Genomic DNA, 57,671 nt, shown 5'->3' with positions numbered 1-57,671 from the left:
TCCCATTATAAAATGTGACCACAACAGCTTTATTCGCATTTAATTTGTTAAAAAATATTTAATTCCACATTCGAAATTAAATATCTAAATAGAAACATTGCATACTTCCAAGCTAAGTACACTCTTATCAATAAAACTATTATGCATATAATCCCTAACAATTTTGATTCTAGGCAGGTTAAGTAAAAAAGCGTGCATAAAGTTCCCTAACAGCTAACTATTTAGAATGTAATCGTTATAACTAAAAGTGCATAAAGTTTGTTAAAACCCTTAATTTTAAAGGGCTGCGGGATAAAAAACGATTTGTGATAGATCTCTAAGAATACCTGACTAGCAGGCGTAATATTAATTCCAGACAAGAGATATGAATAAAATAATTCATTATTCTCCACTGAAAATAAATAATTACTCTTAGCGATAAAAGTAATTCAAATATATAAGAGAGAGACGATCATGAGTAAGTTCTATGTAGGTTCTGAAATAGGTCAATTGCGCCGCGTTCTAGTTCACCGCCCAAGACGCGCACTGACTCACCTAACACCCTCTAACTGTCACGATTTACTATTTGATGACGTACTGGCTGTTGAGCGCGCAGGTAAAGAGCATGATGCATTTACTAAAACGCTACGTGATCAAGGTGTTGAAGTTCTTCTTCTTACTGACCTACTAGCAGACACACTAGCAGTGCCAGAAGCGAAAGATTGGCTTTTGAATCATCAAGTGTCTGATTACCGCTTAGGTAAAACATTCGCAAATGATGTGCGCTGCTACTTGGGCGACTTACCAAACTTAGAGCTAGCAAAAATCCTAACGGGCGGTCTGTCTTACGCTGAAATGCCAATGAAATCATCTTCAATGATGCAAGGCATGCACGCACCAACTGACTTCATTATCGAGCCTCTACCAAACCACCTATTTACTCGCGACACATCTTGCTGGGTATACGGTGGCGTATCTATCAACCCGATGGCGAAACCTGCTCGTCAACGTGAAACAAACCACGTTCGCGCTATTTACCGCTGGCACCCAACATTCGCAGGCGAAGACTTCATTAAATATTTCGGTGATGAAGAAAACATCAACTACGACAACTCAACAATCGAAGGTGGTGACGTTCTTGTTCTCGGCCGTGGCGCGGTTCTTATCGGTATGTCTGAGCGTACAACAGCACAAGGTGTTGAACACTTAGCGTCTAGCCTATTCAAACACGGTCAAGCGACACAAGTTATCGCAATGCAGCTACCGAAACACCGTTCTTGCATGCACTTAGACACCGTGATGACTCACATGAACGAAGATACCTTCTCTGTTTACCCAGAAGTGGTAAGTAAAGACGTGCAGTGCTGGAACCTAACTGGCGATGAGTCAGGCGCTGTGAAAGTGAAAGAAGAAGGCTACTTCGTAACAGCTATCGAAAAAGCGCTTGGCGTAGACAAGCTAAATCTAATCACGACAGGTGGCGACAACTTCCATGCAGAACGCGAACAGTGGAACGATGCGAACAACGTTCTTACCGTTAAACCTGGCGTTGTTATTGGCTACGAAGGCAACACATACACCAACGAAAAATACGACAAAGCAGGCATCACGGTTCTTCCAATCCCTGGAGATGAGCTTGGTCGCGGTCGCGGTGGTGCACGCTGCATGAGCTGCCCAATTGAGCGTGATGGTATCTAATCACTAAGACGAAAACGGCCAAGTTGAACAATCTTGAATAATCTCAGCTTGGCCAAAATGAGAGAACACAATTATGACTAAGCAAACTGTTGTTGTTGCACTCGGTGGGAACGCCCTACTTCGTCGCGGTGAACCGTTAGAAGCCGATGTTCAACGCCGTAATATTGAAACTGCTGTTAAAACTATCTCTGAAATCGCGAAAGTGTACAACGTGGTTCTAGTACACGGCAATGGACCACAAGTTGGCTTACTTGCTCTACAAGGTTTGGAGTACAAAAAAGTAAACCCGTATCCATTGGATGTATTGGGCAGTGAGACTCAAGGCATGATCGGCTACATGCTGATGCAAGAGTTCAAAAACTACCTGCCTGACCGCAACATCTCATGCATGTTGACGCAAATGACAGTTGATCCAAATGATCCTGCATTCGCAGATCCAACCAAGCCAATTGGCCCGATCTACGAAGAAGCAGAAGCGCGTGAGTTAGCGGAGAAATTCCACTGGATCGTAAAACCAGACGGCCAACACTTCCGTCGAGTAGTGCCAAGCCCACGACCTACCGGCATTGTTGAACACGAAGCGATCACTCAACTTATCGATGCAGGTCACCTCGTAATTTGTACTGGCGGTGGTGGCATCCCAGTGAAAAAAGAAAATGGCAAATTAGTCGGTGTTGAAGCAGTTATCGACAAAGACATGTCTGCAGCTTTCTTAGCGAAACAATTGGATGCGGATGCGCTGCTTATTTTGACCGATGCGGACGCTGTTTACCTTGATTGGGGCAAACCGACTCAACACGCACTACGTAGCACCACACCAAGTGAACTGGCGCAATTCCAATTCGATGCAGGCTCAATGGGGCCAAAAATTGAAGCATCGTGCGAGTTCATTCAGCAAGGCGGCAAAGTCGTTGGTATCGGCGCACTCGAAGATGGTTTGCAAATACTGCAAGGCCAAGCGGGCACCAATATCACCAAAGGTTAACGCATTCGTGAGCTTTATCATCTTGAGAACCTTAAACCTTGAGAGCTTTTAAAGCTTGCGAAAACAGAATTAAACGAAACAAACAAAACCGAACAACTTTAACTTAAAAATTGAATCGCGCTTTCTTGAATTTTATTTCCCTGTAACAAGGAAGCGCCTAAATCTAAGAAGGAATACATCATGGCTTTTAACCTACGCAATCGTAACTTCCTAAAACTACTAGATTTCACTCCACGCGAAATTCAACATTTGTTAGATCTTTCTATGGAGCTAAAAAAAGCGAAGTACAACGGTTACGAACAGCCAACGCTGACTGGCAAAAACATTGCGCTTATCTTTGAGAAAACCTCAACTCGTACTCGCTGTGCATTCGAAGTAGCGGCATTCGATCAAGGTGCTCGAGTTTCTTACTTAGGCCCATCTGGCTCTCAAATTGGCCACAAAGAATCAATGAAAGATACCGCTCGCGTTCTTGGCCGTATGTACGATGGCATCGAATACCGCGGCTTTGGTCAAGAAATCGTTGAAGAGCTAGGCGCTTACGCTGGCGTTCCTGTGTGGAATGGCCTGACTGACGAATTCCACCCAACACAAATCCTAGCTGACTTCCTAACTATGACGGAATACGGCCGTGGCAAGCAACTGCATGAAATCAAGTTTGCTTACCTAGGTGATGCTCGCAACAACATGGGTAACTCTCTAATGGTTGGCGCTGCGAAAATGGGTATGGATATTCGCCTTGTTGCTCCAAAACAATTCTGGCCACAAGAAGAGCTATTGGCTGAGTGTCGTGAGATTGCAGAGCACACGGGCGGCAAAATTACACTAACAGAAGATGTTCAAGAAGGCGTGCAAGGTTGTGACTTCCTATACACCGACGTTTGGGTATCAATGGGCGAAGCGAAAGAAGCGTGGGCTGAGCGTATCAATCTAATGATGCCTTACCAAGTCAACATGGACATGATCAAAGCAACAGGCAACCCACATGTGAAATTCATGCACTGCCTACCAGCTTTCCACGGCGAAGATACAACAGTAGGTAAACAACTTGCTGCTGAGTATCCACAGCTAAAAGACGGCGTTGAAGTAACAGATGAAGTGGTTGAGTCTGAATACTCTATCGTGTTCGATGAAGCAGAAAACCGCATGCACACCATCAAAGCAGTAATGGTTGCGACATTAGGCAGCTAATTACCTAAGAAACTAAGCAATTAAGAAGTAAAAAATTAAGAAGCTAAGCACTCACTTGTTCGAAGTACGTTGATAAGTTAAGTGCAATGACAGGGAAATGCGGGTGGCGTTCTTGGGATTTTGACCTTGAATAAAACTCGCATTTTTTTTCATGTGGTTGAAGAGGTTCTTTCCTGAAAAAGCCTGCAACTCTCAGTTCCAACAAAGGCTTAAATGGGAGCACAAAATGGATGTTATTTCGCATAAAAATCCATTAAATGAATACTTTACAGAAAGTATTGCATGGCCTTTTTATCTGAGTATAATCTTCCGCAATTTGTCTTAAGAGAGCAAAAAATGAACCGCAATTTTGTCGCACATGATTGTCAACCAACACGCCCTAAAGTGGCGTTGGTGTCATTTTTATTTTTCTCTATTGATCGTTTCGAAGCCTCCTATTTTTAGGGGGCTTTTTTTTATCCGCAATTTGACTGTATGCATAGAAGGAAGACCCGTTATGGCGCATTCGTTATTTAACAAGCACATCATCTCCATTCCAGAGCTATCTCGTGATGAACTGGAGCTTATCGTCGATACTGCAGCAAGGCTCAAGGCAGAACCAAACCCTGAGCTGCTGAAAAATAAAGTCGTTGCGAGCTGCTTCTTTGAGCCTTCAACTCGTACTCGCCTTTCATTTGAAACCGCAGTTCAACGCCTTGGCGGCACCGTCATCGGCTTTGATAATGGCGGTAACACATCGCTAGCGAAAAAAGGCGAAACACTTGCCGATTCGGTGCAGGTTATTTCTTCTTACGTTGATGCTTTTGTGATGCGTCACCCACAAGAGGGCGCAGCACGTTTGGCTTCTGAATTTTCTAACGGTGTGCCAATTGTGAATGGTGGCGACGGTGCCAACCAACACCCAACGCAAACCTTATTGGATCTGTTCTCGATTTACGAAACGCAAGGCACGCTCGATAACCTTAATGTGGCGTTCGTCGGCGACCTAAAATATGGCCGTACCGTACACTCATTGACGCAAGCACTATCAAAATTCAATAACGTGCGTTTCTTCTTTATCGCGCCAGAAGTGTTAGCGATGCCTGATTACATCTGTGAAGAATTGGAAGAGATGGGGATCCAATACAGTACCCACAGCAGCATTGAAGAAGTGGTGCCTGAGCTGGATGTTCTATACATGACTCGCGTACAGAAAGAGCGCTTTGATGCGTCAGAATACGCGCACATGAAGTCGGCTTACATTCTAACCGCCGATACATTGAAAGAGGCACGCCAAAACATGAAAGTGCTTCACCCATTACCACGTGTCGACGAAATCACAACCGACGTAGATAAAACGCCACACGCTTACTACTTCGAACAAGCTGAAAACGGTGTATACGCTCGCGAAGCTCTATTGGCCCTAGTTCTTAACGACACTTTATAAGCAGGAGAAACAGTCATGGTTAAACAAACTCAGCTACAAGTAGAAGCGATCCGTAACGGCAGCGTGATTGACCACATCCCTGCTCATCTTGGTATCAAAATCCTTAAACTGTTTAAGCTACACAAAACAGAACAACGCATCACCATGGGATTAAATCTGCCATCATCTGCGCTCGGCAATAAAGACCTCATCAAGATTGAGAACATCTTTCTGACTAAGGAACAAGCCAACCAATTGGCTCTGTATGCGCCGCAGGCAACGGTGAATCAGATTGAGGAGTACAAGGTCGTTAACAAGCTGACACTTGTGCTGCCAGACCAAATCACCAGTGTGTACACTTGCCCGAATAGCAACTGTATTTCGCACGGTGAACCCGTTGAAAGTAACTTTAAAGTGCAGCTAAAACACGAAAACGTACAACTAAAATGTCACTATTGTGAAAAAGTATTCTCTCGCGAGATCATGAGTGAAATCCGCTAGCCCTTAGCGCTCTTACCTTCGTAAAAGAAACCGCTCAAACTACATGGATATTTATTCCTAACCCGGAATAAATATCCACTTACCAAAAGAATAAAACTCCACAAAAAAAGCAAATGACCAGAATTTTGTTTGGTGATCGCCTTCAAAAAGATAACTATTCTTTAGTGGTAGACTGAATGAATAGAAGATCATACATCACGCATACCCTTCCTATTTATTTCGGGATTCATCGGTAAGCCCTAATTAACAATCGTACTCTACGGCTTTGGGAGTGCGTTCTGCGCTATGGACAAGCGATATCCACATGTTGGCCTTAAAGGAGTTGTTCATGAACCAAATCACTGAGCACGGTTGCTTGTATTCAGCTGAAGATAAAACACTGACTGCAGCGTGCAAACGCTTACTACAACAGCAAAGCTTCTCAACCCAGAACCAGCTGCGAGAGAAACTCGTCGACATTGGCTATACAGGTATTAGCCAGTCGACTGTGTCTCGCATTTTGTCACAACTCGGTGTTGTCAAAATTCAGAACGCCTGTGGTAAAAAGGTTTACTGCATCACCGTAGAAAGCGCACCGGTACGTGTCGATGCGTCAATCTCATCACAAATCGAATTAATTACTCACAACCAAGCAATGGTGATCGTAAAAACAAACCCTGGTTGCGCACAATTAGTCGCAAGATTGGTTGACATCGACCCACATACCGAGATTATCGGAACTGTTGGTGGCAACGACACGGTGTTAATTATTCCGAAAGACACCACGAATATTGATGCTTGCGAACAAGTCGTAAGAGCACGCTTGGGTGTTGCTTAAATGTCTTATTGGCAAGGACTGACAACTCATGTTGAGCGGCGCGCACTCTCTCGATTGCCCCAGAAAATAGCCCACCCGCCCTAGCGGATATTTGTTTTCAGATGAAACTAATCACAAACTATTACGGTCTGATTGAGTTAAGATACCTTCAACTCCATTTTGATGACTAATAGTATGCGACGACTTGCCACATTACTTTTTGTTTGTGTTTCCCTGTTCACTCAGCCTGCGTGGGCGCTTTTTGGAAACGACAACGCCGAGCCAAGCTTCGGAGGCAATAACAACGGTTTTGTCCCTGTAGACCAAGCTTTCCCTTTCAATTACTACCAGCAAGACGGCAAGGTCCTTCTCGACTGGCAAGTAAAAGAGGGCTACTACCTCTATCAACACAGCCTCTCGTTCACTGGCCAAAATCTCGCTATCGGCAATGTTGAAATGGAAGATGGCCAAGCACACCAAGATGAATTCTTCGGTGAGGTGAGCATCTATACTCAGCCGTTATTCGTGCAAGTTCCTCTACAGAGTTACCAAGATGGTTCACAGCTGATCGTTAAGTATCAAGGCTGTGCGGACGCTGGTTTCTGCTACCCACCAGAGACTCGAGTAATCGACATTGAACCGTTTACTGCGACGAATCCTGGGGATATAAAAAGCAGTAATGAGCAAAGCAGTGGTGATGTACAAAACAGTGATGTCTTACAAGGTTCTTATGATGCAGCTGGTGAAGCTGATAATTCAGTACACCCCTCTTCTCCTGCAGCTGACACAGCAAGTAATACCACTCAACAAACCAATGCTTCCGTTTCAAAAGAAGCAGGCTTAGCCGATAAACTCGGTGACAGTTGGTGGACGCCATTATTATTCTTAGCACTGGGTGTTGGCTTAGCCTTTACGCCGTGTGTCCTGCCTATGTATCCAATTCTGACGGGTATTGTATTGGGTGGCGGCAAGCTCAGCCAAGGTCGTGCGCTGATGCTGTCCTTCATCTACGTGCAAGGCATGGCGTTAACCTACACCTTATTGGGTTTGGTGGTTGCTTCAGCAGGCATGCAGTTCCAAGCTGCGATGCAGCATCCTTACGTATTAATCGCGCTGAGTGTTCTGTTCGTGACGTTGGCGATGTCGATGTTCGGCGTTTATAGCCTACAATTGCCAAGCAGCATCCAAACTTGGCTTAACAACCAAAGTAACAAGCAGCAAGGTGGCAATACCTTGGGCGTGTTCGCAATGGGCGCTATCTCGGGCTTGGTGTGCTCACCTTGTACTACTGCTCCACTGTCAGGTGCGCTGCTGTATGTCGCTCAAAGTGGTGACCTATTAACGGGTGCGATTGCTCTTTATGCGTTAGCCATGGGTATGGGGATTCCGCTGATCTTGGTTGCGGTGTTTGGTAATAAGCTACTGCCAAAAGCAGGCAGTTGGATGGACAAAGTGAAGATCGTATTCGGCTTTATCTTGCTGGCAGCGCCTATCTTCCTGCTAGAGCGAATTATTCCTGAATTGTGGGCAACCGTGCTTTGGTCTGGATTAGGCTTCATCGCCTTTGGTTGGCTTTACCACAGCAAGAATGCACTGCCATTCGGTGGTTGGAAGCAAAGTGCAGTGGGTATCATCGCGATGCTCGGCCTATTCGCTTCTGCGCAACCTGCGCTAAATTACTGGTTCGCAGAAAAGAGCGTAGTGGTTGAACAACAAATCCAATTTGCTCACGTCAACACGGTCGAAGAGTTAGAGATCCAACTCATCGAAGCAAGAAAACTCGGCAAACCAGTGATGCTCGATTTCTACGCTGATTGGTGTGTCGCATGTAAAGAGTTTGAGAAGTACACCTTCCATCAAGCTGATGTCGAGAATAAGCTTTCTGACTTTGTTCTTCTTCAGGCTGACGTGACGAGAAACATGCCTCAAGATATTGAACTGCTTAAACAATTACAGGTACTCGGCTTGCCAACCATAGAGTTCTGGGATGGTGAGGGTAACCATGTTCCAAATGCTCGTGTCACCGGTTTTATGCCTGCAGATGTATTCTTAAAACACATGCAAGACCACCAGCTATAACGGCAATATTCAACAGAATATCCGCTTAAACGAAAGCCGCACCGCCCCTCCGTAACGAGATGGTTGTGCGGCTTTTTTGTTATTCAGAGTAACGCTTTCTTATTCTGGGGATAAAAGTCGATATGGTTCAGACTTTTAATGTATAAATATTGTTCACATACTCAATCAGGATGATAATAAATATTAACTAAATTGTTAAAAGTATGAACGTCATGGACTCGACCTATACCATCATCATTGCTGATGACCACCCTCTTTTTCGCAACGCCCTGTTTCAGTCAGTACATATGGCGATCAGCGGTGCGAACCTGCTTGAGGCTGATTCCCTCGATGCCTTACTGACCTTACTAAAAAAAGAAGATGAACCCGACCTATTGCTTCTCGACCTTAAAATGCCGGGTGCCAATGGGATGTCTGGCTTAATTCAGCTGCGCGCTGAATATCCAGATTTACCGATTGTAGTGATCTCTGCCAGCGAGGATGCTAGCGTGGTCACTCAGGTGAAGAGCCACGGTGCCTTTGGCTTTATTCCTAAGTCGAGTGATATGCGAGAATTGGTCAGTGCACTGAATCAAGTGCTTAATGGCGACCCGTTCTTCCCAGAAGGCCTGATCACCAACAACGCAGCCTGTAGCGACCTTGCGGAAAAGCTTTCCACACTGACGCCTCAGCAGTACAAGGTATTAGGAATGCTATCGGACGGCCTGCTGAACAAGCAAATCGCGTATGAATTGAATGTTTCGGAAGCGACCATCAAGGCACATATGACGGCCATCTTCCGTAAACTGGATGTGAAAAACCGAACTCAGGCGGTTATCTTGCTACAAGAAGTCCACAATTAAACTTCATTGATGCCCTCTTCTAAAGTCGTCTTAGGTAAACATAACCCCAACCTGACGACTTTATGATCATCGATATCTGCGACCACCCAAGTGATGTCATGCCATTCAAAACTATCACCCAAGACTGGGTGTGCACCAAGCTCCTGATCCACCAATTGTTTTAGCGTCATTTCTCGCTCTTCTTCCGAGCCTAGTTCAATACCATAACAATCACTTACGGCAGCAACCGATAGCTCAACATCCAAGAAGAAATCACCAAAGAATCGTGCCGCTTCTTCTGCTAGAGGTGCCTCACTGAATAGCGCACTTAAGCTTTCTAGGTCCTTGTCTTGACCAAGCACACATAAGATATCGTTCGCCTCTAACACGGTACTGCCCGATGGGTGGAGCATGGCATCTTGTCGAAACAGTGCGGTAATGCGCGTCCCTTCAGGCATCGATAAACGCTTGAGCGGTTCACCAACACACCACTTTTCCTCTTTCAGCTTGTAGACAAACATCTCCCACTCACTGGTCGGATAAATCTCCATACCGGTACGAGAAATCGGTGTTGGCATCGGTGGTAGAGTCACTTTAGCCAGTCTTGCGACTTTCATTAGACTGCCGCCCTGAACAATCAGCGAAACCATAACCACGAAGAAAGCGATATTGAAATACAGCTGAGCATTAGGCAGGCCAGCCATCATCGGGAACACCGCTAAAATGATCGGCACAGCGCCACGTAAACCTACCCAAGAAACAAACCAACGTTCCTTGGTGGTAAAGCTTCTGAACGGCAATAAACCCAACCAAACCGACAGCGGGCGAGCAAACAAGATCATACCGAAAGCCAATGCTAACGCAGGAAGTGCAATGTCCATTAAGGTCGATGGTGTCACTAACAAACCCAACACCAAGAACATCACGATCTGACTTAGCCACGTCATACCATCAAGAACATTAAGAATAGAGTGTCGAGAACGCGTCGGACGATTACCGATAAATAAACCGACTAGGTAAATCGATAAGATGCCGCTACCGCCAAGCATGTTAGAGAACGCAAACAGAGCCACACCACCACTGAGTACCAGAATGGAGTAAAGACCATCAGCCAGTTGTACTCGATTGATTAAGCTCCATAAAACCCAACCGCCGCCGATACCAACAAGAGTACCGATACCAAACTGCATCGTGAAACTTTTCAGTAGGAAGTTCATTCCCATCTCGGCATCTGGGGTGCCGAGTAGCGCAATTAAAGTTACAGTTAGGAAGACCGCCATTGGGTCATTGGTACCGGATTCGATCTCTAGGGTTGAGCCAACACGCTCATTGAGGCTCTGACCTTTCAACAAAGAAAATACCGCGGCTGCATCAGTCGAACCGACGATCGCGCCAACCAATATGCCCTGCATCAATGACAGGTCGAACAGCCAAGCCGCCATTAAGCCCGTTAGGGTTGCGGTACATGCCACACCTATTGTGGCTAGTGATAGTGACGGCCAGAAAGCCACTTTGAAGCTTGCGACCTTGGTTCGCATCCCGCCATCCAACAGAATCACAGCCAGTGCAAGGTTACTCACCAAGTAGGTCAGTGAGTAATCATCGAAATTAATGCCCCCAGGGCCATCTTCGCCCGCCAACATACCAACGAACAAAAAGATCAAAAGAATCGGAACGCCCAATCGAGAGGACACTTGTGAAAAAAGCACACTGATGGCGATGAGTACGGCACCAGTCAAAAATAAGTGGTTAATGGTTATTGCGTCCAATTCGTTCCCCCAAAGAATAAAACTCGAGCTTTAAGCCTGTTGATCTTTTGCCACTAGCTTGTTGATCTTCTGCCGTTAAGCAAGGCACGGCCGTTAAAAGTACCGCAGTTACTATAACAAACTTATGTTTCGCTTCGTGTCATAGGCAGGACTAAATACCGTTTCTCAGTCATTTAGTTGTTAAATTTTATGACTCGCACTCTAATTCATCCCTTTTTGTTAGACCTTTGGCTAATTTAACATCATTGCAACATCACGCTTTTCTATGGTTATGTCTCCTAGCCCCCATATTTCAGTAGATTAGCGCTAATACCATCCAGACTAAAGTTGCACAGATCCTTTGACTTATCCTTGCTACATTCTAAATCGTAACATTACGTTAACACGGGTATTTTACATAAACGGTTTCTACGAAACGGAATAAAGGAGAAGGCAATGGCGTTCGAATCTACGGAACATGCTCAAGCCTATTGGAAGGAAAACTTGGGAATAATGGGAACACTACTCGCAATATGGTTTGTGGTCTCTTATGGCGCTGGCATCTTATTTGTGGATGTCCTAAATACCATTCAATTTGGCGGATTTAAGCTAGGTTTTTGGTTCGCTCAACAAGGTTCAATTTATACCTTCGTGGCGTTGATATTTATTTACGTTGTTCGCATGAATAAGCTGGACAAAAAATACAACGTACAGGAAGACTAGAGGCTAGAACATGGATATTCAAACTTGGACGTTTATTCTCGTCGGTATTACTTTTGCAGTATATATCGGCATCGCAATCTGGGCTCGCGCTGGAACAACGAGTGAATTCTACGTTGCAGGCGGCGGCGTACACCCAGTCGCAAACGGCATGGCAACAGCCGCTGACTGGATGTCGGCAGCATCATTCATCTCAATGGCAGGTATCATCTCATTCGTTGGTTACGACGGTGCGGTTTACCTAATGGGTTGGACAGGTGGTTATGTACTACTTGCGCTATGTTTAGCACCTTACCTACGTAAGTTCGGTCAGTTTACGGTTCCTGATTTCATCGGTGAACGTTACTACTCGAAAACAGCACGTATGGTAGCGGTATTCTGTGCAATCTTCGTATCGTTCACGTACGTTGCAGGCCAGATGCGTGGTGTTGGCGTTGTATTCTCTCGTTTCCTAGAAGTTGATATTAACCTAGGCATCATCATTGGTATGGGTATTGTGTTCTTCTACGCAGTACTGGGTGGCATGAAAGGCATCACTTATACGCAGGTAGCTCAATTCTGTGTCCTCATTTTCGCCTTCCTTGTTCCAGCAATCTTTACCTCAATCATGATGACGGGTAACCCACTTCCACAAGTTGGTATGGGCTCAACGCTATCAGGTACAGATGTATACCTACTTGATAAACTGGATGGACTAACAGAAGAACTCGGATTTACCGCCTATACCGAAGGTAACAAGAGCATGGTAGATGTCTTCTTCATCTGTGCGGCTCTAATGGTAGGTACTGCCGGTCTTCCACACGTAATCATTCGTTTCTTCACGGTACCAAAAGTACGTGATGCTCGTATCTCAGCAGGTTGGGCACTACTGTTCATCTCATTGCTATACACAACAGCACCAGGCGTTGCAGCCTTCGCTCGTGTAAACATGATCGAAACGATTAACGGCCCTGACATGCAAGGTGTCGCAGCAGCAGAAGCACCAAGCTGGTACAAAAACTGGGAAAGCACTGGCCTAGTTGGTTGGGAAGATAAGAACGGCGATGGAAAAATGTTCTACTCGGGCGATGAGCGCAACGAGATGAAGATTAACCGTGACATCATCGTACTGGCTTCTCCAGAGCTAGCGAAACTACCAAACTGGGTTGTAGCACTGCTTGCAGCCGGTGGCCTAGCAGCCGCACTATCAACAGCCGCAGGTCTGCTTCTGGTTATCTCAACGTCGATTTCACATGACTTGTTGAAGAAAGGCTTCAGACCAAACATGACCGACAAGCAGGAGCTGTTAGCCGCTCGTTTGGCTGCCATGATCGCAATTGTCGGAGCAGGTTACTTGGGTATTAACCCACCAGGCTTTGTAGCACAGGTAGTAGCGTTTGCCTTCGGCTTAGCCGCAGCATCCTTCTTCCCAGCGATTATCCTAGGTATCTTCTACAAGAAGATGAACAAGGAAGGCGCAATTGCAGGTATGTTGTCAGGTATTGCCTTCACAGCAAGCTACATCATCTACTTCAAGTTCATTAACCCAGCAGCAAGCACACCGGAAAACTGGTGGTTTGGTATCAGCCCAGAAGGCATCGGTACGCTAGGTATGTGTCTCAACTTCGTAGTATCAATTGCTGTAAACAAAGTAACGGCTGAAGTACCACAAGATGTACAAGATATGGTTGAGAACATCCGTTACCCGAAAGGTGCAGGTGAAGCTCACGACCATTAAGAAGCTCGCTACTTAGTCACTAGGTAGTAAGCACTTAGAAAAAGAATCAGTACTTACATTGTAGGGATTAGGTACTGATTCTAAGAAAGCCGATACTTCATGTATCGGCTTTTTCTTTTCCTGCTCATTTTATAAAAAAATAAACAAAGGGTTGTTTTTAAAACCTCACTTGATAATAATTATCATTAACATCTATTAATGAGATGCAGATGATGATGAAAGAGCAGCAGGTTCTCTATTCGAGGTTTTACAAAGCACAAGATCGCTTTGCTTCATTAGAACAAGTTCAAGGCCATGAGCCGTTTGTAATTCGAGAGTATATCGAGTGTGCACTCACGCTTTCTGCTTACTATGAAAAGCATGCCGCCCAAGAAAACATCTTGTTGTGCGAGCTGTATCTGCGCCAATTATTCTTCCATTTGATTGAAGCGATTGAGTCTCCTGACCGTAGTTTCGCCTTTCGTCATATCTGCCTAGACTCTATTCACTCACCGTTATTTTATTTGAAACGCCACTACTGCCAGCAACCGCAAGGACAAGCGCGTTTTTTGAATCTCAGCCAAACACTACAACAAGTCCAAGCCCCACTTGGCTAACAAGGATAGAAGATGACCCTACAATTTCGGATTGAAAAAGACAGCATGGGCGAAGTTAAAGTCCCTACCGAGGCGCTATACCAAGCACAAACTCAGCGTGCAGCAGATAACTTCGCTTTTAGTTCACACAAGATGCCAACCAGCTTTATTCAAGCATTGGCGCTGATTAAACAGGCAGCAGCCGATACCAATGCTCAGCTAGGTTTATTAGAAGGTGATATTGCCAACGCGATAGCCGAAGCCAGCCAAGAGATCATTGAGGGTAAACACCTTGAGCAGTTCCCTATTGATGTTTACCAAACCGGCTCTGGCACCAGCTCCAACATGAATGCCAACGAAGTGATTGCGACGCTCGCTTCAAGAAGCTTACAAGGCGACGTGAACCCCAACGATCACGTCAACATGGGGCAAAGCAGTAACGATGTAGTACCAACAGCAATCCAAGTCAGTGTCGCTTTGATGGCAGAAAATAAGCTGTTGCCTGCACTTACCCACCTTTCTGCGGCACTTACCGTCAAACAACATGAACTTGCTGAGGTAGTCAAAACTGGCCGTACTCATCTAATGGATGCGATGCCGATTACCTTTGCTCAAGAGCTAGGCGGTTGGAAATTTCAGATTGAACATGCCAAGCAAGCGGTAGAAAGCAGCTTACCAGCTATCAAAGCGCTTGCTCAAGGTGGCACAGCGGTTGGTACGGGGATCAATGCCGACCCACGCTTTGCCGATAAGTTTGCGAGTAATCTGTCTCAATCGACAAAGATCAGTTTTACCTCGAGTGAAAACTTCTTTTTTAACCTCAGTAGCCAAGACGCGATCGTCGCATTGTCTGGTCAGCTTAAAACGGCAGCCGTTGCGATCATGAAGATCTCAAACGATCTTCGTTGGATGAACTCTGGGCCGTTGGCTGGCTTAGGGGAAATTGAATTGCAGGCTCTGCAGCCGGGTTCATCGATCATGCCTGGTAAGGTCAACCCTGTAATTCCAGAAGCCGCAGCCATGGCGGCAGCGCAAGTAATTGGCAATGACACCACCATTACGGTGGCTGGGCAGTCTGGAAATTTCCAATTGAACGTAATGCTGCCTGTGATTGCTCATAACGTATTAGAAAGCATAGAACTATTAGCCAACAGCTCAATTGCTTTGGCGGACAAAGCCATCGCCACTTTCACGGTGCGCCAAGACAATCTTGATTTAGCGCTGTCAAAGAATCCGATTCTAGTGACCGCACTCAACCCTGTGATTGGTTACTTGAAGGCTGCTGATATTGCCAAGAAGGCCTATAAAGAAGGCTTACCAATTCTGGATGTTGCCGAGCGAGAAACCGATCTTAGCCGAGAAGAACTCAGCAAGCTGCTTGATCCAACCACATTGACGCAGGGTGGTATTGCAGGTTAGTAGGAAAGATGACAGAAATTCGCTGAAATAGTAGAGAGACAAAAGGCCTCATCCGAGGCCTTTTTCACTATCTGCTCACAAATCCGAGCGCGTTAATCCGAACCTGTTAATTCAAGCTAACTCACTCGATTTAAGACGGCTCTTAACTTGAGTGGCTTCACTGGTTTGGCAATAAAGCTGAAGCTGTTGGCCTTTATCGCTGCCAACATATCATCGGTTCTATCGGCACTGATGATGACACCTTCAAAAGAGTCACCAAGGCGCAAGCGGCACTGCTGTAAAACTTCGAGTCCAGTCCTGCCATTATCAAGACGGTAATCCGAGAAAATCACATCTGGCTGCCAGCCATCGTCTAGACATTTCAAACTTTCGACTAAGTCGACGGCGGTTTTAACTTCACAGCCCCAACGACCAATCAAGTTTTCCATACCCACTAAAATCTCTCGCTCATTGTCGACACACAGTATTTTCAGATGTTCGATGTCGCTGGTCGCCATTGGCGTTGAAGCTTGCACAACTGGAGCCACCTGCTCAGCTCTCGCTAAAGTGATGGAAAAGACGCTGCCTTGTCCCGGCCACGAACGCATCGAAATTTGATGACCAAGCACATGAGCAATCCCTTTCGAAATCGCTAACCCCAACCCCAACCCTTGATTGGCTCGTACTTGGCTACCACGGGTAAATTCTTCGAAGATCTCTTGTTGCTTGTCTTCATCGATACCAGTTCCGTTATCCCATACGTCAATGCGTACCTGACCATTTACTCGTCTCGCACCGAGGACTACTTTTCCTTCAGGGTTATAGCGAAACGCATTCGTTAAAAAGTTCTGAATCACTCGTCTTAATAACTTGGGGTCAGAATGAATGAACAATGACGATGGAATCATCTGAAACTGGATTTTTTGCTGTGTCGCTAAAGCGCTAAATTCCGCATTCAAGTTGGTCAGCACGTCATGCACGGCAATCGCATGAATATTGGTTTCCAACTTACCTGATTCCAATCGTGAAATATCCAGTAAATCGCCAATCAAGTCTTCAGCCGCACCAAGCGCACTTTCGATATGAGATGAAAGCTGCTTCTCCTCTTGTTCTTTTGCGACCTCAGATAGCGACGAAGCAAATAGACGCGCGGCATTGAGCGGCTGCATCAAATCGTGACTTACGGCAGCCAAGAATCGACTCTTGGATTGTGATTCTTGGTCAGAGATTTGCGTCGCCTTTACCAAGCGATGGTTAAGCTTCTCGAGCTCTTGAGTTCGTTCATGGACTCTCGATTCCAAGCTTTCATTAGCATCTTTTAGCGCTTGCTCTGCTTGTCTGAAAACCGTGATGTCGGTAAAGCTCATTACGAAGCCACCACTTGGCATCGGGTTCCCTTGCACTTCAATCACTCGACCATCAGGACGAATACGAGATGAGGTGTGCCGAGTGCCTTGTTCAAGATGATAAACACGGCGTCGAACGTGATCTTCTGGGTCGCCCGGGCCACACAAACCTTGCTCAGCATTATGGCGAATCACATCTGAAATGGGTCGCCCAACCTGAATAAGCCCCATAGGGAACTCAAACAGTTCAAGGTAACGCTGATTCCACGCCACCAGCCTCATCTGTTTGTCTATTACTGCAATGCCTTGGCCTATATGTTCAATAGCTCCTTGAAGTAAACCACGGCTGAAGTCGTACAATTCCGAAGCTTCATCAACGATAGTTGCTACTTCCTCAAGCTGCATATTTCTTCCCTGTAGAGCGGAAGTAAGTACTAACTTAGCGGAAGAGGCACCGAATACCCCAGCGAGCACACGTTCTGCATGTCGAATCAGGCTTGCGGGTGCTTGTTGGTTAGGAAGTAGCGGCTGCCCGTGCTGTTGCCAATAACTCTGCAAAGCACTTTTAGCACGCTTACGCCCCACAAAACGTGACGCTAGCATCTCTAATTCAGCGACCGTCACACGGCTCTGATAGAGGCTGATGTTCTCATTTTCTGGTAATGGTGTGCCAATAAAAGCAGCCGATTGTAAACGCTCACTTAGGCTTGGTCTGGTCACCATCGAAACCACGGCATAACACAAAGTATTCAGCAAAATACTCAGCACAATCCCCCAGTTTGAACTGCTGATCTCCCAACTGTTGAGCAACTCTGGTGGTGTGATAATCCACAGTAAAAGGTTACTTTCACTGTCGCCTGCCAGCATACTGGTTTGGCTCATCAGGGTGATCAGCCAAATCAACGATCCCACCATTAAGCCGACATAAACCCCCTTCCGGTTGCCCGGACGCCAGTACAAACCACCAATAAGTGCTGGCGCGAATTGAGCAATCGCCGCAAAGGAAAGAAAGCCAATCGCCGACAGTGAGTGAATGGTATCGAGCGCTTGATAGAACAGCCAAGCACCCAGTAACAGCAGTAAAATCAACCCGCGTCGAATCACCAGCAACATACCAGAAAAATGTCGATGGGTTCTTTGAGTTAGACGCATACGGCGCAGCAGCAATGGCATCACTAAATCATTCGAAACCATGATCGCCAATGCGATGGTCGAGACAATCACCATGCCACTCGCCGCCGAAGTACCTCCGAGGAAAGCCAACAAAGCAATGTGATTCGCACCTTCTGCCATTGGTACACTGATCACGTAAGTATCAGCTGGCATGTCGGTAAGCAGCCCTTGTCCTGCCCAAGCAATTGGCAGCACAAACAGGCCCATTAAAATCAGATAAAGTGGAAACAACCAACGAGCGGTATGCAAATCTTGAGGACGTTCGTTCTCAACCACCATGGTGTGGAATTGGCGCGGCAGACAGACAATCGCCAACATGGTTAAAACGGTATGAATAATTAAGGTCGGAATATTCGGCGATTCATAGGTGGAAGCCGCCACATCAAGCAGGTCGATTTTGTCACTGCTCACCGCCAGGTAGATGATGAACAAGCCAACAATCAAAAATGCCGCGAGCTTAACAATTGACTCAAACGCCACCGCCATCATCATGCCACGGTGATGCTCTGTGTTATCGATATGCCGAGTACCAAACAGCATGGTAAAAATGGCCAAAGCACCGACCACAAACCAAGACACGTGATAATCCTGATAGCCGAAATCAGACGCTAGGTTTGGCGCAACAATATCTAGCCCCATCGTAATACCACGCAGCTGTAGCGCGATATAAGGAAGAATACCGACCACGGCAATCACGGTGACGGCAACAGCCAAGCCCTGAGATTTTCCATAACGAGCCGCGATAAAGTCGGCAATGGAGGTGATGTGCTCCCGCTTTGCAATCAGGATCAACCGCGCCAAGATCCGCCACCCGAGTGTAAAGACCAGAATGGGGGCGAGATAGATGGGTAAAAAGGACCATGGGTTATTGCTCGCCTGTCCGACCGTTCCATAGAAAGTCCAAGAGGTACAATACACTGCAATCGAAAGACTATAGATCCATGGGCGCCAACGCGATAGCCAACGAACCTGCCTGTCTCCATACCAAGCGATCAGAAATAACACGCCCAAATAGGCTAAAGAGACTGGAATTACTATCCATCCTTGCATTAAAAACCCTTTTTCATCCATAAAAAAACCTCTCCATAAGGGAGAGGTTTCATTTAACTAAGGATGGGTCATTAACTCAATCGAATCGCTTAAATTCTGTGCTTCAGACTCTAATTATCAGCATTTGCTGTTAGATTCTAATTGTTCCGAACCTGATTGATTAATCTCAACCACTGAACTTCTCTCGTCCAACTTAATGAACAGAGCAAGAGCCCCCATCGCGGCCATACCCCAGAAGATGTTTGCCCCCCAAAGCTCATAGCCCCAACCACTTAAGGTCGTCATTAGTGCGATAACAGCTCCCAATGGGATCGCATTATACAGAGCTTGCAGCGCGACCATTTTATTCTGTTCTTCTGATTGAATGTATTGAATGGCTGCGATGTGTGCCATAGCAAACGTCACACCATGCAGCATTTGCACCATAACTAAGGCGAAAATCGCCGTTGTTGACGCGGTAATACCCCAGCGAGCCATCACACCGATTGCAGCTACCACGAACAGAGTACGCATTGACCAGCCAGAGAATAAGCGCTTACTGAGAGCAAACACAGCCACCTCAGCAACAACACCTAGGCTCCATAAATAACCAATAATCGCTTCTGAGTGACCGGCTTCTTTCCAGTAAATCGCACTAAAACTGTAGTAAGCCGCATGGCTACCTTGCAGCAACGCCATCAAGGCCAAAAATTTAACCACAGACGACTCACGCAGTAACTCACCTAATTTTGGTCGCACTGCTTGTTTCTCAGATTGCGTTACTGGCATCACGTTAGGGTTTCTCATCGCCAACACTAACGACAACAGCACACCAACAAGCGCTGTATACAAAATCATATCAGTGCCGAACTGTGCGACTAAATAACCCACCACGGTTGAACCCGCAATAAAAGCAATCGAACCCCATAAACGAGTGCGTCCATAGTCAAGCATCTTAAGACGACTGTAATGGTTAGCCATTGCGTCAGAAAGAGGGATAACCGGCCCACAACACAGGTTAAACAGTACTGTTGCCAACAGCATCAATAGAAAACTGCCTCCAGTGAAGAAGTGGAAACCAACAAATAACAATGAGGCGAAGCTCAACCAGCGCAGAGCGGGCAAAAGATTCTCTACGTTATGGATGCGCGGCGTAATCACAAGGTTGGCAACACAGCGAGTCGCAAAACCAATACCAATCAATACACCGATGTCTCCTGCAGAAACGCCTTGGTCTTCAAACCACAACGCCCAAAATGGCAAGTACACACCATACGCAAAAAAGAAACCAAGAAAATACTGAGATATCCATCCGTAAGGAGAGGGGCTAAACATAAATAACCTATGAAAGTGTGCGGAAAAAGGCGGCTCCAATTATGCCTATCTAGAGTAGGATGAAAAAGGGAATTATTACTGGGATAGCATTCCTATATTCAATTAGCCTAGAAATCACTTATCACTTATCACTTATCACTTATCACCAAGCTATATCACGTTCATCGATATCTAGTCTGCATTTAGACTAAAGTCGTCTGGAGCTTCGCTGGTATTTTGTCAGACTGATTAAAGAATCCCACTTCTTGTGATGCTTATGCCTGAAAAATTTAATATGCAGCACCCACCCTTCGATAGCCTGTCCGATACGGAACAATTGAAGCTTCGCTCTTCATTAGACGTGGTGTATTACCGCTCTCAAGAAGTGATACTGGAAGCAGATAGGCCGAGCAGACACCTGCACATCCTGATCAAAGGAGCCGTTGAAGAGCGCGCGAGCAGTGATGGTGAGATTTACGCACATTACGCCAATGACGATATTTTTGATGTGCGCAGCCAGTTTGAACCTCACACCAAACATCAATATATCGCACTCGAAGACACCTTAAGCTACCTACTGCCTACCGATGTTTTTCTCGATCTTTATCACGCCAATGGTCAATTTGCCGCCTACTTTGATAGTAACCTGTCGACACGGAAAGCTCTGATTGAGGCCGCTCAGCAGCAACAAAACCTTGCCGAGTTTATATTGACCAAAGTGGATGACTCTATTTATCACCCACCACTGATTCTTGAGCCAGGGCAACCCATCAACCAAGTCACTCAAATCCTAAAAGAGCAAGGCTTAGACTCGGCGCTGGTGCATTTAGACGACAAAGGCATAAAAGATTTTGGTTCAGGCTCCTTACCGTATGGGATCGTCACACGAACCAATTTATTGCACGCTGTAATGCTCGATAACTTCCCACAGGACGCGCCCGTTGGCGAGATTGCAACATTTCCAGTGATGCACGTAAACCAAGGGGATTTCTTATTTAATGCCATGATTACCATGACCAGAAACCGGGTAAAAAGGTTGATGGTTTGTGACGGTCTAGATGCTGTCGGCATGGTGGATATGACACAAATCCTCAGTGCATTCTCCACTCACTCTCACGTGCTCACTTTGCGTATTGCGCGATCCACCAGCATTGAAGAGCTCGCATTAGCCTCCAACAAACAACGTCAACTGGTCGAAAGCCTACTCAGTAACGGCATTCGCACGCGCTTCATCATGGAGCTAATTTCAGCCGTTAATGAACAGATAATAGAGAAAGCGTTTGAGTTGGTTATCCCACCCGCACTGCATAATCATTGCTGCCTCATCGTGTTGGGCTCCGAAGGCCGTGGAGAACAAATCCTCAAAACCGATCAAGACAACGCGCTAATAATTCAAGATGGCTTGGAGTGGCACCAATGCCAGAGTGCCATGAACGACCTCACTCACACATTGCAGCAATTGGGCTATCCACTATGCCCGGGCAACGTGATGGTCAACAACCCCAAATGGGTGCATTCAGAACAAGAGTGGAAACAAACCCTCACCCGTTGGGTAAAAAAAGCCACGCCAGATACCGTGATGGATATCGCGATCATGGCGGATGCACACGCCGTTGCGGGTAATAGAGAGTTATTAAAACCCGTAAAGCAGCACCTAAGTGATTTGATGCTCGGACAAGAATTGATTCTGACTGAATTCTGCCGACCGGCTCTGAACTTCTCAGTACCCCTCACCTTGTTTGGCAATGTTAAACAATCCAAGTCAGGGCTCGATATCAAACAAGGCGGTATTTTCCCTATCGTGCATGGTGTGAGGGCACTCTGTCTTGAGCATGGTGTCACGGTAAACAACACCTTCGAACGCATTGAACAGTTGGTCTGTAAGAAAGTGCTTGAGCAAAGTACCGCCGATAACCTTAGTGAAGCACTCAAACAGTTCTTTAAGTGGCGCTTAGCCCAAAGACTTTCTCAGCAGCACAGTAGCAACAAGATTAACGTCAAATTGATGGAGCGAGCAGACAGAGACTTACTTCGCCATAGCTTGCATGTGGTCAAAAAATTCAAGCAATGGCTTGGCTACCACTATCAGATACGGGATTAGGCGATTGAACGATGAATAGATTGGTTCGTTATTACTGGCATCATAAACTCAAAGGCTCTACTTATCAGCCTCTGTTTACTGCGCCTGCTAATCACGAATACGTATCTCTCGATTGTGAAACCACCAGCCTCGACCCCAATCAGGCAGAATTAGTCACCATTGCCGCAACCAAGATCATCGGCAACCGAATCATTACCAGCCAACCTTTTGAAGTCCGATTGCGCGCCCCTCAATCGCTCGATTGCAATTCAATAAAAATCCACCGTATTCGCCATCAAGATCTAAAGCACGGCATCGAAGAAAAACAGGCTTTAATCGAGCTACTGAACTTCATTGGAAATCGTCCTTTAGTCGGCTATCACATCCGCTATGATAAAAAAATCCTCGATCGCGCCTGTTTAAAACAGCTTGGATTTCCACTGCCTAACCGATTAGTCGAAGTAAGCCAACTTTATCAAGACAAGCTCGAAAGGCAGCTGCCCAATGCCTATTTTGATCTCAGTATGGACGCCATCTGTCGCCAGCTCGATTTACCTATCCCCGTCAATAAACATGATGCATTACAAGACGCTATCTCCGCAGCCCTGATCTTTGTTCGCCTGAAACATGGTGATCTGCCCCGTTTCAACTCTTCTTATTCTTAATTCAACCACTGGCGCTTCACATAGAGAGCAACATCTCAAAAATGAACTTAACTCGCTATTTTTTAAGTGAAAAGCAACGTCTCATCCTAAAGTCTAATTGTGGAAATCGCCGTCCTAGCCGAGAGTGATAACACAAAGACGGTTCTGTAATAGACCTAGAAATTGAACACAAAGGAAGTTGCCAGTTCATTAGGAATGTAGGCACAAGGAGAGATGCAATGAGTGAAGCCCACGTTTATCCGGTAAAAGAAAATATTAAATCAACCACACACGCGGATAATGACACTTACCTAGCCATGTACCAGCAATCTGTTTCTGACCCTGAAGGCTTTTGGGGTGAACACGGAAAAATCGTTGATTGGATCAAGCCTTTCACACAAGTAAAAAATACTTCTTTCGACCCTGGCCACATTGATATTCGCTGGTTTGAAGATGGCACGCTTAACGTATCGGCTAACTGTATCGACCGTCACCTCGCTGAACGCGGTGATGAAGTCGCTATCATCTGGGAAGGCGATGACCCTGCTGATGATAAAACCCTAACCTTTAACGAACTACACAAAGAAGTGTGCCTGTTTTCAAATGCTCTGAAGGAGCAAGGCGTACGTAAAGGTGATGTGGTTTGTTTATACATGCCAATGGTTCCAGAAGCTGCAGTTGCGATGCTGGCATGTACCCGTATCGGTGCGGTTCACACCGTGGTATTTGGCGGTTTCTCACCAGAAGCACTGTCTGGTCGTATTATCGATTCAAACTCTAAAGTCGTTATCACTGCCGATGAAGGCGTGCGTGGCGGCCGTGCTGTTCCACTGAAGAAGAATGTCGACGAAGCACTGACTAACCCTGAAGTGAAAAACATCGAGAAGGTTGTTGTATTCAAACGCACTGGCGGTGATGTTGCATGGCACGAACACCGCGATGTGTGGTGGCACGATGCTATTGCCAATGTATCTGCAGATTGCCCACCAGAAGAGATGAATGCCGAAGATCCACTCTTCATCCTTTATACGTCAGGCTCAACCGGTAAACCTAAAGGTGTAATGCACACCACAGGTGGCTACCTTGTTTATGCAGCGATGACATTCAAATACGTATTCGATTACCAAGAAGGCGAAACTTTCTGGTGTACAGCCGATGTGGGTTGGATTACCGGTCACACATACCTTGTTTACGGGCCGCTTGCCAATGGTGCAAAAACCATTCTGTTTGAAGGTGTGCCGAACTACCCGAACACAAGCCGCATGAGTGAAGTGGTCGATAAGCACCAAGTTAACATTCTTTATACGGCTCCAACTGCGATTCGTGCATTAATGGCGAAAGGCAATGAAGCGGTTGAGGGTACTTCTCGTGACAGCCTAAGAATCATGGGCTCAGTGGGTGAACCTATCAACCCTGAAGCATGGGAGTGGTACTACAAAACAATCGGTAATGAGCAGTCTCCAATTGTCGATACGTGGTGGCAAACAGAAACGGGCGGCATCTTGATTGCACCGCTACCAGGCGCAACAGACCTAAAACCAGGGTCAGCGACGCGTCCATTCTTCGGTGTTCAACCGGCGCTGGTTGACAACATGGGTAACATCATTGAGGGCGCAACAGACGGCAACCTTGTGATTCTTGACTCTTGGCCAGGCCAAATGCGTACCGTACATGGCGATCATGACCGTTTTGAACAGACTTACTTCTCAACCTTTAAAGGCATGTACTTCACCAGTGATGGTGCTCGTCGTGATGAAGACGGTTACTACTGGATTACTGGTCGTGTTGATGACGTTCTGAACGTATCAGGTCACCGTATGGGTACCGCTGAAATTGAATCGGCTCTAGTCGCATTCGATAAGATTGCAGAGGCTGCGATTGTCGGTATCCCTCATGATATTAAAGGCCAAGCGATTTACGCTTACATCACGTTGAATGATGGTGAATTCCCGACCGCAGAGCTTCATAAAGAAGTGAAAGACTGGGTACGCAAAGAGATAGGCCCAATCGCAACACCAGATGTACTGCACTGGACCGACTCACTACCAAAAACACGTTCGGGTAAAATCATGCGTCGTATCCTGCGTAAGATCGCAACTGGCGATACGGGTAACCTAGGTGATACATCGACACTAGCCGACCCAAGTGTGGTTGATAAACTAATAGCAGAGAAAGCGGAACTGGCATAAGCAACCCGTCACATTACGTAATTACTGTTTAAAACAGCTTCTTTCTAAACCGTCACCTATGTGGCGGTTTTTTTATGGCTGATCTTGATCTCAAATATCCTCGACAAAATTAAGGCTAAGGCGCTTTTTTGTTAAGTTGGTAACAATCTCACACTCTCCCAATAGGAGATTAGACCAGTAAATTGCTGCGATTTGCGCTGAATTAGCTATAATCTGGTTCTAATTTTTAAATTTGGGTTTTTCTTACTGGAAATTATCCCCAAATTTTCAATAAAATGGCAACATTCACGTTCGTAAACACGATAAAGGAAGATAGCCCCACAATGTCTACAAAGTTTCGCATTCTAGTTTTAAATGGACCAAACCTTAATCTGTTAGGCCTTAGAGAACCTGCACACTACGGTTCTCAAACACTTGACCAGATTATTAGCTCATTGACCGAGCAAGCGAAAACACACGATGTTGAGCTATCTCACTTACAGTCAAATCGTGAGTATGAGCTGATTGAAGCTATCCATAGTGCTTATCAAAATGTTGATTTCATTATTATCAACCCAGCGGCCTTTACACATACCAGTGTGGCGTTGCGTGATGCACTACTTGGTGTTGCTATCCCATTTATTGAGGTTCACCTATCGAATGTTCACGCACGTGAACCATTCCGTCACCACTCTTACCTGTCTGATAAAGCAGAAGGTGTGATTTGTGGCTTAGGTGCACAAGGTTATCAATTTGCTTTGACAGCAGCGCTCAACAAGCTCAACGCAAAGTAAATAAAACAACGAACTATTACTAACCTACTCAGTCAAAGAGTAAGTTCAATCAACAGATAAAGAGAAAGAAACAATGGATATTCGCAAAATCAAGAAGCTAATCGAATTGGTTGAAGAGTCTGGCATTTCTGAGCTAGAGATCTCTGAAGGTGAAGAGTCAGTACGAATCAGTCGTAACAGCCCTGTATCTGCAGCACCTATTCAATATGCAGCAGCTCCAGCTCCTGTAGCGGCAGCAGCACCTGCGGCGGCACCTGTAGCTGCAGAAGCGGCAGCTCCTGCGGTTCCTGCTGGTCACCAAGTTCTTTCTCCAATGGTTGGTACTTTCTACGGCGCTCCAAGCCCAGATGCAAAACCGTTCGTTAAAGTTGGTCAATCTGTAACTGCTGGCGAAACACTATGTATCGTTGAAGCAATGAAAATGATGAACCAAATCGAAGCTGATAAATCTGGTGTTGTAACGGCTATCCTAGTTGAAGACGGTCAACCAGTAGAATTCGACCAAGCTCTAGTAATTATCGAATAATAGAGAGCACTCATTATGTTAGATAAATTAGTAATCGCGAACCGTGGTGAAATTGCACTGCGTATTCTGCGAGCATGTAAAGAGCTTGGCATCAAAACGGTAGCAGTTCACTCAACCGCTGACCGCGATCTTAAGCACGTACTTCTTGCTGACGAAACCATTTGTATTGGTCCAGCTCGCGGTATCGATAGCTACCTGAACATCCCTCGTATCATCAGCGCAGCTGAAGTAACGGGTGCAGTTGCTATCCACCCAGGCTACGGCTTCCTATCTGAAAATGCAGACTTTGCAGAACAGGTAGAGCGCAGTGGTTTTATCTTCGTTGGCCCTAAAGCTGAAACCATTCGCATGATGGGTGACAAAGTGTCAGCTATCACGTCAATGAAAAAAGCTGGCGTACCTTGTGTACCAGGTTCTGACGGCCCTCTTGATGATGATGAAGTAAAAAACAAAGCGCACGCTAAGCGCATTGGCTTCCCTGTAATCATCAAAGCATCTGGCGGCGGCGGCGGTCGTGGTATGCGTGTTGTTCGTACTGAAAAAGAACTAACAGAAGCTATCGCAATGACGCGTGCTGAAGCAAAAGCATGTTTCAATAACGACATGGTTTACATGGAAAAATTCCTAGAAAATCCACGTCACATTGAAGTACAAGTGCTTGCAGATGGCCAAGGTAATGCTATCCACCTAGGTGAGCGTGACTGTTCAATGCAGCGTCGTCACCAGAAAGTTGTGGAAGAAGCGCCAGCACCAGGTATCACTGAAGAGATGCGTAAATACATCGGCGACCGTTGTACTCGTGCATGTCTTGAGATTGGTTACCGCGGCGCAGGTACATTTGAATTCCTATACGAGAACGGTGAGTTCTACTTCATCGAAATGAACACTCGTATCCAGGTTGAGCACACGATTACTGAAATGGTAACGGGTATCGACCTAGTGAAAGAGCAACTTCGTATTGCTGCTGGTCAACCTCTATCATTCACACAAGATGATATTAAGCTGCGCGGCCACTCAATCGAATGTCGTATCAACGCTGAAGATCCCGTTCGCTTCCTACCTTCTCCAGGTAAGATCACGCGCTTCCATGCTCCAGGTGGTATGGGTGTTCGTTGGGAATCTCACATCTACACGGGCTACACAGTGCCACCACATTACGATTCAATGATTGGTAAGCTGATCACTTACGGTGAGAACCGTGATGTTGCTATCGCTCGTATGAAGAACGCACTAGCAGAAATGATTGTTGAAGGTATCAACGTCAATACTGAGCTGCAATTAGCGATAATGAACGACGAAAACTTCCAACACGGTGGTGCAAACATCCACTACCTTGAGAAGAAGCTTGGTCTACAATAGAAGCTTGGTCTGCAACAGAAGCTAGCCTTCCGTAATTCGTTCTCTGTAGAACAGTAATAAATGCTCACTTCGGTGGGCATTTTTGTTTTTAGTGATCCGGAAAATGCAAGCTAAAATCCCCATGATAATGCATGGGGTTTTGATGAATTTGCTCATATTTTCTGCTAGACTCGCCATCCAATTTTTCTCATATAGAAGATGCAGCCATGCCTTGGATTCAAATCAAGCTTAATGCGACCAATGAAAATGCCGAACAAATCGGCGACATGTTAATGGAAGAGACTGGTGCTCTTTCTGTAACTTTCCTGGATGCACAAGATACCCCTGTATTTGAGCCTCTGCCGGGCGAAACTCGCCTTTGGGGTGATACTGACATTCTCGCGCTTTACGACGCTGAGACTGATACTGGTGTCGTTCTAGCGCAGATTAAAGCAAGCAACATGTTCCCTGCAGACTTTGCTCACAAAGTAGAGCAAATTGAAGACAAGGATTGGGAACGTGAATGGATGGACAACTTCCACCCAATGAAGTTTGGTGAGCGTTTATGGATCTGCCCTAGCTGGCGCGATATCCCTGAACCTGACGCTGTAAACGTAATGCTGGATCCTGGCCTTGCGTTTGGTACCGGTACTCACCCAACAACAGCATTGTGTCTTGAGTGGCTGGAAGGCTTAGACCTTGCAGGCAAAACCGTGATCGACTTCGGTTGTGGCTCAGGCATCCTAGCGATCGCTGCGATCAAACTAGGCGCGGCAAAAGTTATCGGGATCGACATTGATCCTCAAGCTCTGCTTGCATCAAAAGACAACGCACAACGCAATGGCGTTGCTGAGCAACTAGAGGTGTTCTTGCCACAAGATCAACCGGAAGGTTTGCTTGCTGACGTTGTTGTTGCCAACATTCTTGCCGGTCCATTACGCGACCTTTCTGGCATCATTAAAGGCCTAGTGAAGCCAAATGGTGTACTTGCGATGTCGGGTGTTTTAGATACACAAGCGGAAGATGTTGCGACTTATTATCGTGATGAGCTTCACATTGATCCGATCATTGAACAACAAGAATGGTGTCGAATCTCTGGTCGCAAGCAAGGCTAGGTAAGACTTTGGGCGCTAATTGACTGAAATTTAAACAAATTACAAAAACAAATTGTAAATGCTCAAATATTAGTCTTTTCACGCAGCGAAAAAATGCGTAAAATGCGCGCCCTTGCTGGTACAGAACTGTGATGACATTTTTTGAAAATCGGAAATTATCAACTTAAGAACAATCTAATCGTCGCTCCTATGGCTGGCGTAACGGATAGACCATTCCGTGAGTTGTGTCTTCGTTACGGTGCGGGGATGGCAGTCAGTGAAATGATGTCCTCCAATCCGAAAGTTTGGAAAACGTCAAAATCTCAGCAGCGTATGGTACATGAAGGCGAATCGGGCATTCGTTCAGTACAAATCGCTGGTGCAGATCCACAGCTTATGGCCGAGGCTGCTCAATTCAATGTTGCTAACGGTGCGCAAATCATCGATATCAATATGGGTTGCCCAGCTAAAAAAGTGAATAAGAAGCTTGCGGGCTCAGCGCTACTTCAGCATCCAGAACTCATTGAAGATATTCTGAAGGCTGTGGTAAATGCTGTCGACGTTCCAGTAACGTTGAAAACGCGCACAGGCTGGGATACAGACAATAGAAACTGTGTCCAAATCGCGAAAATAGCCGAAGACTGCGGCATACAAGCTCTTGCCCTTCACGGGAGAACTCGCGCTTGTATGTACAAAGGTGAGGCAGAATACAAACACATTAAAGCAGCGAAACAAGCAGTATCTATTCCGGTTATCGCTAACGGTGATATCGATAGTCCGGAAAAAGCGAAGTTTGTGCTGGAGTACACCGGCGCTGATGCTTTAATGATAGGTCGACCTGCCCAAGGACGCCCTTGGATTTTTAACGAAATCCTACACTATTTGGAAAACGGCACCACGATGGACCCGCTCCCGATTTCGGAAGTGAAAGACATCATGCTTGGTCATGTGCTCGCTCTACATGAATTTTATGGAGAGTTTTTAGGCCCTCGCATCGCTCGTAAGCATGTGGGGTGGTATCTAAAAGAGCATGAACAAGCGAGTGAGTTTCGCCGTACCTTCAACGCATTCGAAGCAGGTGATCTGCAGCTTGAAGCGCTAGAAGGTTTTTTTGATAACGTTGCACCATAATTACGAGAAGAGCTAGACCGAATATGTTCGAACAAAATCTGACTTCAGAAGCATTGACAGTAACTACAGTTACATCACAAGACCAAATCACGCAGAAGCCACTACGTGACTCAGTTAAAGCATCATTGAAAAATTACCTTGCTCAATTAAACGGTCAAGAAGTCAGCGAGTTATACGAATTAGTATTAGCTGAAGTTGAACAGCCACTACTAGACACTATCATGCAGTACACTCGCGGTAACCAAACTCGCGCAGCAACCATGATGGGTATTAACCGCGGTACTCTTCGCAAGAAACTTAAAAAATACGGCATGAACTAATCGTTCTTTCGTAATTTATTGAATTAGAAGCCGAGCTCTTTATTGAACTCGGCTTTTTTTGTTTATATGGCAACAAGCGAACAATTATCAATCAATTAATTAGATGTAACGATTGATAACGTAATCACTACCGATATAATGACCTATTAATCTAATCGTCTGGAAGCTACATGCTTGATATGAAAAGGGAAGAATGGCTTAGCACACTGATCCGTGAACTGCCTGATCGTCATCTTCTGTTGGATACATCCGGACGTATTGTTGAAAACTTTGACAATCCAAATCACCACACAGTTTCAGAACTGTTGCCTCCCGCGGTTGAAAAGCAGCTGTTAGAGGCGGCAAAGCAAGCTTATTCCAGTCGCGAAATTCAATACATTCAATACTCTCTTGCGCCCTGTCAGCAACTTCAGCTTTCTATTGAACAACTTTTCGCTCAAGGGGAAGAATCTGCAGAATCAGACGATCGATATTTTGAATCGACATTAAAGCCATTGTATCTCTCGCCAGAAAAGCAATACGTGCTGTGGCAAGAGCGAGATATTACTAAAGCACAGCAACGTGAAGCTGAGCTGATAGAACTCGCTGAAATCGATGAGCTAACTGGGATTTTAAATAGACGTGCCTTTTTACTTGGGTTGGAAAAAGAGTTCAGTCAATCGCCTAAGCAAAGCTTAACGTGTTTGATGATAGACATAGACCACTTCAAAGAGATCAATGATCAAGTTGGCCACCTTTCTGGTGATGAGGTAATCGTTCAAGTCGCGAGTTTATGCCAACAGTCAATAGACTGCGATGATTATCTAGGTCGCTTGGGTGGCGAAGAATTCGGTGTCATCCTCACACACACCAGTGCCATTGAAGCTTATTACGTTGCAGAGACGATTCGTAAAACGATTGAATCAACGCCATGCACCGTAGACGGCCACATCATCTACCCAACAGTCAGCATCGGTGTTGCAGAATACACACCACACCTTAAAACCATAAAAGAACTATTGGCTCAAGCTGATAGAGCCATGTACTCTTCAAAGCAGACTGGCCGCAACCAAGTCACGCTTTACCATAATAACCTACCCACTTTAAAAATTGACGCTCAACTAAGAGCCAAAATACTGCAAGCTTCCTAGGGTTATTAACCGTAGTAAACCTCTCTCCCTAACGGGGACCTTTTCAGCTATTTACCATCAGCAGCACAGCATGAGCTTTGTTTATCTTCGCTCGCCAAAGCACCTAAGATAGAACAATGGCTCGCATCGTCATCTACATGACCGCAGCAAGCATCATTAATCTTCTTTAATGCCGTGCGTATTCTGCCAAGTTCACTGATTTTTTCATCAATAAGTGTCAGCTTTGCCGTTGTGATGGCTTTCACTTCCGAGCAACTGTGCTGCGTTGCTTCCAAGCGAATCTCGAGCAATTCCTTAATTTCATCTAAACTCAGCCCTAACGCTTTAGATTTAAGAATAAAGGTCACCTGTTTCTGATTGTTTTCATCATATAAGCGATATCCTGAGTCACTGCGACTGGCAGGAGCAATCAGGTTACTTTTTTCATAAAACCGCAAGGTATCGGCTGTCACACCGCATCTTTTCGCTAATTCACCGATCTGAAACATGTTTTTTCCTACTGTTCCGTCCATTCCACAATTAACCTTATCGTTACTTTTCAGGCTGAAATGGCACTTTTCATAATTAATTTTGAGATGCCAAACGATTGCGCGAGCTTTTTTGTAATAAATTAGTTAGAATCTGCGCCATCAAATTTGGAGTTGGTTATCTTATAGCTTGATTATAAGAACACCCAAAAGGTCTTTACCAAAACTGGCCAATATTTTATCTCTTACTGGTATCTAAGATAATCCACGCTAAGAAGATAGAAACAAGTTCTTTTTTGGCAAATATCTTTATTTTAACCCCATGAATTTGAGGAAGATGGAAGCATGAATAACGCTCGTCCAATTCGCCGCGCTCTAATCAGCGTATCAGACAAAACTGGTATCGTTGAATTTGCACAAGCTCTTGCTAACCGTGGTGTAGATATCCTATCTACCGGTGGCACTGCTCGCCTGCTTGCTGAAAAAGGCATCTCTGTTACAGAAGTATCTGATTACACTGGTTTCCCAGAAATGATGGATGGCCGTGTTAAGACTCTGCACCCAAAAGTTCATGGTGGTGTTCTAGGCCGTCGTGGCCAAGATGATGACGTGATGGAAACTCACGGTATCAACCCTATCGATATGGTTGTTGTAAACCTATACCCATTCGCAGAAACCGTTGCTAAAGAAGGCTGTACCCTTGCTGACGCTGTTGAGAACATCGACATCGGCGGCCCTACAATGGTTCGCTCTGCTGCGAAAAACCACAAAGACGTAACTATCGTTGTTAACGCACACGACTACGAGCGCGTTGTCGCTGAAATGGACGTGAACGAGAAATCTCTAACGCTAGAGACTCGCTTCGACCTCGCTATCGCAGCATTCGAGCACACAGCTTCTTACGACGGCATGATCGCAAACTACTTCGGCACTATGGTTCCATCTTACGGTGAGAACAAAGAAGGTGATGAAGAGTCTAAATTCCCTCGCACGTTCAACCAACAGTTCGAGAAGAAACAAGACATGCGCTACGGTGAGAACAGCCACCAAGCGGCAGCATTCTACGTTGAAGCAAACCCTGAAGAAGCGTCTGTTTCTACTGCTCGCCAAATCCAAGGTAAAGCGCTTTCTTACAACAACATCGCTGACACTGACGCAGCACTTGAGTGTGTGAAAGAGTTCGACCAGCCAGCATGTGTCATTGTTAAGCACGCTAACCCATGTGGTGTTGCACTAGGTGAAGACATCCTAGAAGCTTACGACCGTGCATTCAAAACAGACCCAACGTCTGCATTTGGCGGCATCATCGCTTTCAACCGTGAGCTAGACGCTGCAACAGCAACGGCTATCACTGAGCGTCAATTCGTTGAAGTTATCATTGCACCATCTGTTTCTGCGGAAGCAGTAGCAATCGTAGCGGCTAAGAAAAACCTTCGCCTGCTTGAGTGCGGTGAGTGGACAACTAAGACAACTGGTTTTGACGTGAAACGCGTTAACGGCGGTTTGCTAGTTCAAGACCGCGACCAAGGTATGGTTTCTGAAGATGACCTGAAAGTGGTTTCTAAGCGTCAGCCAACAGCTGAAGAATTGAAAGATGCTCTATTCTGCTGGAAAGTAGCGAAGTACGTTAAATCTAACGCTATCGTTTACTCGAAAGGCGACATGACTATTGGTGTAGGCGCAGGCCAAATGAGCCGCGTTTACTCTGCGAAAATCGCAGGCATCAAAGCGGCAGACGAAGGTCTACAGGTTGAAGGTTGCGTGATGGCATCAGATGCATTCTTCCCATTCCGTGACGGTATCGACGCGGCAGCAGAAGCTGGCATCAAGTGTGTTATCCAACCGGGCGGCTCTATGCGTGATGACGAAGTTATCGCAGCAGCAGACGAACACGGCATGGCGATGATCTTTACAGGCATGCGTCACTTCCGCCATTAATTTCCTCTTCGTATTTGGCACTGTGGCGTCGTTAGCTGCTTTCGCCCACCCCGGTCACATAGCTGGCTATGCTCCCGGGGATGGGCTCAATTGCTGCCTAGCCACATCACCAGCTACTTTGAGCAAGACTTATAATTTTGTTTTTTTGAATATTCCGATATTTGAAATACGTAGAGCAAGTCAGTGACTTTAGTTCAAGGAAAACACGCGGAGCTTATGACCATAAGTAAGCATGTTTGACTCAGAAATAAAGGCTCTGAAGCAGCTATAAGGATTTTAAAACATGAATGTATTGATTATCGGTGCAGGCGGTCGTGAGCATGCACTTGGCTGGAAAGCGGCACAAAACCCAAATGTTGAAACAGTATTCATCGCTCCAGGTAACGCAGGTACTGCGCTTGAGCCTAAACTTGAGAACGTAAACATCGGTGTTGAAGACATCGCAGGTTTAGTCGCGTTTGCTCAAGATAAAAAAATCGAACTGACTATCGTTGGCCCTGAAGCACCATTGGTTATTGGTGTTGTTGATGCATTCCGCGAAGTTGGCCTACCAATCTTCGGCCCAACTCAAGCGGCTGCACAGCTTGAAGGCTCTAAAGCATTCACAAAAGACTTCCTGGCTCGCCATGAGATCCCAACAGGTTACTACTCAAACTTCACTGAGATTGAGCCAGCTATCGCTTACGTTCGCGAGCAGGGCGCTCCAATCGTAGTAAAAGCTGACGGTCTTGCGGCGGGTAAAGGCGTTATCGTTGCGATGACACTTGAAGAAGCTGAAGACGCAATCAAAGACATGCTCGCAGGCAACGCATTTGGCGAAGCAGGCAGCCGCGTAGTGATCGAAGAGTTCCTTGAAGGCGAAGAAGCAAGCTTCATCGTAATGGTTGACGGTTATAGCGTACTGCCTATGGCCACCAGCCAAGATCACAAACGTGTTGGCGACAAAGACACTGGCCCTAATACTGGCGGTATGGGTGCTTACTCTCCTGCACCAGTGGTTACTCCTGAAATCCATAATCGTATCCTTGAGGAAGTTATCTACCCTACGGTACGTGGTATGGACGCAGAAGGCGCACCTTACACAGGTTTCCTTTACGCAGGACTAATGATCGATGCTGACGGCACGCCTAAGGTTATCGAATACAACTGCCGCTTCGGCGACCCAGAAACGCAACCTATCATGATGCGTATGGAGTCAGACCTTGTTGAACTTTGCCTAATGGCTATCGACGAGAAACTGGACGAAGCAGAGTCTAAGTGGGATCCACGCGCTTCGATCGGCGTTGTTCTTGCGGCTGGCGGTTACCCTGCGGACTACGCAAAAGGCGATGTTATTTCCCTACCAACAAGCGAAGTTGAAGGCCAAAAGGTTTTCCACGCTGGTACCACAAATAACGAAGCTGGCGACGTTGTGACAAACGGCGGCCGTGTACTTTGTGCAACGGCACTAGGTAATACGGTTTCTGAGGCTCAGGAGCGCGCCTACGCGCTGACAAAGCAAGTTGGCTGGAATGGTATGTTCCACCGCAATGACATTGGTTACCGTGCGATTGCGCGCGAGCAAGAGCAGTAATCAATCTTGTTACTCGCTTACTTTCTAATAACAGTAAGTAATTGACAGTAAGCGAATAACAACAGAAAAGGCGCCTCGATAGGCTGTCTCTTGATCACAAGTCTGGTTAATCAAGAGACTTAGCGAGTTCATACCCTTCAAGGATGGTTTGTAACCTAAACCATCCTTGCCATAACGTCTTTATAGAAGCGCGACCTGTTCGCTTGGTATTCTTCCAACCACCTAACCGAGCAATACCGTTGTAAGCCCATGATATATTAGGCGCTTCTTTCGGTAGTTTTTTACTCTCCAACTTGAGCCACATTAACTTCCACGCTTTGCCTTTTAATACCTGCTCACAACTGGTCTTAGATAACTCGTCTGATTCATTCATAAACCTCAACTGGAGTAACCGAGTCGCGATAAAAGCCAAAACGACGCTGAGCCTTTCTAAGTTATCCTTACTTTGCATTCTCAGTTGCTCAACTTCAGTCCCTTCACTTTTCCAGACTTTATGAAAATCTTCTATTAGCCAGCGCCGCTCATAATAACTGACGATTTTGAGTGCCTCTTCCTTGCTCGTTATCGGCTCTGAAGTCAGTAAGTGCCATGCGAGCTTATTATCACTCTCTCCTTGTTCTATACATCCCACGTAGTAAAGCGGAATGTTATCGAACTCTTTCTTGTTAGCAGGAGACTTGAGTGTCACGGGGGCATATTTGATATCTAAATGAGCCTTGCGAGCTTTACGACCGCCTTTTTGCGGTATTTCGAGCACTTTCTCTCCGGCTGATAACAGGGTAGAGGCATAGCTATAAAGACGATTATCATGCTCTTCAATACAGCGGCTTTGCATTGAGCGAACGAGGAATCTCTGTTGTTGCTCTCGCTTGTAAGTGAGGTATTCAAATAGGTCTGCTTCTCTATCACACACAGAAATGACATCCGAAATTTTATCGCCAAGTCGCTCAGCGACATGGCGAGAGGCTTGTTCCCACTTATAACTTTCTTTCTCTTTGTATGGTCGAGTCGCATGCTGGTGCCTTTGACCTCGCTTTTCTATATCACGAGTCCAGCGCTGTTGTTCAATTAAACCAATAACAGATTGAGTATCGGGAGCAAAAAGTAAGGTTGAGTGTACGAACATGGCGCGATGTCGATTGCCTTGATTGGAATGCCCGAGTTCATCTCGAATGCTACGATGGGAGTAACTGAGAGAAGTGGTGTCTTCTAAGGCAAGAAGTGTTTGTTGCTCTAATGCTTCTTGTGCGGTGACATAAAAACCCGCTTCTGCGATATCTTCTGCTTTGATTTGCTCATTACGGATGAAGCGATAAGCCCCTTCCATTTCAGCAGGGGAGATAATGAGTTTCGAGACGGGTACACCAGGTTGCTCGGCCAGTGAGGCTGCGAGAGCAACGAGTCTTTGAGTGCGTCTAGGGTCATTAAGGTGGGCTTGACCGAACTGTTTTTGTGCCCAAAGGGTAGGCTCTATATAGGTCATGATAATCATCCTTGTCATTGCTTAGATGATCAGATCATGAAACCTAAAAATAGTTCAAAAAAAATCCCTAAGCGTGGCTTAGGGATTTGTGTATAAGAGACAGCCTCGATAGGCGCCTTTTTTATTGATTAATTTTTACAGGGTCTATTCCTGTACACACAAATAAGTACTTGACCTACAGCGGGCCAAAAGGTTTTAAACACGACCTATTCTTTCAGCAATGATGGTCTTGCAACACACTGATGATTGTCATCCGCCAACATCAAAAATTCAACGACTGATAATTTTCTAAGCGATGCCTTGCCGACAAAAGCACCGTAGCTCTCTACAGACGACAAACGGTTAATCACAAAATTAGGCAGTGTTTGGTTAAATTCAATGTCAGAAAATTGCTTACCAGAGCAAGTCTGAAACGTTTTGCCATTCCAGTATCCCTGAACTAGCCCGAGTCCTTCGTCATTCTGCGTCATTGTGGTTTCTAGAACCGATAAAGCTTCTTTCTGATAATTTTCGAGTTGCTTAGCTTGGATAGGTAAGATTTTGCCATCAATACGATACTGCTGATACACAGCTTCACCTGATTTATTGAAACGCACATGGACACGATAAGGAACCAACTTATTCGAAGAATTACGCTGTTCGCCTTCACGAACAAATTCACGAAGTATATCTTCCGACCAAGCATAGTCCGTTTGGTACCAGCCGTAATCGCCCACAGTGACGTAGTCAGCTGAAGTATGAGGTTGTGTTAGCTTATTGGTAACCCAGTAGAAACTAGTCGCGTCGCCCATGACTTGGCCGCCGGTGTGAGTTTCAAATTGCTCTAGGTTTTTGCGAGGGCTTGTTGAAGAACAGCCAATGAGAAATGTAGATAAGAGTGAAACGAGAATAAATGCTTTTTTCATAAAAACCTGTACCGAGGTGGAATACGACTACCTCGGTACAGTTTAGATTATTTCACTGAATCTTTCAGCGCTTTACCTGCAACAAATGCTGGAACATTTGCAGCAGCGATTTGGATCTCGTCACCAGTTTTTGGGTTACGACCAGTGCGAGCTGCACGGTGGTTTACTTTAAAAGTACCAAAACCAATTAGCTGAACTTGATCGCCATCTTTAAGAGCATCTGTAACACCGCCAAGAGTCGCTTCTAGAGCAGCTTTAGCTTGTGCTTTAGAAAGGTCCGCTTTTTCAGCAATAAAGTCGATTAATTGAGTCTTGTTCATTTTAGGTTTCCCTTCTTTGTATTTTTGAATTCGATTCACTCTAAAACATAAATGCCCCTTCTGGCAAAGGTTTGTCGTCGATCTTTAGCTCTAATGCCGTAGTTTTAGCCATAATATGAGTAATCACTCACAAATTGTTACTGAATTTCAGTGGCAAGCCCTTGTTTAAAAGGGGCTGAGAGCAAAATTAATGATGACCTAGCCACTACTTATTCTCTATAATCCACGCTGAATCGCTGCTAAAGCGTACAAATTAATTTAAGGGCAAACATGCTGCTGCTAACTATTTACGTCTCCATTGCTATTGGAGTTTCTTTCATTTGTTCTGTTTTGGAAGCTGTACTTTTGAGTATTAGTCCGAGCTACATTGCTCAACTAAAACAAAATGGGCACCCTGCAGCAGAGTCTTTAGACAAACTGAAAACAGATATTGACCGCCCGCTCGCGTCAATTTTAACGCTCAATACCATCGCGCACACCATCGGTGCTGCGACGGCAGGTGCACAAGCGGCTGTCGTTTTTGGTAGCCAATGGTTAGGTGTATTCTCTGCCGTACTGACTTTGGGTATTTTGGTTTTGTCTGAGATTGTTCCAAAAACCATTGGCGCGACCTACTGGCGTCAACTTGCTCCAGCATCATCAAATGTGCTTCGTTGGATGGTCTTCTTCCTAACACCATTTGTTTGGTTCTCAGAGCAAATTACCAAGCGTCTAGCTCGCGGACACCAAGCACCAAAAATGCGTGATGAGCTATCTGCGATGGCTATTTTGGCAAAAGAAAGCGGTGAGTTTGCAGAAGGCGAATCAAAAATTCTGAGCAACCTATTAGGCATTCAAGATGTGCCCGTGACTCAGGTAATGACACCACGCCCTGTTGTATTTCGCGTTGATGCAGAAATGAGTGTCAATGTATTCCTAGAACAACACAAAGATACGCCGTTCTCACGTCCATTGGTCTACAGCGAACAAACTGACAATATCATTGGTTTTGTCCACCGCTTAGAGCTGTTTAGATTGCAGCAAGCGGGTTGCGGCGAGAAGGCCCTGGGTGAAGTGATGCGCCCTATCCACGTATTACTAAACAACATGGGTTTGGCTAAGGCCTTTGACCAAATGATGGCAAACCGCCTGCAGCTTTCCTTAGTGGTTGACGAGTACGGTACGATTCAGGGCATCATCACCCTTGAAGATATCTTTGAGCACTTGGTTGGTGAAGAGATTGTCGACGAAGCGGATAAAACCACAGACATGCAAGAACTGGCGTTCCAACGTTGGGAAACGTGGAAAGAGACACACGGTGTTATCGAAAACCGCGATGAAGAGGACGACGAGCTAGAGGAAAAAATTCTAGCAGACAACGACACCTCAGACTCAAAGTCAACGGATGAAGGCAAGGTTCAAAAAGAAGACAAGAAAGACGCTTAATCTAAATTTGATACCGTCAGATACAACAAAGGCTCCCTAGGGCTGTCTCTTATACACAAATCCCTAAGCCACGCTTAGGGATTTTTTTTGAACTATTTTTAGGTTTCATGATCTGATCATCTAAGCAATGACAAGGATGATTATCATGACCTATATAGAGCCTACCCTTTGGGCACAAAAACAGTTCGGTCAAGCCCACCTTAATGACCCTAGACGCACTCAAAGACTCGTTGCTCTCGCAGCCTCACTGGCCGAGCAACCTGGTGTACCCGTCTCGAAACTCATTATCTCCCCTGCTGAAATGGAAGGGGCTTATCGCTTCATCCGTAATGAGCAAATCAAAGCAGAAGATATCGCAGAAGCGGGTTTTTATGTCACCGCACAAGAAGCATTAGAGCAACAAACACTTCTTGCCTTAGAAGACACCACTTCTCTCAGTTACTCCCATCGTAGCATTCGAGATGAACTCGGGCATTCCAATCAAGGCAATCGACATCGCGCCATGTTCGTACACTCAACCTTACTTTTTGCTCCCGATACTCAATCTGTTATTGGTTTAATTGAACAACAGCGCTGGACTCGTGATATAGAAAAGCGAGGTCAAAGGCACCAGCATGCGACTCGACCATACAAAGAGAAAGAAAGTTATAAGTGGGAACAAGCCTCTCGCCATGTCGCTGAGCGACTTGGCGATAAAATTTCGGATGTCATTTCTGTGTGTGATAGAGAAGCAGACCTATTTGAATACCTCACTTACAAGCGAGAGCAACAACAGAGATTCCTCGTTCGCTCAATGCAAAGCCGCTGTATTGAAGAGCATGATAATCGTCTTTATAGCTATGCCTCTACCCTGTTATCAGCCGGAGAGAAAGTGCTCGAAATACCGCAAAAAGGCGGTCGTAAAGCTCGCAAGGCTCATTTAGATATCAAATATGCCCCCGTGACACTCAAGTCTCCTGCTAACAAGAAAGAGTTCGATAACATTCCGCTTTACTACGTGGGATGTATAGAACAAGGAGAGAGTGATAATAAGCTCGCATGGCACTTACTGACTTCAGAGCCGATAACGAGCAAGGAAGAGGCACTCAAAATCGTCAGTTATTATGAGCGGCGCTGGCTAATAGAAGATTTTCATAAAGTCTGGAAAAGTGAAGGGACTGAAGTTGAGCAACTGAGAATGCAAAGTAAGGATAACTTAGAAAGGCTCAGCGTCGTTTTGGCTTTTATCGCGACTCGGTTACTCCAGTTGAGGTTTATGAATGAATCAGACGAGTTATCTAAGACCAGTTGTGAGCAGGTATTAAAAGGCAAAGCGTGGAAGTTAATGTGGCTCAAGTTGGAGAGTAAAAAACTACCGAAAGAAGCGCCTAATATATCATGGGCTTACAACGGTATTGCTCGGTTAGGTGGTTGGAAGAATACCAAGCGAACAGGTCGCGCTTCTATAAAGACGTTATGGCAAGGATGGTTTAGGTTACAAACCATCCTTGAAGGGTATGAACTCGCTAAGTCTCTTGATTAACCAGACTTGTGATCAAGAGACAGCCCTAGGGAGCCTTTGTTTTTTTATTCTATTCGCTACAACTCAATATCCGTTATAACGCAACACCAATGTTGCTGACTGGGTCTTCACGCAGTTCGTGGCGTAGGTCTTTGATCAGATCTAAATCACGCTCTGTCGTTTCACGTAGAGGTCGGAAAATAGCCCACTGAACGTCCCACTCTTCACATACCGCTTCGTTTTCTTTCTGGTTTTCGTTCGTCACTTCTTCAGCGCCTTGAGCAAACTCAAGCTCAGCAACCGTCTTCACCGATTGTTGACTCACTTTAATTACCGCTTCCAACATATGCTCACGATCAAGTAGGCCATGAATTAATGTTGCTAAGCCTTGGCATGCGTCCATCGCAGGGTAAACACCATAGAAATCAAAATCATCTGCGCTAGGGAATAGCTCTTCTACTTTTTCAAGTTGACGCTCAAAGTTCACCTTTGCCGTTTTAACGGTTAGGATTTCCCAAATGCTATCCAAAACATCACGATAGATTCGAGCTTCCGCAAATTCTGTATTCTCACAAAACATGGCATAGTTAGGATACATACGCTCACATAGACACGCCATAAAAGTAATTTGTTGCCAAGGTTCTAACTTTTCAAGACGAACCTGCAGTGGATTCTGAAGCATAGTCACTCAATAATTGCAGAAAAAGACAGCGAAAGTGTACTTGATAAACCCTGGGGGGAAAAGGTAAGCCGATGAACAATTTCACGAATAAGCTCTATATTCTTACCGAGCATGACGATACCTATACGCAACTGATTATAAACCAAGGGTTACCTGACCTCGAAATCACTCAAAACCCCGAATCAGCAGAGATCGTACTGGCTGCTCCTCCTTTGATAGCAGAGCGACTTAATGAATTTAAACATCTAGACTGGGTACAAAGTACCTACGCTGGAATCAATAGACTCACTCAACCGGATCTGCGTAAAGATTATACGCTGACCAACGTCAAAGGCATCTTCGGCCCTGCCATTGCCGAATACGTGTTGGGTTACACAATCAGCCACTGTAGACACTTCACTCATTACCACCAGCAACAACAACAGCGAAACTGGCAGCCGCAGCTTTATACCAGCCTAACCGACAAAACCATGGTGATTCTGGGAACAGGTTCAATTGGCAGCCATTTGGCGAAAGCCGCTTCTGTGTTTGGTATCCATACGATTGGGGTCAACCGGACAGGTATCCCATCAAAGCAAGAAACCTTCAAAGACACTTTCCACATTAATGAATTAGAAGCCGCACTCAAGCAAGCGGATATTGTAGTGAACACACTGCCATCAACGGATGAGACCTACCAACTACTGAATCAAACCACCTTAAGCTACTGCTCTAACGTATTGCTGTTTAATGTGGGTCGCGGGGAAAGCATAGACAATAAAGCGTTACTGCTTGCGATTAAGAATAAATGGGTTGGACACGCTTTCTTGGATGTCTTTGAATGCGAACCTCTTACACAAGAACACCCGTTTTGGAAGTTGCCTCAAGTAACCATCACACCACACATTGCGGCTCTGAGTGAGCCAAGACAGGTCGTGGAGATCTTCGCCAATAATTACCAACAATGGCGAGATGGTTTTACACTGAATAACACCATTGATTTTGATAAAGGCTACTGATGTTCTCATCACTGCTCACTGAGATACGACAATGCACCGCTTGTGATCCTCATTTATCACACGGTGCAAATCCAGTGATACAGGCACACCCAAACGCACGCTTGCTGATCATAGGCCAAGCACCCGGTATCAAGGTTCATAAGTCATCTATCCCTTGGAACGACGCCAGTGGCGAACGATTAAGAGAATGGCTAGGAATGGATAGCGATACGTTTTATGACGAACAGAAAGTTGCGATTGTTCCTATGGGGTTTTGTTATCCGGGAAAGGGAAAGAGTGGCGATCTACCACCACGTAAAGAGTGTGCGGAGCTTTGGCATAACAAAGTGCTGCAATCCCTACCCAACATCCAAATGACACTGCTGATTGGTCAGTACGCACAAAACCATTACCTAACAAACAAAACCACCAGTACGCTCACTGAAACGGTACGTAACTGGCAGGCTTGGGCTCCAGAATATTTGCCACTTCCCCACCCTTCACCACGTAATAATATCTGGCTCAAGAAAAACCCATGGTTCGAAAGTGAAGTCATTCCGTATATCAGGAAGCACGTATCAGAGCATTTGGCCTACCATGATCCAAATACCTAATTAGCTGCACATCAACGACGATTAAGCCGATATTGGGTACAGATAAACAGATAAACAGATAAACAGATAAACAGATAAACAGATAAACAGATAATAAAAAAGCGCTGCCGATTTCTCGACAGCGCTTTTTCTAAAAACACAGACTGAATTACTTATGGTATGGCTTAGATAGGTCGTGAACTGCGTCCACAAATACACCAGCATTTTCTGGTGGCACATCTAGGTGAATACCATGGCCAAGGTTAAATACGTGGCCAGTACCGCCGTCACCAAAACCTTCAAGGATAGTGCCGACTTCTTCACGAATACGCTCAGGTTGTGCGTAAAGTACTGATGGATCCATGTTGCCTTGTAGAGCCACTTTATCGCCAATACGTGCTTTTGCATCAGCAATATTGATTGTCCAGTCTAGGCCAACTGCATCACAGCCAGTCGCTGCGATAGATTCTAGCCACATGCCACCGTTCTTAGTGAACAGAGTAACCGGTACACGGCGACCTTCGTTTTCACGGATTAGGCCATCGACAATTTTGTGCATGTATTGCAGTGAGAACAGGTTGTAGTCACGCGGAGTCAGTACACCACCCCATGTATCAAATACCATTACTGATTGTGCACCCGCTTTAATTTGCGCGTTCAGGTATTCAATAACGGTGTCAGCCAGCTTATCTAGAAGTAAATGCAGCGTTTGTGGCTCTGCGTACATCATCTTCTTGATCTTAGTAAACGCCTTCGAGCTGCTGCCTTCAACCATATAAGTTGCCAGTGTCCAAGGGCTACCAGAGAAACCAATCAGTGGCACTTCGCCTTTCAGATCTTTACGGATCTGACGAACGGCATTCATTACGTACTGAAGCTCGCCTTCAGGATCTGGTAAACCAATCTTCTCAACGTCAGCTTTACATGTGATAGGACGCTCAAACTTAGGACCTTCACCAGTTTCAAAGTACAAGCCTAAGCCCATTGCATCAGGGATAGTTAGGATGTCAGAGAACAAGATTGCCGCATCAAGCGGGAAACGACGTAAAGGTTGAAGTGTTACTTCTGATGCTAGTTCAGCGTTTTTGCACAAAGACATGAAATCGCCCGCTTCAGCGCGCGTTGCTTTGTACTCAGGAAGATAGCGGCCAGCTTGGCGCATCATCCATACCGGTGTGTAATCAACAGGCTGTTTTAAAAGTGCGCGTAAATAGCGATCGTTTTTTAATTCGGTCATTCCGTTAAATTCCAATTCAATCTTGTCTAGTTTTGATGGCAAGTATTCTAACACTGATTGAAGGGTAAAAGCTGTGTGCTTTGCAACCTAGATCAAGTTATTAACTTTTAAATCCATGCTTAATTTGCACCCAATTACAGGAGCATGTTAAAAATTTGTTTGCTAGCGAAAATTACAATTATAACAACTGAGTAGTCACTACTCAGCATCTCATAACGACATCTTACTTACCCCCTCCACTTGTGGAGGGTTTTTTTTAGCATTTGACCACCCATAGGCCAAATACTATCACAGGTAATTTAATGTTCTAGTTCCTGCTCCGCGACGCCGCCTTTCCTCACCTCATCGACTGTATTCTCAATCAATTGTCTCGCAATCGTTCCGACTGGAGCTACATCAGGCAGGCTTGTTACGTCAAACCATTGGGCATCCGACAGTTCACTGTAATCAGGTTTGAGTGTTCCACCAGCATAATCAGCAAGAAAGGCCATCATCATGCTGGATGGAAACGCCCATGGCTGGCTACCAAAGTAACGGATATTACTCACATCGATCCCCGTTTCTTCTTTGACTTCGCGCGCCACACACTGCTCTAGGGTTTCTCCAACCTCTAGGAAGCCCGCTATTACGGTGTACATACCCGTTTTATGCCTTGGGTGCTGCGCAAGTAATATCTTGTTGTCGTTTCGTACAGCAACAATGATGCACGGGAAGATACGAGGATAATGAAGCGTTCGGCAGTCGCCACATTGCATCGCCACCTGATTATGGTTGAGATGATTTCGACCGCCGCACTGAGGACAAAAACGCATACTTTGCGTCATGTGCCCATATTGGATGGCTTTGCTTGCGGTCAGAAAACTCGATTCAGGCCAGTGAAGCAGATCTCTTAGGCTGACCATGCCCAGTTCAACCTCCACATCGCAATCGTTGAGCCAATACACCTTACGACCTTGATGCTGGCCAATACAAATTGCATGCTCAACACTCAGTCCAAGCTCTTCAGCAGAGCCAAAAGGAAACTGATCATCATTAACCCAAATATCACTACCAGAAACGACGCACCAATAAGCTTGATCTGTCATTTTGTTATCACTTTTTTTTAACATCCCTATGCCTCATTGCTTGCAGTTCGTTCATTTTACTGGCAATCTAATTTCATACTAGAGTTGTAGCAGAGAATATTTCAAGCTATTACTTTTAGTAGCTACCAATAAAACGGACCTTGCTTAGGCAATTACTTGATCACAAGGTTGTGATCAGATCATGAGGACATGGTCATGCTAAATAAATTCAAACAAATACAAGAACAATGGGGTGGCTCTAATGAGGTCATCGATCATTGGCTCGAAACTCGACAGTCTCTAATCGTTGAGTATTGTAAGCTTGCCGCTCTACAGCCTTCATCGTCGAAAGCAACGGCAATTACCGAACTGCCTTCTCCAGAAGCGCTCCAAAAATTCAGCCAACATCTTGTTGATTACATCTCCGAAGGTCATTTCAAAATCTATGACATGGTGATGGACAAATGGCAGTCTACTGGCTTCAAAGCAACAGACGAAATTAACCAATCTTATGGTCATATCGTTCTTACCACAGATCCACTACTCAACTTCACCGATAAATATGCTGCCATTAAAGCAAGCGATACATTAGAAAGCTTTGATAGTGAGCTGTCACTAGTAGGTGAGATTCTTGAGGCTAGGTTTGCGGTTGAAGACCAGCTGATACAACAAATTGCCGACAGCCTAGCGGTTCCACCAGGAGCGTAATGGCTTAACATCTTCTAAGCTTGCCTCTGTGCAAGCTTTTTGTTTTGTCTGTAGCACTACCTAACACATCCAACTCTTTTACCAGAGCCTATTGGTTCGTCCCTGCTCTGATGTTTTGCGATAACCAGACGTAATACTTGTCACCGGTTTCATCCTCACCGCATACCAGAAAACAACTAAAACTGCCTTTGAGAAAGTACTCGCGACCAAGTCCACCAGCCAAGCAATCGACAAGCAATCATACCTATCAACTTCTAAGCTATAAGTCTCTCGTTAAACATCAATACATCAATACATCAATACACCAGATACAAAAAAGGCACCCGAAGGTGCCTTTTTCTTATCTCTTAGAGACTACTCGTAGAGCTTACTCTTCTGAAGAGAAACCAGCGTTTAGAAGTGCTGCCAGATTGTCAGTAGCTTGTTCAGCTGAAGGACCTTCTTGCTCTTCTTCACGTTGCTTTTGACGCTCTTGGTGGTATGCGAAACCAGTACCAGCTGGGATCAGACGACCAACAATTACGTTCTCTTTCAGACCGCGAAGGTCATCACGCTTACCAGAAACCGCAGCTTCTGTTAGTACGCGAGTCGTTTCTTGGAACGATGCAGCTGAGATGAATGACTCAGTTGCAAGAGATGCTTTAGTAATACCTAGTAGATCACGTTCGAAACGTACTAGTTCTTTACCTTCAGCTTCTAGCTTACGGTTAGCAATCTTAACATTGTGGTACTCAACTTGTTCGCCAGGTAGGAACGGAGAGTCACCAGAATGAGTGATTGTACACTTACGTAGCATTTGACGAACGATAGTCTCGATGTGCTTATCGTTAATCTTTACGCCTTGTAAGCGGTAAACTTCTTGAACTTCGTTCGCGATGTACTGAGTCACAGCGTGGATACCACGTAGACGCAGGATATCGTGTGGAGTTTCAGGACCGTCGGCGATTACATCACCACGTTCAATCTTCTCACCTTCGAACACGTTCAATTGACGATGCTTAGGAATCATCTCTTCGTAAGCGTCACCGCCTTCACGAGTGATTACTAGACGACGCTTACCTTTCGTTTCTTTACCGAAAGACACAGTACCTGTGTGCTCAGCAAGAATCGCAGGCTCTTTAGGCTTACGAGCTTCGAATAGGTCAGCTACGCGTGGTAGACCACCGGTGATATCTTTGTTTCCGCTCGATTTTTGAGGGATACGAGATAGTGTGTCACCAATGCCAACTTCAGCGCCATCTTCGATGTTTACAATCGCTTTGCCTGGTAGGAAGTAGTGAGCTGGCATATCAGTACCAGGGATCATTACATCGTTACCTTGCTCATCAACAAGTTTGATAGCTGGACGCATATCTTTACCTGCTGCTGGGCGAGCGGCTGCGTCTGTAACTTCACTTGAAGAAAGACCCGTTAGATCGTCAGTGTTACGAGAAACTGTAATACCATCGATCATATCTACGAATTGGATACGACCTGCCACTTCAGTGATGATTGGCATGGTATGCGCTTCCCAGTTAGCTACAACTTCACCAGCAGTAACTGCTGCGTTGTCGCCTTTGGTTAGCATCGAACCGTAAGGAAGTTTGTGCTTCTCTTTAGTACGGCCGAATTCATCAATAATCGTCATCTCAGATGCACGAGAAGTGATAACCAGTTTCTTATCTTTGTTCACTACGAACTTAGCATTGTGAAGTTTCACAGTACCAGTTGTCTTAGCTTGGATGCTGTTCTCTGCTGCTGCAGTAGATGCCGCACCACCGATGTGGAACGTACGCATCGTTAGCTGTGTACCCGGTTCACCGATAGATTGTGCAGCGATAACACCAACTGCTTCACCTTGGTTCACTAGGTGACCACGTGCTAGGTCACGACCGTAACACTGTGCACAACAACCGAAGTCTGCATCACAGGTAACAACAGAGCGCACTTTCATGCTATCTACTGAGTTGTCTTCCATGATTTGACACCACTTCTCATCAATCAGAGTATTACGTGGAATCAGTACATCTTCAGTACCAGGCTTAAGAACGTCTTCAGCTACTACACGACCTAGAGCAAGCTCAGAAAGTGCAACTTTAACGTCACCACCTTCGATGTGAGGCATCATGTCGATACCTTCATGCGTGCCACAGTCATGTTCGTGTACTACAACGTCTTGAGCAACGTCTACTAGACGACGAGTTAGGTAACCCGAGTTTGCTGTTTTCAGTGCTGTATCCGCAAGACCCTTACGAGCACCGTGCGTTGAGATAAAGTACTGAAGGACGTTTAGACCTTCTTTAAAGTTCGCTGTGATCGGCGTTTCAATGATTGAACCATCTGGACGCGCCATCAGACCACGCATACCTGCTAGCTGACGAATCTGAGCTGCAGAACCACGTGCGCCCGAGTCGGCCATCATGTAGATGCTGTTGAACGATTCTTGCTGTTCTTCTTCGCCGTCACGGTTAATAACTGTTTCAGAAGATAGGTTATCCATCATTGCTTTCGCAACGCGGTCATTCGTAGATGCCCAGATATCGATAACTTTGTTGTAACGCTCACCCGCAGTAACAAGACCAGATTGGAATTGCTCTTGGATTTCACGAACTTCTTCTTCAGCAGATTCAATTTCATCGTATTTCGCTTGAGGAACAACCATATCGTTGATACCTACAGAAACACCAGAAAGTGCCGCGTATGCGAAACCTGCGTACATGATTTGGTCAGCAAATACTACTGTATCTTTTAGACCAAGCTTACGGTAACACTCGTTAAGAAGAGTAGAGATCTGCTTCTTACCTAACTTTTGGTTAACGATGCTGTACGGAAGGCCAGCAGGAACGATCTGCCATAGCATTGCACGACCTACAGTCGTATCTACTAGGCCAGTATTCGTTGTGCTATTGCCGTCTTCGTCTACTACTGTTTCAGTGATACGTACTTTAACGCGAGCGTGTAGCTCAGCAGTCTTAGTACGGTATGCCTTTTCAGCCTCAGCAGGGCCAGCAAGGTACATACCTTCACCTTTCACGTTGATCTTGTCACGTGTCATGTAGTAAAGACCCAATACAACGTCCTGAGAAGGTACGATGATTGGATCACCTGATGCTGGCGACAGAATGTTATTCGTCGACATCATTAGGGTACGAGCTTCAAGCTGTGCTTCTAGAGTTAGAGGCACGTGTACAGCCATTTGGTCACCATCGAAGTCGGCGTTGTATGCCGCACACACTAGTGGGTGAAGCTGAATCGCTTTACCTTCGATTAGTACTGGTTCAAACGCTTGGATACCTAGACGGTGAAGTGTAGGTGCACGGTTAAGCAGTACTGGGTGTTCGCGGATCACTTCGTCTAGGATATCCCAAACGATCGCTTCTTCGCGCTCTACCATTTTCTTAGCAGCTTTGATTGTCGTAGCCATGCCACGAGTTTCTAGCTTGCTGTAGATGAACGGCTTAAATAGCTCAAGTGCCATCTTCTTAGGAAGACCACACTGATGTAGACGAAGGTATGGACCTACTGTGATTACAGAACGGCCAGAGTAGTCTACACGTTTACCTAGAAGGTTCTGACGGAAACGACCTTGTTTACCCTTGATCATATCAGCAAGAGATTTCAGAGGACGCTTGTTAGAACCCGTGATCGCACGACCGCGACGACCGTTATCTAGAAGGGCATCAACAGACTCTTGCAGCATACGTTTTTCGTTACGTACGATGATGTCTGGAGCCGCTAGCTCTAGAAGACGCTTCAAACGGTTGTTACGGTTGATAACACGACGGTAAAGGTCGTTCAGATCAGATGTCGCAAAACGACCGCCATCTAGAGGTACTAGAGGACGCAAATCTGGCGGTAGCACTGGAAGTACAGTTAGGATCATCCACTCAGGCTTATTGCCTGACGAAATGAACGCTTCAACTAGCTTCAAACGCTTAGTAACTTTCTTACGCTTAGTTTCAGAGTTAGTTGTTTCCAACTCTTCGCGCATTTCTTCCACTTCTTGATGAAGGTCCATTGTTGAAAGCAGATCTTTGATCGCTTCAGCACCCATCTTAGCAGTGAATTCGTCACCCCACTCTTCTAGACGATCCAGATACTCTTCTTCAGTAAGCATCTGAGATTTTTCTAGATCAGTCATACCCGGTTCAGTTACTACGTACATTTCGAAGTAAAGAACACGTTCGATATCACGCAGAGGGATATCCATTAGTAGACCGATACGAGACGGTAGTGATTTTAGGAACCAGATGTGAGCAACTGGTGAAGCAAGCTCGATGTGGCCCATACGGTCACGACGAACTTTAGTTTGTGTAACTTCAACGCCACACTTCTCACAGATAACACCACGGTGCTTCAGGCGCTTGTATTTGCCACAAAGACATTCGTAGTCTTTAACTGGACCAAAAATACGTGCACAGAACAGACCATCACGTTCAGGTTTGAACGTACGATAGTTAATTGTTTCTGGCTTTTTAACTTCACCAAAAGACCACGAACGGATCGTGTCTGGTGAAGATAGACCGATTTTGATTGCATCAAATTCTTCGGTCTTATGCTGTGCTTTTAGAAAGTTTAATAAGTCTTTCACGTTCAGCTCCTGTAAGGAGTTAAAGGAGCTCACCGACTAAAGTGAGCCCCCTTTACCAAGTAATCCAATCTTCTTTATAAAAAAGAGGGATTACTCTTCGTCTTCTAGCTCGATGTTGATACCTAGCGAGCGAATCTCTTTCAACAGTACGTTGAACGACTCTGGCATGCCAGGTTCCATGCTATGGTTACCATCTACGATGTTCTTGTACATCTTAGTACGGCCGTTAACGTCATCCGACTTAACTGTTAGCATTTCTTGTAGAGTATATGCAGCACCGTATGCTTCTAGTGCCCATACTTCCATCTCACCGAAACGCTGACCACCGAACTGAGCTTTACCACCAAGTGGTTGCTGAGTTACTAGGCTGTAAGAACCAGTTGAACGAGCATGCATCTTGTCATCAACCAAGTGGTTCAGTTTCAGCATGTACATGTAACCAACAGTTACAGGACGCTCAAACGAATCACCAGTACGACCATCAAACAGTTTAAGCTGACCAGATTCTGGCAGATCACCCAGTTTAAGTAGTTCTTTGATTAGAGACTCAGAAGCACCGTCGAACACAGGTGTAGCAATCGGTAGACCGCCACGTAGGTTCTTGATCAGTGTACGAACTTGATCATCAGACAGTTCAGCAATATCAACTTTCTGACGAGTATCACCAAGATCATAAACCTTCTGTAGGAACTCGCGGAACTTATGCAGTTCTTGTTGTTCCTTAACCATTTGGTTGATCTTGTCACCGATACCTTTCGCAGCCAAACCTAAGTGAACTTCTAGGATCTGACCGATGTTCATACGCGATGGTACACCCAGCGGGTTAAGTACGATGTCTACAGGCTGACCTTTCTCATCGTATGGCATGTCTTCAACAGGGTTAATCTTAGAGATTACACCTTTGTTACCGTGACGACCGGCCATCTTATCACCAGGCTGGATACGACGTTTAACCGCTAGGTAAACTTTAACAATCTTAAGAACGCCAGGCGCTAGATCATCACCTTGAGTGATTTTACGACGCTTAGTTTCAAACTTCTTATCGAAGTCTGCTTTTAGCTCATCCCACTGCTCAGCAAGTTGCTCAAGCTGTGTTTGTAGCGCATCGTCTTCTAGAACTTGCTCTAGCCATTGCTTACGACCGATCGTATCAAGCTTAGCTTCAGAGTAACCACCAGACAGAAGTACAGCTTTAACACGGTTAAGAAGGCCACCCTCAAGAATTTGGAACTCTTCAGTTAGGTCTTTCTTAGCTTCTTTAAGCTGCATCTGTTCGATTTCAAGTGCACGTTTGTCTTTCTCTACGCCATCGCGAGTGAAGACTTGTACATCGATGATAGTACCCGAAACAGAGTTTGGTACACGTAGAGAAGTATCTTTAACATCAGATGCTTTCTCACCGAAGATAGCACGTAGTAGCTTCTCTTCAGGAGTCAGTTGAGTTTCACCTTTAGGGGTTACTTTACCAACTAGGATGTCGCCACCCTTAACTTCAGCACCAATGTAAACGATACCTGACTCGTCTAGTTTAGACAGAGCAGACTCACCTACGTTTGGAATATCAGCTGTGATCTCTTCAGAACCCAGCTTAGTATCACGAGCCACACAAGATAGTTCTTGAATGTGGATTGTCGTGAAACGGTCTTCTTGAACTACGCGCTCAGATACTAAGATCGAGTCTTCGAAGTTGTAACCGTTCCAAGGCATGAATGCGATACGCATGTTTTGGCCAAGAGCAAGTTCACCAAGGTCTGTTGAAGGACCGTCAGCAAGAACATCGCCACGTGCAACTGGTTCACCAGGAAGTACAGTTGGACGTTGGTTAATACATGTGTTTTGGTTCGAACGCGTGTACTTAGTTAGGTTGTAGATATCGATACCAGCTTCGCCAGGTACCAATTCATCTTCGTTAACCTTAACTACGATACGAGAAGCGTCAACAGACTGAACTTGACCACCACGTTTAGCAACCGCTGTAACACCAGAGTCAACTGCGATGTTACGTTCAATACCAGTACCGACTAGAGGCTTATCAGCTCTCAGTGTTGGTACAGCTTGACGTTGCATGTTGGCACCCATCAATGCACGGTTCGCATCATCGTGTTCTAGGAACGGGATAAGCGAAGCAGCGATAGATACTACTTGGTTTGTCGCAACGTCCATGTAGTCAACGTGATCGCGTGGGTGAAGACCAGATTCACCTTTTTGACGAGCTGTGATTAGCTCATCTGCAAACGTACCTTCTTCAGTAAGAATGGTGTTTGCTTGCGCGATTACGAATTGACCTTCCTGGATTGCAGACAGGTAATCAACTTCTTCTGTTACTACACCATCTACTACACGACGGTACGGAGTTTCTAGGAAACCGTAATCGTTACAACGTGCAAACGCAGATAGCGAGTTAATTAGACCGATGTTTGGACCTTCAGGCGTTTCGATCGGACATAGACGACCGTAGTGAGTTACGTGAACGTCACGTACTTCGAAGCCTGCGCGCTCACGAGTAAGACCACCAGGACCTAAAGCAGAGATACGACGCTTGTGCGTAACTTCTGACAATGGGTTGTTTTGGTCCATAAACTGTGAAAGCTGTGAAGAGCCAAAGAATTCTTTAACTGCAGCAGAGATCGGCTTAGCGTTGATAAGATCTTGAGGCATGATTGCATCAAGGTCACCAAGGCTTAGACGTTCTTTAACGGCACGTTCTACACGAACTAGACCAACACGGAATTGGTTTTCTGCCATTTCACCTACAGAACGGATACGACGGTTGCCAAGGTGGTCGATATCGTCCACTTCACCAATACCGTTACGGATACCAATCAGTTTCTTCATCACTTCGATGATGTCTGATTCATCCAGAGTACCGCGCTCTTCTTCTTCTTCACGCTCGATAGAGCTGTTGAATTTCATACGGCCTACAGTTGATAGGTCGTAACGATCCTCAGAGAAGAATAGGCTTTCGAACAATGATTCTGCAGCTTCTTTCGTTGGTGGCTCGCCAGGACGCATCATGCGGTAGATTTCTACCAATGCAGAGATGCGATCTACTGTGCTATCCGCACGTAGAGTGTCTGACATGAATGGACCATGGTCTAGGTCATTCGTGAACAGCACTTCTAGAGTCTTGTGACCTGCTTGAGACAGGTTAGCAAGCGCTTCTAGGCTAATCTCTTGGTTTGCGCCAACGATGATCTCGCCAGTTGCTTCGTTGATGTAATCTTTCGCAGCAATCTTTTCAACGATGTACTCTACTGGTACTTCGATGTGCTCAACGCCATCTTTTTCAAGTTGACGGATATGGCGAGCTGTTACACGACGACCAGTCTCAACGTAAGTTTTGCCGTTTGCTTCGATGTCGAATGACGCAGTTTCACCACGTAGACGATCAGGAACCAACTCCATAAGTAGAGTTTGGTCTTTAACTTCGAAGTTCACTTTGTCGAAGAACAGATCTAGGATCTCTTCAGTCGATTTACCAAGTGCACGAAGGATAATCGATGCTGGTAGCTTACGACGACGGTCGATACGTACGAATAAGTTATCCTTAGGATCGAACTCAAAGTCTAACCATGAGCCACGGTAAGGAATTACACGTGCGTTATAAAGAACTTTACCTGATGAGTGGGTCTTACCCTTATCACTGTCGAAGAACACGCCTGGGCTTCGGTGCAGCTGGGATACGATAACCCTCTCGGTACCATTAATTACGAAAGTACCATTGTCTGTCATAAGCGGAATTTCGCCCATGTAGACTTCTTGTTCTTTAATGTCTTTTACAGTACCTGCTGGTGCATCTCGATCAAAGATAACTAGACGTAGTTTTACGCGTAGTGGCTTTGAGTAAGTAACACCGCGGATTTGACATTCTTTAACGTCAAAAACTGGCTCACCAAGACGGTAGCTAACGTATTGCAGCTCAGAATTGCCGTTGTAGCTCTGAATTGGAAATACAGAACGGAAAGCAGCTTCAAGACCGTATTGACCTTCTGGATCCTGTTCGATGAATTTATCGAAAGAATCAAGCTGGATCGATAACAGGTATGGAATGTCCAAAACTTGTGGACGAGTACCAAAATCCTTACGGATGCGCTTTTTCTCGGTATAAGAGTAAACCATGGGGTTCCTCAGCTCGCTGATAAGTGACCCAAACCACCCAAAACACTCTTCAAGAGGGGGCGGTGACAAACAGCTGTTTACTGTAGTGAACAATCATTTCGAAAAAATGACTGTTTTTTTGCTCGGATCATGACGGTTAAACAGCGGAAATTTCGTCATAGCCCTACAGCGCAAAAAGGCCGGTGGTTAATAAACCACCAGCCATTAGCCTTGCGGCTAGGAAATTAAGTAATAATTACTTGATTTCAACAGAAGCGCCAGCTTCTTCTAGCTGTGCTTTAAGAGCTTCAGCTTCAGCTTTGTCAACGCCTTCTTTAAGCGCTGCAGGAGCTGAGTCTACAAGACCTTTAGCTTCTTTAAGACCTAGGCCAGTTGCGCCACGTACAGCTTTGATAACTTGTACTTTGTTAGCGCCAGCAGCAGTTAGGATAACGTCGAATTCAGTTTGCTCAGCAGCAGCTTCAGCAGAAGCACCACCAGCTACAACTGCAGCAGCAGCAGTAACACCGAATTTTTCTTCCATAGCTTCGATAAGCTCAACAACTTGCATTACAGACATTTCTGCAACTGCGTCTAGGATTTGCTCGTTAGTAATAGACATAACAATTCTCTTTTAAGTCAACAATAAGTTTAAATAGCAACCAGTGAAAAGCAAGGCTTATGCCGCAGCTTCTTCTTTTTGGTCGCGAACAGCAGCGATAGTACGAACCAGCTTGCCAGCAGAAGCTTCTTTCATGCACATCATTAGGCGTGCGATAGCTTCGTCGTAAGTTGGTAGTGTCGCTAGTACATCAGCATCAGTAACTGCGCCTTCAAATGCAGCAGCTTTGATCTCGAATGTTTTGTTCTCTTTAGCGAAGTCTTTGAAAAGACGCGCTGCAGCACCAGGGTGCTCATTAGAGAACGCAAGTAGGCTAGGACCAGTAAATGTGTCTTGTAGACACTCATACTCAGTACCTTCTACTGCACGGCGTGCTAGTGTGTTACGAACAACTCTCATGTAAACACCCGCTTCGCGAGCTTGTTTACGTAGAGAAGTCATCGCGCCAACAGTAACGCCACGAGAGTCAGCTACAACTGCAGAAAGTGCACCACTGGCTGCTTCGTTGACTTCAGCAACAATTGCTTTTTTGTCTTGAAGATTTAAAGCCATTTGGATTAACCTCTGGTTGTGATTACAGCACTCAATATAAAATACATTGAGCGTTTACGATGTTATTCAAAAATGAATAAATTCATTTCTAACGACAACATCGCCTACGTAGGTTTTATTAAGCTTCATCTTAAAAAGGTTCAGCGCCTACGGTCTTGGGATAGATAGTTTTGAATTGATTCAAAAACCACCCAACCACAAATATTAGGCGCAGAAGTATACACTAAATCTGCGCCAAAGCAAATTAACTTGCTTGAGTGTCAAGACTAGCTTGATCAACAGTAACACCAGCACCCATCGTAGTAGAGATGCTTACTTTCTTCAGGAAAGTACCTTTCGCTGAAGAAGGCTTAGCTTTCTTAAGAGCCACTAGAAGTGCTTCTAGGTTCTCTTGAAGCTGGTTAGCTTCGAAAGACGCTTTGCCGATAGTAGTGTGGATGATACCGTTCTTGTCGTTACGGTAACGAACCTGACCAGCTTTAGCGTTCTTAACCGCTTCAGCAACGTTAGGAGTTACAGTACCAACTTTAGGGTTTGGCATAAGGCCGCGTGGACCTAGGATTGTACCTAGTTGACCAACAACACGCATTGCATCAGGAGAAGCAACAACAACGTCGAAGTTCATTTCGCCTTTTTTCACTTGCTCAGCAAGATCTTCCATACCAACGATATCTGCGCCAGCTGCTTTAGCTGCTTCTGCGTTTGCACCTTGAGTGAACACAGCAACGCGGATGTCACGGCCAGTACCGTGAGGTAGCACAGTTGCGCCACGTACGTTTTGGTCAGATTTACGAGCATCGATGCCTAGGTTAACAGCAACATCTACAGACTCAACGAATTTAGCAGTAGCTAGTTCTTTAAGAAGAGCAACAGCTTCGTTGATTTCGTACTCTTTAGTTACTTCAACTTTGTCGCGGATTACGCGCATACGCTTAGTAAGTTTTGCCATGATCTTATCCCTCTACCACTAGGCCCATTGAACGAGCAGTACCAGCAATAGAACGCTTCATTGCTTCGATGTCAGCACCAGTCATATCAGCAGCTTTAGTTTCTGCGATTTCCTGAACTTGAGCGTCAGTTACAGTACCAACTTTCTCAGTGTTTGGACGACCTGAACCAGACTTAACGCCAGCAGCTTTCTTAAGAAGAACAGCAGCAGGTGGAGTCTTAGTTACGAACGTGAAAGAACGGTCGTTGTAAACAGTAATTACTACTGGAGTAGGTAGACCTTTCTCAACAGATTCTGTTTTTGCGTT

General features: G+C 45.5%; 45 protein-coding genes (1 of these 45 running past the window's edge). 29 read left to right on the top strand and 16 right to left on the bottom strand.

Going from position 1 to position 57,671, the window contains the following annotated elements:
* Positions 1-453 precede the first annotated feature (453 nt).
* From arcA to OCV44_RS00995, 8 genes are all read left to right on the top strand, one after another.
* Entirely contained in the window at positions 454-1,677 is a 1,224-nt protein-coding gene (gene arcA, locus OCV44_RS01030; protein WP_086048591.1) for an arginine deiminase, read from the top strand.
* Positions 1,678-1,750: 73 nt separating this feature from the next.
* Positions 1,751-2,662 carry a carbamate kinase gene (gene arcC / locus OCV44_RS01025; RefSeq protein WP_086048590.1) on the top strand — a complete coding sequence of 304 codons (912 nt, stop codon included), beginning with the start codon at positions 1,751-1,753 and terminating at the stop codon, positions 2,660-2,662.
* 180 nt (positions 2,663-2,842) lie between these two features.
* A complete protein-coding gene (gene argF, locus OCV44_RS01020) occupies positions 2,843-3,853 on the top strand; it encodes an ornithine carbamoyltransferase (protein ID WP_139685897.1) in 1,011 nt (336 codons plus the stop codon).
* Between the two features lie 496 nt (positions 3,854-4,349).
* A complete protein-coding gene (gene pyrB / locus OCV44_RS01015) occupies positions 4,350-5,279 on the top strand; it encodes an aspartate carbamoyltransferase (RefSeq protein WP_086048588.1) in 930 nt (309 codons plus the stop codon).
* A 15-nt stretch (positions 5,280-5,294) separates the two neighbouring features.
* The gene (gene pyrI / locus OCV44_RS01010) at positions 5,295-5,759 is read left to right on the top strand and encodes an aspartate carbamoyltransferase regulatory subunit (RefSeq protein ID WP_065207424.1); all 465 of its coding nucleotides are present in this window, start codon (positions 5,295-5,297) and stop codon (positions 5,757-5,759) included.
* 328 nt (positions 5,760-6,087) lie between these two features.
* Complete coding sequence (locus tag OCV44_RS01005) at positions 6,088-6,576, top strand: arginine repressor (RefSeq protein ID WP_009844705.1); 489 nt, start codon at positions 6,088-6,090, stop codon at positions 6,574-6,576.
* A 174-nt stretch (positions 6,577-6,750) separates the two neighbouring features.
* Complete coding sequence (locus tag OCV44_RS01000; RefSeq protein WP_139685896.1) at positions 6,751-8,634, top strand: protein-disulfide reductase DsbD; 1,884 nt, start codon at positions 6,751-6,753, stop codon at positions 8,632-8,634.
* Between the two features lie 212 nt (positions 8,635-8,846).
* A complete protein-coding gene (locus OCV44_RS00995; protein ID WP_012604978.1) occupies positions 8,847-9,476 on the top strand; it encodes a response regulator transcription factor in 630 nt (209 codons plus the stop codon).
* Here the strand turns inward: OCV44_RS00995 and OCV44_RS00990 are convergent.
* A complete protein-coding gene (locus OCV44_RS00990; RefSeq protein ID WP_139685895.1) occupies positions 9,473-11,224 on the bottom strand; it encodes a potassium/proton antiporter in 1,752 nt (583 codons plus the stop codon). The two genes, OCV44_RS00995 and OCV44_RS00990, sit on opposite strands and share 4 nt — an antisense overlap.
* A 435-nt stretch (positions 11,225-11,659) precedes the next feature.
* Here OCV44_RS00990 and OCV44_RS00985 point away from each other — a divergent pair, with 435 nt between their 5' ends.
* The 4 genes from OCV44_RS00985 to OCV44_RS00970 all read left to right on the top strand — a co-directional run bounded on the left by OCV44_RS00985 (position 11,660) and on the right by OCV44_RS00970 (position 15,634).
* On the top strand, positions 11,660-11,926 hold the full coding sequence (locus OCV44_RS00985; protein WP_004729726.1) for a DUF4212 domain-containing protein: 267 nt from the start codon (positions 11,660-11,662) through the stop codon (positions 11,924-11,926).
* 10 nt (positions 11,927-11,936) lie between these two features.
* Positions 11,937-13,640 (top strand): sodium:solute symporter family protein, encoded by a 1,704-nt coding sequence (locus OCV44_RS00980; RefSeq protein ID WP_122047168.1) that lies wholly within the window; start codon positions 11,937-11,939, stop codon positions 13,638-13,640.
* Positions 13,641-13,849: 209 nt separating this feature from the next.
* Positions 13,850-14,236, top strand: coding sequence for a hypothetical protein (locus OCV44_RS00975; protein ID WP_139685894.1), 387 nt, complete (start codon positions 13,850-13,852; stop codon positions 14,234-14,236).
* A 12-nt stretch (positions 14,237-14,248) separates the two neighbouring features.
* Positions 14,249-15,634: a class II fumarate hydratase gene (locus OCV44_RS00970; RefSeq protein WP_139685893.1), complete on the top strand. Its 1,386-nt coding sequence runs from the start codon at positions 14,249-14,251 to the stop codon at positions 15,632-15,634.
* A gap of 116 nt (positions 15,635-15,750) precedes the next feature.
* Here the strand turns inward: OCV44_RS00970 and OCV44_RS00965 are convergent, their stop codons facing one another.
* Entirely contained in the window at positions 15,751-19,182 is a 3,432-nt protein-coding gene (locus OCV44_RS00965) for a hybrid sensor histidine kinase/response regulator (protein WP_170213752.1), read from the bottom strand.
* A 117-nt stretch (positions 19,183-19,299) separates the two neighbouring features.
* Positions 19,300-20,496 carry a 3-phenylpropionate MFS transporter gene (locus OCV44_RS00960; RefSeq protein WP_009844696.1) on the bottom strand — a complete coding sequence of 399 codons (1,197 nt, stop codon included), beginning with the start codon at positions 20,494-20,496 and terminating at the stop codon, positions 19,300-19,302.
* A 250-nt stretch (positions 20,497-20,746) separates the two neighbouring features.
* Between OCV44_RS00960 and OCV44_RS00955 the strand changes: the two genes are divergently transcribed.
* From OCV44_RS00955 to OCV44_RS00910, 10 genes are all read left to right on the top strand, one after another.
* Positions 20,747-22,576 carry a DUF294 nucleotidyltransferase-like domain-containing protein gene (locus OCV44_RS00955; RefSeq protein WP_135382775.1) on the top strand — a complete coding sequence of 610 codons (1,830 nt, stop codon included), beginning with the start codon at positions 20,747-20,749 and terminating at the stop codon, positions 22,574-22,576.
* Positions 22,577-22,587: 11 nt separating this feature from the next.
* Positions 22,588-23,220 carry a 3'-5' exonuclease gene (locus OCV44_RS00950; protein ID WP_009844694.1) on the top strand — a complete coding sequence of 211 codons (633 nt, stop codon included), beginning with the start codon at positions 22,588-22,590 and terminating at the stop codon, positions 23,218-23,220.
* Between the two features lie 218 nt (positions 23,221-23,438).
* Complete coding sequence (gene acs, locus OCV44_RS00945) at positions 23,439-25,388, top strand: acetate--CoA ligase (protein WP_009844693.1); 1,950 nt, start codon at positions 23,439-23,441, stop codon at positions 25,386-25,388.
* A 323-nt stretch (positions 25,389-25,711) separates the two neighbouring features.
* Positions 25,712-26,161: a type II 3-dehydroquinate dehydratase gene (gene aroQ, locus OCV44_RS00940; RefSeq protein WP_009844692.1), complete on the top strand. Its 450-nt coding sequence runs from the start codon at positions 25,712-25,714 to the stop codon at positions 26,159-26,161.
* Between the two features lie 73 nt (positions 26,162-26,234).
* Positions 26,235-26,687, top strand: coding sequence for an acetyl-CoA carboxylase biotin carboxyl carrier protein (accB, locus tag OCV44_RS00935; protein ID WP_004729736.1), 453 nt, complete (start codon positions 26,235-26,237; stop codon positions 26,685-26,687).
* Positions 26,688-26,702: 15 nt separating this feature from the next.
* A complete protein-coding gene (accC, locus tag OCV44_RS00930; protein ID WP_017083824.1) occupies positions 26,703-28,046 on the top strand; it encodes an acetyl-CoA carboxylase biotin carboxylase subunit in 1,344 nt (447 codons plus the stop codon).
* 206 nt (positions 28,047-28,252) lie between these two features.
* Entirely contained in the window at positions 28,253-29,140 is an 888-nt protein-coding gene (prmA, locus tag OCV44_RS00925; RefSeq protein WP_017055901.1) for a 50S ribosomal protein L11 methyltransferase, read from the top strand.
* 141 nt (positions 29,141-29,281) lie between these two features.
* Positions 29,282-30,250: a tRNA dihydrouridine synthase DusB gene (gene dusB / locus OCV44_RS00920; RefSeq protein WP_009844689.1), complete on the top strand. Its 969-nt coding sequence runs from the start codon at positions 29,282-29,284 to the stop codon at positions 30,248-30,250.
* 23 nt (positions 30,251-30,273) lie between these two features.
* Positions 30,274-30,570 (top strand): DNA-binding transcriptional regulator Fis, encoded by a 297-nt coding sequence (gene fis, locus OCV44_RS00915; protein ID WP_004729744.1) that lies wholly within the window; start codon positions 30,274-30,276, stop codon positions 30,568-30,570.
* A 170-nt stretch (positions 30,571-30,740) separates the two neighbouring features.
* Entirely contained in the window at positions 30,741-31,700 is a 960-nt protein-coding gene (locus OCV44_RS00910) for a GGDEF domain-containing protein (protein WP_017096520.1), read from the top strand.
* A 47-nt stretch (positions 31,701-31,747) separates the two neighbouring features.
* On the opposite strand, the gene zntR is transcribed toward OCV44_RS00910, so the two are convergent.
* Entirely contained in the window at positions 31,748-32,188 is a 441-nt protein-coding gene (gene zntR, locus OCV44_RS00905; RefSeq protein ID WP_009844687.1) for a Zn(2+)-responsive transcriptional regulator, read from the bottom strand.
* Between the two features lie 324 nt (positions 32,189-32,512).
* On the opposite strand from zntR, the gene purH reads away from it, so the two are divergent.
* Positions 32,513-34,105, top strand: a complete 1,593-nt coding sequence (gene purH, locus OCV44_RS00900) for a bifunctional phosphoribosylaminoimidazolecarboxamide formyltransferase/IMP cyclohydrolase (RefSeq protein WP_139685891.1) — start codon at positions 32,513-32,515, stop codon at positions 34,103-34,105.
* Between the two features lie 283 nt (positions 34,106-34,388).
* Entirely contained in the window at positions 34,389-35,678 is a 1,290-nt protein-coding gene (purD, locus tag OCV44_RS00895; RefSeq protein WP_139685890.1) for a phosphoribosylamine--glycine ligase, read from the top strand.
* Positions 35,679-35,784: 106 nt separating this feature from the next.
* Here the strand turns inward: purD and OCV44_RS00890 are convergent, their stop codons facing one another.
* From OCV44_RS00890 to hupA, 3 genes are all read right to left on the bottom strand, one after another.
* Positions 35,785-37,161 (bottom strand): IS4 family transposase, encoded by a 1,377-nt coding sequence (locus OCV44_RS00890; RefSeq protein WP_261900921.1) that lies wholly within the window; start codon positions 37,159-37,161, stop codon positions 35,785-35,787.
* 206 nt (positions 37,162-37,367) lie between these two features.
* A complete protein-coding gene (locus OCV44_RS00885; protein ID WP_139686311.1) occupies positions 37,368-38,066 on the bottom strand; it encodes a DUF1481 domain-containing protein in 699 nt (232 codons plus the stop codon).
* 47 nt (positions 38,067-38,113) lie between these two features.
* Complete coding sequence (gene hupA, locus OCV44_RS00880; RefSeq protein ID WP_004729753.1) at positions 38,114-38,386, bottom strand: nucleoid-associated protein HU-alpha; 273 nt, start codon at positions 38,384-38,386, stop codon at positions 38,114-38,116.
* Positions 38,387-38,656: 270 nt separating this feature from the next.
* Here hupA and OCV44_RS00875 point away from each other — a divergent pair, with 270 nt between their 5' ends.
* Both OCV44_RS00875 and OCV44_RS00870 read left to right on the top strand, forming a co-directional pair.
* The gene (locus OCV44_RS00875; RefSeq protein WP_139686312.1) at positions 38,657-39,811 is read left to right on the top strand and encodes a CNNM domain-containing protein; all 1,155 of its coding nucleotides are present in this window, start codon (positions 38,657-38,659) and stop codon (positions 39,809-39,811) included.
* A gap of 145 nt (positions 39,812-39,956) precedes the next feature.
* Positions 39,957-41,333, top strand: a complete 1,377-nt coding sequence (locus tag OCV44_RS00870; protein ID WP_261900921.1) for an IS4 family transposase — start codon at positions 39,957-39,959, stop codon at positions 41,331-41,333.
* 73 nt (positions 41,334-41,406) lie between these two features.
* On the opposite strand, the gene OCV44_RS00865 is transcribed toward OCV44_RS00870, so the two are convergent.
* A complete protein-coding gene (locus OCV44_RS00865) occupies positions 41,407-41,994 on the bottom strand; it encodes a YjaG family protein (protein WP_139686078.1) in 588 nt (195 codons plus the stop codon).
* Positions 41,995-42,065: 71 nt separating this feature from the next.
* Between OCV44_RS00865 and OCV44_RS00860 the strand changes: the two genes are divergently transcribed.
* Complete coding sequence (locus OCV44_RS00860; RefSeq protein ID WP_139686077.1) at positions 42,066-42,992, top strand: D-2-hydroxyacid dehydrogenase; 927 nt, start codon at positions 42,066-42,068, stop codon at positions 42,990-42,992.
* Complete coding sequence (locus OCV44_RS00855) at positions 42,992-43,585, top strand: uracil-DNA glycosylase family protein (protein ID WP_139686076.1); 594 nt, start codon at positions 42,992-42,994, stop codon at positions 43,583-43,585. Before OCV44_RS00860 ends, OCV44_RS00855 begins: the two co-directional genes overlap by 1 nt.
* 148 nt (positions 43,586-43,733) lie before the next feature.
* Here the strand turns inward: OCV44_RS00855 and hemE are convergent, their stop codons facing one another.
* Positions 43,734-44,801: a uroporphyrinogen decarboxylase gene (gene hemE, locus OCV44_RS00850; RefSeq protein WP_004729761.1), complete on the bottom strand. Its 1,068-nt coding sequence runs from the start codon at positions 44,799-44,801 to the stop codon at positions 43,734-43,736.
* Positions 44,802-45,100: 299 nt separating this feature from the next.
* Positions 45,101-45,910, bottom strand: a complete 810-nt coding sequence (gene nudC / locus OCV44_RS00845; protein WP_139686075.1) for an NAD(+) diphosphatase — start codon at positions 45,908-45,910, stop codon at positions 45,101-45,103.
* A gap of 165 nt (positions 45,911-46,075) precedes the next feature.
* On the opposite strand from nudC, the gene rsd reads away from it, so the two are divergent.
* Positions 46,076-46,573 carry a sigma D regulator gene (gene rsd, locus OCV44_RS00840; RefSeq protein ID WP_139686074.1) on the top strand — a complete coding sequence of 166 codons (498 nt, stop codon included), beginning with the start codon at positions 46,076-46,078 and terminating at the stop codon, positions 46,571-46,573.
* A 367-nt stretch (positions 46,574-46,940) separates the two neighbouring features.
* Here rsd and rpoC read toward each other — a convergent pair whose 3' ends face one another.
* The 6 genes from rpoC to rplK all read right to left on the bottom strand — a co-directional run.
* On the bottom strand, positions 46,941-51,143 hold the full coding sequence (rpoC, locus tag OCV44_RS00835) for a DNA-directed RNA polymerase subunit beta' (RefSeq protein WP_086048567.1): 4,203 nt from the start codon (positions 51,141-51,143) through the stop codon (positions 46,941-46,943).
* A 90-nt stretch (positions 51,144-51,233) separates the two neighbouring features.
* On the bottom strand, positions 51,234-55,262 hold the full coding sequence (gene rpoB / locus OCV44_RS00830) for a DNA-directed RNA polymerase subunit beta (RefSeq protein WP_009844675.1): 4,029 nt from the start codon (positions 55,260-55,262) through the stop codon (positions 51,234-51,236).
* 235 nt (positions 55,263-55,497) lie between these two features.
* Positions 55,498-55,863: a 50S ribosomal protein L7/L12 gene (gene rplL / locus OCV44_RS00825; RefSeq protein ID WP_010435548.1), complete on the bottom strand. Its 366-nt coding sequence runs from the start codon at positions 55,861-55,863 to the stop codon at positions 55,498-55,500.
* A 57-nt stretch (positions 55,864-55,920) separates the two neighbouring features.
* On the bottom strand, positions 55,921-56,415 hold the full coding sequence (rplJ, locus tag OCV44_RS00820; protein WP_017077558.1) for a 50S ribosomal protein L10: 495 nt from the start codon (positions 56,413-56,415) through the stop codon (positions 55,921-55,923).
* 244 nt (positions 56,416-56,659) lie between these two features.
* Positions 56,660-57,364, bottom strand: a complete 705-nt coding sequence (rplA, locus tag OCV44_RS00815; protein ID WP_139686073.1) for a 50S ribosomal protein L1 — start codon at positions 57,362-57,364, stop codon at positions 56,660-56,662.
* 4 nt (positions 57,365-57,368) lie between these two features.
* Positions 57,369-57,671: the 3' portion of a 50S ribosomal protein L11 gene (rplK, locus tag OCV44_RS00810; protein WP_010435555.1), read on the bottom strand. 126 nt of this gene lie beyond the right edge of the window; only the last 303 of its 429 coding nucleotides appear in the window; the start codon falls outside the window, past its right edge; the stop codon is at positions 57,369-57,371.

Origin of the sequence: Vibrio tasmaniensis, from assembly GCF_024347635.1 — a bacterium.
Lineage (GTDB): Bacteria > Pseudomonadota > Gammaproteobacteria > Enterobacterales > Vibrionaceae > Vibrio > Vibrio tasmaniensis.
This window is presented reverse-complemented; position numbering and strand designations above follow the sequence as displayed.

What these genes read in the sequence shown, in the direction of transcription:
- arcA (WP_086048591.1), top strand. Translation starts at nt 454, where the DNA reads ATGAGTAAGTTCTATGTAGGTTCTGAAATAGGTCAATTGCGCCGCGTT.
- arcC (WP_086048590.1), top strand. Translation starts at nt 1,751, where the DNA reads ATGACTAAGCAAACTGTTGTTGTTGCACTCGGTGGGAACGCCCTACTT.
- argF (WP_139685897.1), top strand. Translation starts at nt 2,843, where the DNA reads ATGGCTTTTAACCTACGCAATCGTAACTTCCTAAAACTACTAGATTTC.
- pyrB (WP_086048588.1), top strand. Translation starts at nt 4,350, where the DNA reads ATGGCGCATTCGTTATTTAACAAGCACATCATCTCCATTCCAGAGCTA.
- pyrI (WP_065207424.1), top strand. Translation starts at nt 5,295, where the DNA reads ATGGTTAAACAAACTCAGCTACAAGTAGAAGCGATCCGTAACGGCAGC.
- OCV44_RS01005 (WP_009844705.1), top strand. Translation starts at nt 6,088, where the DNA reads ATGAACCAAATCACTGAGCACGGTTGCTTGTATTCAGCTGAAGATAAA.
- OCV44_RS01000 (WP_139685896.1), top strand. Translation starts at nt 6,751, where the DNA reads ATGCGACGACTTGCCACATTACTTTTTGTTTGTGTTTCCCTGTTCACT.
- OCV44_RS00995 (WP_012604978.1), top strand. Translation starts at nt 8,847, where the DNA reads ATGGACTCGACCTATACCATCATCATTGCTGATGACCACCCTCTTTTT.
- OCV44_RS00985 (WP_004729726.1), top strand. Translation starts at nt 11,660, where the DNA reads ATGGCGTTCGAATCTACGGAACATGCTCAAGCCTATTGGAAGGAAAAC.
- OCV44_RS00980 (WP_122047168.1), top strand. Translation starts at nt 11,937, where the DNA reads ATGGATATTCAAACTTGGACGTTTATTCTCGTCGGTATTACTTTTGCA.
- OCV44_RS00975 (WP_139685894.1), top strand. Translation starts at nt 13,850, where the DNA reads ATGATGATGAAAGAGCAGCAGGTTCTCTATTCGAGGTTTTACAAAGCA.
- OCV44_RS00970 (WP_139685893.1), top strand. Translation starts at nt 14,249, where the DNA reads ATGACCCTACAATTTCGGATTGAAAAAGACAGCATGGGCGAAGTTAAA.
- OCV44_RS00965 (WP_170213752.1), bottom strand. Translation starts at nt 19,182, where the DNA reads ATGCAAGGATGGATAGTAATTCCAGTCTCTTTAGCCTATTTGGGCGTG.
- OCV44_RS00960 (WP_009844696.1), bottom strand. Translation starts at nt 20,496, where the DNA reads ATGTTTAGCCCCTCTCCTTACGGATGGATATCTCAGTATTTTCTTGGT.
- OCV44_RS00955 (WP_135382775.1), top strand. Translation starts at nt 20,747, where the DNA reads ATGCTTATGCCTGAAAAATTTAATATGCAGCACCCACCCTTCGATAGC.
- OCV44_RS00950 (WP_009844694.1), top strand. Translation starts at nt 22,588, where the DNA reads ATGAATAGATTGGTTCGTTATTACTGGCATCATAAACTCAAAGGCTCT.
- acs (WP_009844693.1), top strand. Translation starts at nt 23,439, where the DNA reads ATGAGTGAAGCCCACGTTTATCCGGTAAAAGAAAATATTAAATCAACC.
- aroQ (WP_009844692.1), top strand. Translation starts at nt 25,712, where the DNA reads ATGTCTACAAAGTTTCGCATTCTAGTTTTAAATGGACCAAACCTTAAT.
- accB (WP_004729736.1), top strand. Translation starts at nt 26,235, where the DNA reads ATGGATATTCGCAAAATCAAGAAGCTAATCGAATTGGTTGAAGAGTCT.
- accC (WP_017083824.1), top strand. Translation starts at nt 26,703, where the DNA reads ATGTTAGATAAATTAGTAATCGCGAACCGTGGTGAAATTGCACTGCGT.
- prmA (WP_017055901.1), top strand. Translation starts at nt 28,253, where the DNA reads ATGCCTTGGATTCAAATCAAGCTTAATGCGACCAATGAAAATGCCGAA.
- fis (WP_004729744.1), top strand. Translation starts at nt 30,274, where the DNA reads ATGTTCGAACAAAATCTGACTTCAGAAGCATTGACAGTAACTACAGTT.
- OCV44_RS00910 (WP_017096520.1), top strand. Translation starts at nt 30,741, where the DNA reads ATGCTTGATATGAAAAGGGAAGAATGGCTTAGCACACTGATCCGTGAA.
- zntR (WP_009844687.1), bottom strand. Translation starts at nt 32,188, where the DNA reads ATGTTTCAGATCGGTGAATTAGCGAAAAGATGCGGTGTGACAGCCGAT.
- purH (WP_139685891.1), top strand. Translation starts at nt 32,513, where the DNA reads ATGAATAACGCTCGTCCAATTCGCCGCGCTCTAATCAGCGTATCAGAC.
- purD (WP_139685890.1), top strand. Translation starts at nt 34,389, where the DNA reads ATGAATGTATTGATTATCGGTGCAGGCGGTCGTGAGCATGCACTTGGC.
- OCV44_RS00890 (WP_261900921.1), bottom strand. Translation starts at nt 37,161, where the DNA reads ATGACCTATATAGAGCCTACCCTTTGGGCACAAAAACAGTTCGGTCAA.
- OCV44_RS00885 (WP_139686311.1), bottom strand. Translation starts at nt 38,066, where the DNA reads ATGAAAAAAGCATTTATTCTCGTTTCACTCTTATCTACATTTCTCATT.
- hupA (WP_004729753.1), bottom strand. Translation starts at nt 38,386, where the DNA reads ATGAACAAGACTCAATTAATCGACTTTATTGCTGAAAAAGCGGACCTT.
- OCV44_RS00875 (WP_139686312.1), top strand. Translation starts at nt 38,657, where the DNA reads ATGCTGCTGCTAACTATTTACGTCTCCATTGCTATTGGAGTTTCTTTC.
- OCV44_RS00870 (WP_261900921.1), top strand. Translation starts at nt 39,957, where the DNA reads ATGACCTATATAGAGCCTACCCTTTGGGCACAAAAACAGTTCGGTCAA.
- OCV44_RS00865 (WP_139686078.1), bottom strand. Translation starts at nt 41,994, where the DNA reads ATGCTTCAGAATCCACTGCAGGTTCGTCTTGAAAAGTTAGAACCTTGG.
- OCV44_RS00860 (WP_139686077.1), top strand. Translation starts at nt 42,066, where the DNA reads ATGAACAATTTCACGAATAAGCTCTATATTCTTACCGAGCATGACGAT.
- OCV44_RS00855 (WP_139686076.1), top strand. Translation starts at nt 42,992, where the DNA reads ATGTTCTCATCACTGCTCACTGAGATACGACAATGCACCGCTTGTGAT.
- hemE (WP_004729761.1), bottom strand. Translation starts at nt 44,801, where the DNA reads ATGACCGAATTAAAAAACGATCGCTATTTACGCGCACTTTTAAAACAG.
- nudC (WP_139686075.1), bottom strand. Translation starts at nt 45,910, where the DNA reads ATGTTAAAAAAAAGTGATAACAAAATGACAGATCAAGCTTATTGGTGC.
- rsd (WP_139686074.1), top strand. Translation starts at nt 46,076, where the DNA reads ATGGTCATGCTAAATAAATTCAAACAAATACAAGAACAATGGGGTGGC.
- rpoB (WP_009844675.1), bottom strand. Translation starts at nt 55,262, where the DNA reads ATGGTTTACTCTTATACCGAGAAAAAGCGCATCCGTAAGGATTTTGGT.
- rplL (WP_010435548.1), bottom strand. Translation starts at nt 55,863, where the DNA reads ATGTCTATTACTAACGAGCAAATCCTAGACGCAGTTGCAGAAATGTCT.
- rplJ (WP_017077558.1), bottom strand. Translation starts at nt 56,415, where the DNA reads ATGGCTTTAAATCTTCAAGACAAAAAAGCAATTGTTGCTGAAGTCAAC.
- rplA (WP_139686073.1), bottom strand. Translation starts at nt 57,364, where the DNA reads ATGGCAAAACTTACTAAGCGTATGCGCGTAATCCGCGACAAAGTTGAA.